General features: G+C 35.0%; 40 protein-coding genes and 5 tRNA genes (1 of these 45 running past the window's edge). 11 read left to right on the forward strand and 34 right to left on the reverse strand.

Features of this window, described 5'->3' with window-relative positions:
* Positions 1 to 4: 4 nt before the first annotated feature.
* The 4 genes from IC221_RS22400 to IC221_RS22415 all read right to left on the reverse strand — a co-directional run bounded on the left by IC221_RS22400 (position 5) and on the right by IC221_RS22415 (position 399).
* A tRNA-Lys gene (locus tag IC221_RS22400) sits at positions 5 to 77 on the reverse strand.
* Positions 78 to 107: 30 nt separating this feature from the next.
* Positions 108 to 180, reverse strand: a tRNA-Lys gene (locus IC221_RS22405).
* A gap of 39 nt (positions 181 to 219) precedes the next feature.
* A tRNA-Leu gene (locus tag IC221_RS22410) sits at positions 220 to 303 on the reverse strand.
* Between the two features lie 23 nt (positions 304 to 326).
* Positions 327 to 399: transfer RNA gene (locus tag IC221_RS22415), tRNA-Lys, on the reverse strand.
* Between the two features lie 126 nt (positions 400 to 525).
* Here IC221_RS22415 and IC221_RS22420 point away from each other — a divergent pair.
* The gene (locus IC221_RS22420) at positions 526 to 1,254 is read left to right on the forward strand and encodes an SH3 domain-containing protein (protein WP_188171091.1); all 729 of its coding nucleotides are present in this window, start codon (positions 526 to 528) and stop codon (positions 1,252 to 1,254) included.
* A 91-nt stretch (positions 1,255 to 1,345) separates the two neighbouring features.
* Here IC221_RS22420 and IC221_RS22425 read toward each other — a convergent pair whose 3' ends face one another.
* The 9 genes from IC221_RS22425 to IC221_RS22465 all read right to left on the reverse strand — a co-directional run bounded on the left by IC221_RS22425 (position 1,346) and on the right by IC221_RS22465 (position 10,637).
* Entirely contained in the window at positions 1,346 to 3,289 is a 1,944-nt protein-coding gene (locus tag IC221_RS22425) for a GAF domain-containing protein (protein ID WP_188171092.1), read from the reverse strand.
* A 321-nt stretch (positions 3,290 to 3,610) separates the two neighbouring features.
* Positions 3,611 to 4,951: an MFS transporter gene (locus IC221_RS22430; RefSeq protein ID WP_188171093.1), complete on the reverse strand. Its 1,341-nt coding sequence runs from the start codon at positions 4,949 to 4,951 to the stop codon at positions 3,611 to 3,613.
* A gap of 197 nt (positions 4,952 to 5,148) precedes the next feature.
* On the reverse strand, positions 5,149 to 5,346 hold the full coding sequence (locus IC221_RS22435) for a hypothetical protein (protein ID WP_044203012.1): 198 nt from the start codon (positions 5,344 to 5,346) through the stop codon (positions 5,149 to 5,151).
* 211 nt (positions 5,347 to 5,557) lie between these two features.
* Complete coding sequence (locus IC221_RS22440; RefSeq protein WP_188171094.1) at positions 5,558 to 5,974, reverse strand: DUF2141 domain-containing protein; 417 nt, start codon at positions 5,972 to 5,974, stop codon at positions 5,558 to 5,560.
* 114 nt (positions 5,975 to 6,088) lie between these two features.
* Positions 6,089 to 6,688: a trimeric intracellular cation channel family protein gene (locus IC221_RS22445; RefSeq protein WP_188171095.1), complete on the reverse strand. Its 600-nt coding sequence runs from the start codon at positions 6,686 to 6,688 to the stop codon at positions 6,089 to 6,091.
* 2 nt (positions 6,689 to 6,690) lie between these two features.
* Positions 6,691 to 7,737, reverse strand: a complete 1,047-nt coding sequence (locus IC221_RS22450) for a glycosyltransferase family 9 protein (RefSeq protein WP_188171096.1) — start codon at positions 7,735 to 7,737, stop codon at positions 6,691 to 6,693.
* Between the two features lie 92 nt (positions 7,738 to 7,829).
* Complete coding sequence (locus tag IC221_RS22455; protein ID WP_188171097.1) at positions 7,830 to 8,438, reverse strand: DUF4254 domain-containing protein; 609 nt, start codon at positions 8,436 to 8,438, stop codon at positions 7,830 to 7,832.
* 50 nt (positions 8,439 to 8,488) lie between these two features.
* Positions 8,489 to 9,286: a 23S rRNA (guanosine(2251)-2'-O)-methyltransferase RlmB gene (gene rlmB, locus IC221_RS22460; RefSeq protein ID WP_188171098.1), complete on the reverse strand. Its 798-nt coding sequence runs from the start codon at positions 9,284 to 9,286 to the stop codon at positions 8,489 to 8,491.
* 133 nt (positions 9,287 to 9,419) lie between these two features.
* Positions 9,420 to 10,637 (reverse strand): M28 family metallopeptidase, encoded by a 1,218-nt coding sequence (locus IC221_RS22465; protein WP_188171099.1) that lies wholly within the window; start codon positions 10,635 to 10,637, stop codon positions 9,420 to 9,422.
* Between the two features lie 271 nt (positions 10,638 to 10,908).
* Between IC221_RS22465 and IC221_RS22470 the strand changes: the two genes are divergently transcribed.
* A complete protein-coding gene (locus IC221_RS22470; protein ID WP_188171100.1) occupies positions 10,909 to 12,051 on the forward strand; it encodes an acyl-CoA dehydrogenase family protein in 1,143 nt (380 codons plus the stop codon).
* A gap of 83 nt (positions 12,052 to 12,134) precedes the next feature.
* Here IC221_RS22470 and IC221_RS22475 read toward each other — a convergent pair whose 3' ends face one another.
* The 8 genes from IC221_RS22475 to IC221_RS22510 form a co-directional block, all read right to left on the reverse strand.
* Entirely contained in the window at positions 12,135 to 12,335 is a 201-nt protein-coding gene (locus tag IC221_RS22475; RefSeq protein ID WP_044203030.1) for a PspC domain-containing protein, read from the reverse strand.
* 203 nt (positions 12,336 to 12,538) lie between these two features.
* Positions 12,539 to 12,623: transfer RNA gene (locus tag IC221_RS22480), tRNA-Ser, on the reverse strand.
* An 86-nt stretch (positions 12,624 to 12,709) separates the two neighbouring features.
* Positions 12,710 to 13,660 carry a YihY/virulence factor BrkB family protein gene (locus IC221_RS22485; RefSeq protein ID WP_255516166.1) on the reverse strand — a complete coding sequence of 317 codons (951 nt, stop codon included), beginning with the start codon at positions 13,658 to 13,660 and terminating at the stop codon, positions 12,710 to 12,712.
* Between the two features lie 6 nt (positions 13,661 to 13,666).
* A complete protein-coding gene (locus IC221_RS22490; protein WP_188171102.1) occupies positions 13,667 to 14,080 on the reverse strand; it encodes a thioesterase family protein in 414 nt (137 codons plus the stop codon).
* A gap of 238 nt (positions 14,081 to 14,318) precedes the next feature.
* The gene (gene dnaJ / locus IC221_RS22495; protein WP_188171103.1) at positions 14,319 to 15,485 is read right to left on the reverse strand and encodes a molecular chaperone DnaJ; all 1,167 of its coding nucleotides are present in this window, start codon (positions 15,483 to 15,485) and stop codon (positions 14,319 to 14,321) included.
* A gap of 16 nt (positions 15,486 to 15,501) precedes the next feature.
* Entirely contained in the window at positions 15,502 to 16,065 is a 564-nt protein-coding gene (locus IC221_RS22500; protein WP_188171104.1) for a nucleotide exchange factor GrpE, read from the reverse strand.
* Positions 16,066 to 16,403: 338 nt separating this feature from the next.
* Positions 16,404 to 17,600, reverse strand: coding sequence for a M20 family metallopeptidase (locus IC221_RS22505; RefSeq protein ID WP_188171105.1), 1,197 nt, complete (start codon positions 17,598 to 17,600; stop codon positions 16,404 to 16,406).
* A gap of 53 nt (positions 17,601 to 17,653) precedes the next feature.
* Positions 17,654 to 19,030, reverse strand: a complete 1,377-nt coding sequence (locus tag IC221_RS22510) for an FtsX-like permease family protein (protein WP_052444220.1) — start codon at positions 19,028 to 19,030, stop codon at positions 17,654 to 17,656.
* Positions 19,031 to 19,509: 479 nt separating this feature from the next.
* Here IC221_RS22510 and IC221_RS22515 point away from each other — a divergent pair, with 479 nt between their 5' ends.
* The 3 genes from IC221_RS22515 (at position 19,510) to IC221_RS22525 (ending at position 25,105) form a co-directional block, all read left to right on the forward strand.
* Positions 19,510 to 22,143: a WG repeat-containing protein gene (locus IC221_RS22515; RefSeq protein ID WP_188171106.1), complete on the forward strand. Its 2,634-nt coding sequence runs from the start codon at positions 19,510 to 19,512 to the stop codon at positions 22,141 to 22,143.
* 309 nt (positions 22,144 to 22,452) lie between these two features.
* Positions 22,453 to 23,904, forward strand: coding sequence for a sodium:proton antiporter (locus IC221_RS22520; protein WP_223241463.1), 1,452 nt, complete (start codon positions 22,453 to 22,455; stop codon positions 23,902 to 23,904).
* A gap of 181 nt (positions 23,905 to 24,085) precedes the next feature.
* Complete coding sequence (locus tag IC221_RS22525; protein ID WP_188171108.1) at positions 24,086 to 25,105, forward strand: gliding motility lipoprotein GldB; 1,020 nt, start codon at positions 24,086 to 24,088, stop codon at positions 25,103 to 25,105.
* 419 nt (positions 25,106 to 25,524) lie between these two features.
* On the opposite strand, the gene raiA is transcribed toward IC221_RS22525, so the two are convergent.
* The 6 genes from raiA to IC221_RS22555 all read right to left on the reverse strand — a co-directional run bounded on the left by raiA (position 25,525) and on the right by IC221_RS22555 (position 30,370).
* Positions 25,525 to 25,839: a ribosome-associated translation inhibitor RaiA gene (raiA, locus tag IC221_RS22530; protein WP_188171109.1), complete on the reverse strand. Its 315-nt coding sequence runs from the start codon at positions 25,837 to 25,839 to the stop codon at positions 25,525 to 25,527.
* 188 nt (positions 25,840 to 26,027) lie between these two features.
* A complete protein-coding gene (locus IC221_RS22535; protein WP_188171110.1) occupies positions 26,028 to 26,918 on the reverse strand; it encodes a tyrosine-type recombinase/integrase in 891 nt (296 codons plus the stop codon).
* Between the two features lie 215 nt (positions 26,919 to 27,133).
* Positions 27,134 to 27,328 carry a 30S ribosomal protein S21 gene (gene rpsU / locus IC221_RS22540; protein WP_044203046.1) on the reverse strand — a complete coding sequence of 65 codons (195 nt, stop codon included), beginning with the start codon at positions 27,326 to 27,328 and terminating at the stop codon, positions 27,134 to 27,136.
* Positions 27,329 to 27,462: 134 nt separating this feature from the next.
* Positions 27,463 to 28,539: a potassium channel family protein gene (locus IC221_RS22545; protein WP_188171111.1), complete on the reverse strand. Its 1,077-nt coding sequence runs from the start codon at positions 28,537 to 28,539 to the stop codon at positions 27,463 to 27,465.
* A gap of 198 nt (positions 28,540 to 28,737) precedes the next feature.
* A complete protein-coding gene (locus IC221_RS22550; RefSeq protein WP_188171112.1) occupies positions 28,738 to 29,400 on the reverse strand; it encodes a rhomboid family intramembrane serine protease in 663 nt (220 codons plus the stop codon).
* On the reverse strand, positions 29,387 to 30,370 hold the full coding sequence (locus IC221_RS22555; RefSeq protein WP_044203052.1) for a PhoH family protein: 984 nt from the start codon (positions 30,368 to 30,370) through the stop codon (positions 29,387 to 29,389). The genes IC221_RS22550 and IC221_RS22555 overlap by 14 nt, the downstream gene beginning before the upstream one ends.
* 243 nt (positions 30,371 to 30,613) lie before the next feature.
* On the opposite strand from IC221_RS22555, the gene dacB reads away from it, so the two are divergent.
* Positions 30,614 to 31,957, forward strand: coding sequence for a D-alanyl-D-alanine carboxypeptidase/D-alanyl-D-alanine-endopeptidase (dacB, locus tag IC221_RS22560; RefSeq protein ID WP_188171113.1), 1,344 nt, complete (start codon positions 30,614 to 30,616; stop codon positions 31,955 to 31,957).
* Between the two features lie 190 nt (positions 31,958 to 32,147).
* Positions 32,148 to 35,327, forward strand: coding sequence for a tetratricopeptide repeat protein (locus tag IC221_RS22565; RefSeq protein WP_188171114.1), 3,180 nt, complete (start codon positions 32,148 to 32,150; stop codon positions 35,325 to 35,327).
* 104 nt (positions 35,328 to 35,431) lie between these two features.
* Here IC221_RS22565 and IC221_RS22570 read toward each other — a convergent pair whose 3' ends face one another.
* Positions 35,432 to 37,549: a hypothetical protein gene (locus tag IC221_RS22570; protein WP_223241461.1), complete on the reverse strand. Its 2,118-nt coding sequence runs from the start codon at positions 37,547 to 37,549 to the stop codon at positions 35,432 to 35,434.
* Positions 37,550 to 37,587: 38 nt separating this feature from the next.
* On the opposite strand from IC221_RS22570, the gene IC221_RS22575 reads away from it, so the two are divergent.
* The gene (locus IC221_RS22575) at positions 37,588 to 38,769 is read left to right on the forward strand and encodes a hypothetical protein (RefSeq protein ID WP_188171116.1); all 1,182 of its coding nucleotides are present in this window, start codon (positions 37,588 to 37,590) and stop codon (positions 38,767 to 38,769) included.
* Here the strand turns inward: IC221_RS22575 and IC221_RS22580 are convergent.
* Entirely contained in the window at positions 38,754 to 44,054 is a 5,301-nt protein-coding gene (locus tag IC221_RS22580) for a C25 family cysteine peptidase (RefSeq protein WP_188171117.1), read from the reverse strand. The two genes, IC221_RS22575 and IC221_RS22580, sit on opposite strands and share 16 nt — an antisense overlap.
* A 121-nt stretch (positions 44,055 to 44,175) precedes the next feature.
* Here IC221_RS22580 and recG point away from each other — a divergent pair, with 121 nt between their 5' ends.
* On the forward strand, positions 44,176 to 46,281 hold the full coding sequence (gene recG / locus IC221_RS22585; protein ID WP_188171118.1) for an ATP-dependent DNA helicase RecG: 2,106 nt from the start codon (positions 44,176 to 44,178) through the stop codon (positions 46,279 to 46,281).
* Here the strand turns inward: recG and IC221_RS22590 are convergent.
* Positions 46,278 to 47,888, reverse strand: a complete 1,611-nt coding sequence (locus IC221_RS22590; RefSeq protein ID WP_188171119.1) for a tetratricopeptide repeat protein — start codon at positions 47,886 to 47,888, stop codon at positions 46,278 to 46,280. The genes recG and IC221_RS22590 overlap by 4 nt on opposite strands.
* 186 nt (positions 47,889 to 48,074) lie before the next feature.
* Between IC221_RS22590 and IC221_RS22595 the strand changes: the two genes are divergently transcribed.
* Positions 48,075 to 50,990, forward strand: a complete 2,916-nt coding sequence (locus tag IC221_RS22595) for a glycosyl hydrolase 115 family protein (protein ID WP_188171120.1) — start codon at positions 48,075 to 48,077, stop codon at positions 50,988 to 50,990.
* Between the two features lie 64 nt (positions 50,991 to 51,054).
* Here IC221_RS22595 and IC221_RS22600 read toward each other — a convergent pair whose 3' ends face one another.
* The 3 genes from IC221_RS22600 to IC221_RS22610 form a co-directional block, all read right to left on the reverse strand.
* Complete coding sequence (locus IC221_RS22600; protein WP_188171121.1) at positions 51,055 to 51,840, reverse strand: hypothetical protein; 786 nt, start codon at positions 51,838 to 51,840, stop codon at positions 51,055 to 51,057.
* A 222-nt stretch (positions 51,841 to 52,062) separates the two neighbouring features.
* A complete protein-coding gene (locus IC221_RS22605; RefSeq protein ID WP_223241462.1) occupies positions 52,063 to 53,694 on the reverse strand; it encodes a hypothetical protein in 1,632 nt (543 codons plus the stop codon).
* A 202-nt stretch (positions 53,695 to 53,896) separates the two neighbouring features.
* On the reverse strand, positions 53,897 to 55,381 hold the full coding sequence (locus IC221_RS22610) for a DUF1254 domain-containing protein (RefSeq protein ID WP_188171122.1): 1,485 nt from the start codon (positions 55,379 to 55,381) through the stop codon (positions 53,897 to 53,899).
* A gap of 224 nt (positions 55,382 to 55,605) precedes the next feature.
* Here IC221_RS22610 and IC221_RS22615 point away from each other — a divergent pair, with 224 nt between their 5' ends.
* The gene (locus IC221_RS22615; RefSeq protein ID WP_188171123.1) at positions 55,606 to 56,253 is read left to right on the forward strand and encodes a response regulator transcription factor; all 648 of its coding nucleotides are present in this window, start codon (positions 55,606 to 55,608) and stop codon (positions 56,251 to 56,253) included.
* Between the two features lie 3 nt (positions 56,254 to 56,256).
* Here the strand turns inward: IC221_RS22615 and IC221_RS22620 are convergent, their stop codons facing one another.
* On the reverse strand, positions 56,257 to 57,671 hold the 3' portion of the coding sequence (locus tag IC221_RS22620) for a tetratricopeptide repeat protein (protein WP_188171124.1). The gene runs 1,276 nt beyond the window's last position; only the last 1,415 of its 2,691 coding nucleotides appear in the window; its start codon lies beyond the right edge, outside the window; its stop codon occupies positions 56,257 to 56,259.

Below are 57,671 nucleotides of genomic sequence, written 5' to 3' on the forward strand. Positions count from 1 at the left end.
GAAGTGATCCCGCTGGGGCTCGAACCCAGGACCCTCTCCTTAAAAGGGAGATGCTCTACCAACTGAGCTACGGAATCGTCGTTTTTCAACGAGTTTTATTTTAGAAGTGATCCCGCTGGGGCTCGAACCCAGGACCCTCTCCTTAAAAGGGAGATGCTCTACCAACTGAGCTACGGAATCATCGTTTTTCAACGAATTTATTTTTATGAAAATAACAAGTGCTCACGATTGGATTCGAACCAACACGGGATTGCTCCCACCACCCCCTCAAGATGGCGTGTCTACCAATTTCACCACGTGAGCTTGATATTTGTTATTATCAAGTGTGATCCCGCTGGGGCTCGAACCCAGGACCCTCTCCTTAAAAGGGAGATGCTCTACCAACTGAGCTACGGAATCATAATTTTTCTAAAAGATTAGACTTAAATATTATTATATTCGAATTCCTCTCTTAAATTTGAAAACTCGTTTAGTTTCCTTTTTTGCGAGTGCAAATGTAGAATGATTTTCAATATCAAGCAAATAATGAGATTTTTTTTATTCTTAATAAGTTTTTACGCGCTGATTTTCAATCAAATATCCTTTGCAAATTCTTCGGTTGAATCTGAAATTGATAAGGCAGATGAGTATTTTGAGGCAAAACAGTACATCGATGCCTTCTCAATTTATGATAAATTATTGGAGGAGGAGCGTGTTTTTTCTTCAAAAATGTTGTTGAGAATGGCTTTCATTCAAGAAGGGCAAGGGAATTATGCTTCGGCTTTGTATTATTTAAACCTACAATATGGCTTAACAGCCGATCGAGGTACACTAAATAAAATGTCAAAGATTGCAGAAGACCATAATCTTTTAGGCTACCAATATTCAGATAAAGAATATTTGACGTCTCTTTTCAATAAAATGAAAGGTGAAATCGGGGGCGTTATTATTTTTCTTTTGATTGTATGTCTAGTGTTGATGTACATCAGAAGAAAGGAACAGCACTCTATTACCACGCTGACGTTTGCTGTGGTGGTTATAAGTGTTTTCTCCCTTTGGGCATTCAATGGTGGTATGAAGAGAGAATTAGGCATTGTGAAGGGGTCTGGAGCCTTGTTGATGCAAGGGCCTTCAGCAGGGAGTAAGAATATCTCTAACCTTTCTTCAGGAGAACGCCTTAAGCTAATTGATCAAGATGATATTTGGTACAAGGTAGAGTTGCCAAATGATTCTGAAGGATACGTTAGAAAAGGGAAGGTATTTGAAGTGAAATAAGTCAGTTTTCTCTTCGGAGAAATAATTGAAAAGGGTTGCTCAGTCAAAAATAACTGAACAACCCTTTTTTTATGTAAGATAGAAATTTTGATTACTTACCCATAATTTTGAAGACCCACTTGTCTGTTTCTTCCAAATATAGCTTTTGAATAGTCACTAAAACTTGAATTATTTCTCCTTCATTTTTTCGGACTGAAGTAGTTAATTCAGATTGAACCACTTTCCAGTCTTCGTTTTCAGCATAGGCCGGGAATAATTGTCCTATTTCAAACTGTAATAACTCTTCTGAATCATAGTCTAAGAAATCAGTAAATGAGTGACTGCCGAACCAAATAGAACCATCTTGTTCTGCAATGACCAATCGGCCGCCTGTGATGTCTACAACTTCGTTTAGAAGCTTTTTTGACTTCTCTGTTTCTCTTCTTTCTCTCACTAGGAGCTCCTGCGTAGCTTGAAGTTCCTCCATATTCTGCTTCATTTCCTCCTCACTGGTTCTTAATTCGTCTGTGAGTCTTTTACTGTCATTATACAATTTGCTTACGTTAGACGTGTTCTCAGAGGTTACTACGGAAGTGGCTATTGCTCCACCTATTTCTTCAAGTAGTTGGAATGATTTCTTTTCGAAAGGTTTGAAAGAAGCGATTTCCAAGATCACCTCAACATTACCATGAGATTTAAAAGGGTAGATGATCAACGAAGATGGCCCCGCATCACCTAAACCTGAACGTATTTTGATATAATCTTCAGGAATTTCTGTAAGGTAAATGTATTCAGCCTCCTGCCAAATCTCACCGATAAGTCCTTCACCGATCTGAACTTTTTGTTTATCTACTTCTTTGAGGAAATCAAAAGCATATAAAGCAGATAATTCCATATATTCTTCACCTGTAATTGGATCTCTCTTATGGATATAAAATGAAGCGTGAGAGCATTCCATAAATCTTGAAATCTCTTTTACGAGTGCTTTTCCTAGTTCATCAGCATCATTGCTATGTACACGTATTAATTTATTGAGAATAGCTGAGCCTTCACTGACCCATTCACGTTCGTTTCTTTCTTTGGAGTTTTGTTCTAATCGGTTTTTAGTATCAATCAAGGAGTGGATGAAAGGGTCATCTTTGAATTGCTCCTCATTTATTTTATCAAACTCAATATTAAAATTACCCTTACTAAATTCCATTACGTACTCAGAAATGTCTTCTAATTTTTCTTTCATGAAGAGTAAAGAGTTTCGCATAGTATTCATTTCTTGAGTACCGGCGGAATTAAAATGGACATTTAAGTTACCCGAAGCGATTTTATTACTCTTTTGCGCAAGTTCTTTCAATGGGGTAATTAAAGCTCTTCTCAATACAAAAATATTGATCATTCCTAAGGCTAAAATCAAGAATGTTGCAATGAAAATAAACCTTGTGATTTGATATTCAATCTCTACAGCATCATTCACATAAGCTTTGACTAGGTCTTGATTGACCTTAAGCATATCTTCGGATGTCTTTTCTAAGTAAGTAAGGCTATTTCTGATGGTTACATTTTCTTCATCTACTTTGGATAAAAGTTCCACACTATCTAGCATGGCAGTATCCAAAGGAATATTCATATTGAAGGTGTAATTAGAGGTGGTCAGAGGTTCTTCTAGAATAATTCTAAGGTGATTTCTAAAAGGTTTCCAAACTTCTTCAACTCTTTCAATATAATCATCTACACGGTCACTGGCAGGACGGATTCTCTTTCCATCAAAACCAGGTACAGTACCACCATGTTTCATGGCCAATAAAGAACCATCATAAAGGTCTAAAGCTTCTTTTAGACTATTAAGATTTTCTTTTTCTCCAGTATTAACATAAATATTTGATAGCAATACCATCCTTTGCGAAAGCATAGCATTTCTTGAAGAAATATCTACTTCCAAACTTTCATTCTGATATAAACCCAATAAGGTCAAAACAGTAAAAAGCATGGTGGCAGTGAGAATACCCCCAATCCAAAAAATGATTTGTTTGATAGTGAATTGCTTTAAATATTTGTCTATCATTACTTTATATTGTTAGATCTTTTGACTGTCTTTTGAAGATGCACTAGGAATAAAAAGTGTGGTTAATTTTCCTGTGATTAAAAATACTAGAATAAATCAATTCTTTTACCGTGTATTTCTTTCAAACTCTATGTAATAACGCTTTAATAGCTGAAAATGTATAAAGAGTTGAACTGAATGAAGCGAAAATTATGTGCCAAATTTTGAAAGAAGTGGTTCAAGAGGAAAATGTACTGTGGTATAGATATGAAAAAAGCCACCCCAATTGCTTGAAGTGACCCTTTGATGAGTAATGATACGTTATATCATCTCAAAAATATATTATGCTTTCTTTTGATCGGAAACAAGAGACACACAAAAAGCTCCCAAAATTAATATTGCACCTGCCATTGTTAAAAGGCCAACTGTGTTTCCTTCGAAAAATGTTGAAGAGATAAATCCTCCTGATAAACCAGCGATAATTTGCGGTCCTGCAATTGTAATATTGAATATACCCATATATACTCCCATCTTTTCAGCAGGAAGGTTTTCAGAAAGAATACTGAAAGGCATCGCAAGAATTGCTGTCCAAGCAATTCCAACTCCAACCATCGGTATCAATAATAGGTATTGATCATTAATGTAGCTTATGCTTATGAGGCCTATACCACCACATACTAGTGCTCCAGCATAGACAATTTTTCTACTTGTTAACTTGATTAGGCTAGGCATAATAACAGAGAATAAAGCTGCAGATAAGCTGTATGCTGCGAACATCATACCGACCCAATCACCCGCTTGGTTATATTCCTCAGATTTAGTGTCAACAGTATTCCAGATATGTTGAGCAATTGCAGGTGTAGAATAAACCCACATAAAGTAGAATGCTACCCATGAGCAAAGCTGTACGGCTGCTAATTGAATCATCACTTTTGGTGATGAAAGAAGAGTTTTAATAAACGAATCTTCATTTTTACTCTCCTCTTTAGCTTCCAAATCTATGTTATTATACTTTGCATACTCTTTTGGAGGATATTCTTTTGTCCTAAATGCTGTCCATAAAACTGCAATCATTAGTGTTGCGCCACCAATATAAAAAGACCAAACAACATTGTCAGAAACTTTTTGACCATCTGCAAGTTTTTGTGATAGACCGAGTACATTGGCTAAGAAAAATGGTAAAGCAGATCCTACTACTTGACCTGTATTGATTAAGAAACTTTGAACAGAATATCCAAGGTCACGTTGTTTGTCATTTACCATATCACCTACCAAAGCCCTAAAAGGCTGGAAAGTGACGTTAAAAGAGGCATCCATGAATAAAAGCATTATACCACCAAAAATCATTGGAGGTATAAGAGAAATAAAGATTTCTGCTTTTGGCATCAAAAACATAGCTAAAGTAGCACAGATTGCACCTCCTATTATATAAGGTATTCTTCGGCCAAGTTTATTCCATGTAAAATCAGAAGCACCACCAATAATAGGTTGTATGATGATACCAGCAATAGGAGCAGCTAACCAGAAATATCCTAAATGATGGACATCAGCACCTAAATTTTGTAGAATTCTACTAACATTGCCATTTTGTAAGGCAAACCCCATTTGAACACCTAAGAAACCAAAACTTAGATTCCATATTTGCCAAAAGGATAAATCAGGTTTAAGGGATTTATTTGACATAGATTATTTATTGATATTAATTTTTTTCATTCTCTAATAGACAAATATAGAAATGTAAACATAACAATTAACTGATAATCGTTAGGTCAATGAAGTTTTTTCATACTTTTTTTTCTGCAATCGGTTGTAGATGGAAAACAAAAAAAGCCATCACTTGAAAAAGTAATGGCTTCATCTATTTTTTGTAAAAGGAATCTTTATGCAGACTGCTTTTTGTTTTTACATTGGCTAGGATCATTTCCACAGAAACTACAAGTTTTACCTTCTGGATTAAGGAATGGGCTTTGTGAAGCACAAGTTCCTTCAAACTTACCGTCTTTCTTAAAAATTAATTTTACGGACATTAAAATGAAAAATGCACCTAGAATACCAACGGTTAATAATACGATTTCCATAATGAACTTTATGTTATGAGCCTTATAGTAAGGCAATGATCTTCTGTAAAAAGGTCAATATCAGTTTTTTTAATATCGACTGTTTATTTTTTGTTGTGACAAAGATAAATAAACTTTGCGTGTTTTTGTGTTAAATGAAAAATGAAAGTACACTTTACTTTAAACTTTCAAACAAATTAACAAATGTTCATATGTCTGCTGCATTTATTTTCTATAGGTACTGAAGTTTGATCTTGACTATAGCGTCATTATCTTTTTCAAGAGTAAAGGCATATTCTTCAAAATCAGGTTCTTTCATTTTAACCGTTTTATCCCATGAGTAGCCAAACCCTTCCTTTGGGATACCGATCCAATTACTAGTCATTTCATCGTTATTGTCTTCATCATGACAGATTCTGATACCATAAATACCAGGTTTGATATCAGGAATAGAAATTTCGACAACATCTTCTATCACTTTCTCTTTTAATTCAACAATAGATGATAAGTCTTTATCAACCACTTGAATAAGAATATGTCCCTTGGTGTTTCTCAGTCCTTCTACTTTCAACTCAATTTTTGAAGGAGCTTGAGCAAATAATGAATTGAAGGTTAAAAATAATAGTGTTCCTAAGATGATACTTTTCATGATTATGGTTTTGTCCTACTTAAATTTTCTACACGAATGGTTGTGATGTTTATTTACTATTAACAATATAAAGAGAATTTTGTTATTCAAATAGTTGGAATGAAAGTATACAGATTAAATCTTAGGAAGACCAATTTTATATTTTATGGCTAATAGGCGAATACCAATAACAGTTCCAATACAACTCCAAGTACAGATGATGCTACTGATGCCAAAGAAGGAAAATCCAATAAATACCAAGCATCCAACAATACAGGCCGTAGCATAAATTTCATCCCTGAAAATAAGTGGTACCTCATTACAGAGTGTATCTCTAATGATACCTCCCAATACTGCCGTAAAAGTTCCCATAATGACACCAATAGCAGGTGAAATATCGTGTAAGAGAGCCTTTTCTAGACCAATAAAAGTAAACACACCTAGTCCCATAGTGTCAAACAGAAAAAGTGTTTTTCTTAATCGAGCAACTCTTTCTTTGAATACAAATGTGAAACCTACTGCCATTGAAATAACGAGCAGGTAATTGGTGTCTGTCACCCAAAAAACTGGGGTCGCACCCAACATCATATCCCTTGTTGTACCTCCTCCAACTGCAGTGACACTTGCAACGAATAATGCCCCGAAAATATCAAAGCGTTTTTCAGAAGCAGCAAGTGCTCCAGAAATGGCAAATACAAAGGTCCCTATTAGATCAAGAATGTTTATTAAAGTCATAATTAGTCTCTATCTATAGCGTCTACAACTTTTTTGTAGACCATTTCAGGAGTAATACCTTCTAAACAAGCATAGTCTTCTCTTATGCAAGGTTTATTACCGAATACCGAACAAGGGCGGCAGTCCAATTCCTTCACTGAGATCTCGGCGATATTTTCAGTAGACTGACCATAACCTAGGAAGCCAGCGTAATGATGTGTAGCACCCCAAACAGAAACACACTCAGTACCTACTAGTGAAGCCATGTGCATATTGGCAGAGTCCATACTGACCATGACATCAAGATGGGCAATAATCTCTAGTTCCTCTTTCAATTTTACATTTCCTGCCAAATTGATGCTGTTAGGAACTTCTTTTACACATTCATCTAAAATTTCAGCTTCCTTACCAGGTCCACCAAAGAAAATTACTTTTACATTTTTCTTTTCAGCTAAAAGCTTACCCAGTGCTACTGCTTTTTGCTCTCCCCAAATTTTACCTTTATGTTGAGCAAAAGGAGCAATACCAACCCATGAAGTGGTTTTAGTTCCAAGAAGCTTGATATTTTCCTCACACATATCACCTTCTTTTTTTGTTGGCAATTGATGAGATAAAGAAGCATTGAAGCCTAGTTTACGGAAGACATCAGCATATCTTTCCACAGTTAGTTTGAGAGGCTTTAATGCTTTTGAACCTGATGCTACTAATGCCTTTTTTTCTTTTCTACTCTTATCAATTCTGATGACTTTATGACCAGATAATTGAAATAAACCACCAATGATAAAAGTTCTAAGTACAGAATGTAAATCTGCAACAGCATCAAAAGGACCAAGATTTTTGAGGTCTTTGACTAATGCTCTTAATCCTTTAAAACCTTTGTATTTATTGTTTAAATCAGCTCCAAAGAAGGTTAATCTTGGAATATCATCAAAGAAGGGTTTCAAAAAGGGGCGAGAAACCATAACGATTTCTAAATCCTCATTTTGAGCTAAAATTTCTTTTAAAACAGGTGCTGTCATTGCCACATCACCCATCGCAGAAAATCGTAAGGATAGAATTTTTTTAGACATATTTGATTCTTAGTACTTACAAAAAGAAGTTGTTCTTTTTCCAGTAAAAGTAAAGGAAATAGAACAACTTCTTATGTTATGATAGAAAGGAATTACTTTCCTTCTTTGTATAATACAGGGTTCAATGAAGGATCATTGTACATTTTCATTTGCTTGTACACCTTCATGTATTTTTTACCTGCCGCAATATCATTGATTAATTCTTCGATAGCTGTAGATAAATCTACTCTTTGCTCTAGAAGAATATTCAATTTAGTTTGGCAAGCTGCTTTGTGTTCAGGAGTAGCACTCTCACGATCTACTTCTTCTTGCATATGATAGATTTTCAATGCTAAGATCGACAATCTGTCAATTGCCCAAGCAGGGCTTTCAGTATTGATGCTTGCACCTTCTACAGGCTGAACATCCTTATATTTTTCTAAGAACCAGCTATCAATAAACTCAACAACGTCTGTACGTTCTTGGTTCGAAGCATCGATTCTTCTTTTAATCTTTAAAGCTTCATCTGGATTGATATTAGGGTCACGAATGATGTCCTCTAAGTGCCATTGTACGGTGTCAATCCAGTTTTTTAAGTATAAAAGATGTTGAATATCTTCCTTTTCGAAAGGGTTTTCGATAGGCGTATCCACGTGATCTTTAATATGGTATTTCTCAATACTTTGTGAGAAAATAGAATTACAATTTTCTGTAAATTGCATACTATGTTTTTTTATAGTTTATAATTTGACTGCAAAGATAAGAAAAACTCTTACTGTGCCATCATTCTTTGTCTGTTTGCCTCAAAAATGATAATTCCAGCTGCAACACCCACATTTAATGAACTTACTTTACCTGTCATTGGGATTTTAGCCAATTTGTCGGCCATATGAATAATGTCAGCAGAGATACCGTCTTCTTCAGAACCCATTACAATAGCGGTAGGAATCTCCATGTCTACGTAATAAACATCTTTAGAACCTTTTTCAGTACAGCACACTACTTGTAGTCCACTGCCTTGTAAATCTAAAATGGCAGATTGTAAGTCATCTACTCTTGCTACAGGAATATGGTTTAGTGCACCCGCTGAAGTTCTAACCGCATCACTACCAATTTGAGCCGAGCCTTTTTTAGGGATGACAATCAGGTCTACCCCTGCACATTCAGCAGTTCTGGCAATAGCACCAAAGTTTCTAACGTCAGTCACTCTGTCCAATACCAAAACTAAAGGTGTTTTACCTTCTTCAAAAGTTGAAGCAATAACATTTTGCGGATCTACATAATCGATAGCAGGAACGAAACCAATTACGCCTTGGTGGTTTTTAGAAGTAATTCTTTGAAGTTTCTCTACAGGAACTCTTGAAACAACAATCCCTGCTTTAGTGGCCATTTTGTGAATCTCAGCAATCGATTCGTTGTGAGAGTCTCTTGTGATAAAAAGCTTTTCAAATTGCTTTCCAGCCTCTAATGCCTCCACGATGGGTTGAATACCATACATGATATCTGCAGCATTAGGCTTTGGTCTTTTGTTATATCTTGAAAAGTTTTTTTTCTTTTTATCGTCGTACATAATCTTAATTCTATCTTATAAACGAACCAAGCACATACGATTGCACCAGGTCCAACTTTTTGCAAAGTTAACGAACCTTATTCATAAGAGAGCCTTCATTTTGTAAACTTCTATTAATCATGCCATAAAAAGTTTAATAATCTTCTATTTGTAAGGCATTTGTGAAGTCGATAATAAGTTTGTAGGCACCTTTGAAGCCTGATAAAGGGAGTGGAGGTTTATCATATACATCATGATAGTGTGTCCAGGAACTTCCCATCAAATAGAAAAAGAAACTTGGAACACCACTTTCTGAGAAGAAATAGTGATCTGAATTTGCTGCTTTTCCTCTTTGAGCTACTTTGGAGAGGTAGCCATTTTCATTATTTATTTTTTCTAAAAGCTGAAATTCTTTTTTGAAGACACTTCCATTGACTGCCATCATTCCATCCTCGCCACTACCAAAGAGGTCTAGGTTGACCACAAAACGTATCTGTTCTAACGGAAAAAAAGGATGCTCAACATAGTATTTAGATCCCACTAATCCGGCCTCTTCACTTCCAAAACCAATAAATACAATGGAGTTGCTCGGTGGATTCTTTGTGTAATATTTAGCAATTTCAATCATCATACTTACACCTGAGGCGTTGTCGTTAGCTCCAGGGAAAATGCACTTTTTGCCAATGCTTCCCAAATGATCATAGTGAGCAGAAATGATAATATATTTTTCAGGATTTTCTTTTCCTTGAATGTATCCAATAACATTTTGAGAGATATAATGCTCATGCATTTCTGTTTCGGACTCGAATGAAATAGAATGCACTTTTTCATTGAAATGCTCTTTTTTGATGTAAAACCGTGGTTTAGGAAGCTGCCATCGGCCTACACTGTGATTAAACTTGTTTTTATAAAGCACTACGATTCCATCTGCTTGAAGCATTTTCTCTAGAATAACTCGATTCCAGGTAAAGCGTTGCTGTTCATATTCTTCATTATATATTACAACCTTTCCCTTGAGGTTGATTTTTAAGAAATCCTTAAGGATAGCATCATTATGAAAGATTTGCTCATCGATATAAAAAGGAGTTGCGTCTTTGATTTGACCACTTCCGGCATCAGCAGCAGGAATGTAATCTACTCCCAATTCCATTTTTTTTTGATTAATACTTAATGAGAATTTTCCTGGAAAAGTATTAACAGGTAGAGTATAAGGTTGATAATAAGAACTTTGATTTGGGAAAGATGTGATTCCTATTTTTTTGAATTGCTGAGTAATAAATTGAGCCGCTTTTTTGTCTCCTTCAAAAGTATAGCCTCTGCCTTTGAATTGTTTTGAACATAATGTGTTGATATTGGACTTTACGGCTTTCATGTCTTGACCGAAACTTGAAATAGTCCAATTGATAAGAATGATAAAAAAATACTTGGGAATATGTTGGAAAAAATACACTTATAAATTGATTAAAGGTTTAATTTTTCATAGCTTATACAAAAGAATACTTAAAACTACTATTCTTAGTATTTAAAACACAGTATATAAACAATATATTTTAATACCACTGATGCATAATCTTTCCTTATTGATTGTAAGGGATTTGCATCCAATAAACCTTACTAACCACATACACATAAAAACAAACACTATGGTACAAGAAAGTTTAGACACCCAAAAAATGGTCGCTGACTCTGTGCAGCGTTTCGGCGAAAAACATATCGCTCCACACAGAGATCAATGGGATGATGATGAGCATTTCCCTGTAGAGGTTTTCCATAAATTGGGAGAACTAGGACTGATGGGAATTTTGGTTCCAGAAGAATACGGAGGAACAGGTCTTGGTTACAATGAGTACGTGACAGCAATTTCTGAACTAGCGTATTTTGATCCAGGAATTGCATTGTCATTAGCAGCTCACAATTCTTTATGTACCAATCATATTTTGATGTTTGGTAGTGAAGAGCAAAAAACAAAATGGCTACCGAAGTTAGCATCTGGCGAATGGATTGGTGCATGGGGCTTGACAGAACCGAATACGGGTTCAGATGCAGGTAATATGATGACCGTAGCCAAAAAAGATGGGGATGAATGGGTACTTAATGGATCCAAAAACTTTATCACACATGGTAAATCGGGTCATATCGCTGTTGTAATGGCTCGTACGGGTGAGAGAGGTGATAAACATGCTATGACAGCATTTGTTGTAGAAAGAGGTACTAAAGGCTTTTCTGGAGGTAGAAAGGAAAGAAAGCTTGGGATGCGAACTTCTGAGACTACTGAAATGATTTTCGAGGATTGTAGAATACCTACTTCAAATGTATTAGGTGAAGTTGGAGAAGGCTTTGTACAAGCTTTAAAAATATTAGATGGAGGAAGAATATCCATTGCTGCTTTAGGCTTAGGAATCGCAAATGGTGCATTGAGATGTGCAATTCAATATTCTAAGGAAAGAAAACAGTTTGGAAAGTCTATTGCTTCTTTCCAAGGAATCTCTTTTAAGTTATCTGATATGGCTACTCAAGTAGAAGCAGCTAGGTTGCTCATTAAAGAAGCGATCATCAAGAAACAAAGAGGAGAGAATATCAATAAAGCGTCAGCCATGGCGAAGTATTATGCATCAGAAGTAGCAGTGAAGTGTGCAGATGAAGCAGTTCAGATTTTTGGGGGATATGGTTTTACCAAAGATTATCCTGTAGAGAAATATTATCGAGATGCAAAACTTTGCACTATTGGAGAGGGAACCTCTAATATTCAAAAATTAGTCATCAGTAGATGTCTTCTTGATGAATAAGTCGTAAAATATTTAAACAAAAAAAGAGATGAATTCTGGTGAGGAATTCATCTCTTTCTATTTATAATCAACTTCAATTAATTTTAATAGAAGTAGGTATCGTCTTTAGGCATAATGAAAGCCATCACTAAATAGACTAAGCCTGGTGAGCCTAATCCGAAAAACATACTGGCTACAAAACCGATACGAATTACTGTTGGATCAATATTAAAATATTTACCAAGACCACCGCAGACACCGGCGAAAACTGAATTTGATGTGGATTTTACTAATTTCTTTGACATAGTTGATATTGTTATTTCTTTTTACTTGACACTTATTTACATATACGGTTTTCCTTTAAAAAAGATGCATGAAAAGGAGAGATTTTTTTATGGAAGAGTGATGATGATAAAATAGTGTCAGTAGGGTTTTCAAGTAATGTCAAAATACAGAAAATAGTAGACATAAAAAAAACCTTCAGAACGAATTCTGAAGGTTTTACTTGCAGAGAGTGAGGGATTCGAACCCCCGGTACCTCGCGGTACAATGGTTTTCAAGACCACCGCATTCGACCACTCTGCCAACTCTCTGTGTCATTGGACGGGTGCAAATATGCACGGTCAATTTGAATAATCCAATCTTTTTTGAAATAAAAAATCTAAATAAAATTAAATTTTTATATAAAGTCCTCAGGCTCATTATTCTTAGCCCAAAGTTGAGCTTCCTCAATTGTGGTATTAATTTGAAAGCCTATTAGAAGAATCATTGCTATTGTGTAAATCCACCCCATCATTCCCATGATAGCACCCAATGATCCATATAAAATATCATAGGAGTTAAATGTATCAAGGTATAATCCAAATAGTAAGGAAACGGCTATGGATAAAGTGGTAGCCACAACAGATCCTGGGTTGAATATTCTCTTTTTCATAACTTCACTTGGAGCATATTTGAAAATCAAAGTGATGTTCAGGAAGAAGATGAAGATTATTAGAAATAAGCGTAGGGTTAATAAAGAATAGAGCGTAAACTGATTATTCAAAAAACCGATGTCATGTAGATGTTCTAAGAAATGTTTGCCTGAGATCAATAAAAAAGAGGAAAGAAATAATGTCATCAAGAATAGAATAGTGAGATTAAGAGCTACTCTAAACTGTTCAAACATGGATCTTTTGTCTTCGAGGTGATAGCAACTATTGAATGCATTCATCAAAGTTCGCATACCAGTAGTGGCCACGTAGGTGGCCCCTAAGAAACCAAAAGATAGTAATCCACCCCTTGATCTACCTGTTAGGTCTTGAATGGGGCCTTCTATGGCTTGATAAACATATTGTGGTAACATTTCTTCTCTAAAGATCTTGAACATCATGTCTACCTGATTACTTGGTACGTAGGACAAGAGTGTAGAGAAAAACAAGATAAAAGGAAGCATGGCAAGACTGAAGCTAAATGCTATCGCTTGACCTCTTTGCAAAAGATCATTCTGCTCTATCCTTAGCATAAGTGCCTTAATAAAAGTATAAAAAGATACTTTTGTATGCGGTACTCTTGTGCTTGTAAGATAGTGAAAGATTTTTTGATAAAAATCCTGTTCCTTTATTTTATTTTTTAAGTCTTTCTTCGTCAAAATATTCTAATTTTCTGAAAAGAAAGGAGCAATACATTCTAAAAATCGTTGTGGTGCTCTGCATGGGCGGTAAGTAGACTTACTCATGAAGGCGAGTTTTGTCCACCCTTTATGGAGTAATTCACCTTCTTCATTTGTGATCTCATATTCAAATTGGAGTTTCACAGTAGGTTTTTCCACTAATTTGGTGGTAATGGTTAAAAGGTCGTCGTACTTAGCCGGTTTGATGTATTTAGAGTAGTTCTCCAATACAGGGAGCATTACACCGTCTGCTTCCATTTCTTTGTAACTCATCCCTAAACTTCTTAATGCTTCTGTTCTTCCTATCTCAAAGAACTTGGCATAATGACCGTAATAAACAAAGCCCATTTGGTCAGTGTCAGCATAATTAATGCGTATTTGTGTTTGACGAGTTAACATTTGAAATTCACTTTTACTTTTAATTGTGCAAATATAATCATCAGAATGATCAAAACCGGTAATTTAGATCTCCATTTTCTTTAATCTAATGAAGGATTTGACCGCTGACTTTCTACTATTTGCCATAAATTTTTATTGGAGTTATTAAGAGGGAAGGTGAAAAAAAATCACTTCAATGTGCAAGACAATGAAGTGATTTTTAATATAACTATCCATCTAAATGGAGTTGTTTTAACGCCTATTGAGCAAAGAAATCTTTCATTCTTGAGAAGAAATTCTTACGTTTTTCTTGCTTGTGCTCTTTTGTCGGGCTAAAGTTTTTGTGATCCTTCAGTTTCTTCAAAATATCTTTTTCTTCTGAAGAAAGTTTGATCGGAGTGAAAACTGAAACATGAATCAATTGATCACCAACACCATAACCGTTGATATCACGAATACCTTTGCCTCTTAATCGAAGTACTTTACCACTTTGAGTACCAGCATCGATTGGCACTTTTACAGAACCTGTTAATGTAGGGATCTCAACTGTAGTACCTAAAGCTGCGTCCATAAAGCTGATGTGTAATTCAAAGTGAATATTTTCGCCGTCTCTATGTAACTGCTCGTCTTCAATTGCTTCGATTACAATAAGAAGGTCACCAGCAACACCACCACCTTTAGGCATGTTACCTTTTCCTCTCATTGAAAGTTGCATTCCATCATCAACCCCTGGAGGGATGTTGATTGCCACTTCTTCTTCCGTATAAACACGTCCTTCTCCATCACAGTGCTCACACTTGTTTTTGATGATTTTACCTTCACCATTACAAGTAGGACAAGTCGTTTGAGACACCATTTGTCCCAACATAGTATTCACTACTTTTTGAACCTGTCCTGTACCATGACATGTATGACATGTTTCTAGGTCAGTACCATTTTTAGCACCTGTACCATTACAGTGTTCACATGAAGTATAGCGTTTGATTCTCACTTTTTTCTCAACGCCTTTCGCCATCTCCTGAAGAGTAAGCTTAAGTTTGATTCTTAAGTTAGAACCTTTTCTTTGACGACGACCACCGCCTCCGCCACCTCCGAAGAAGTCACCGAACGGGCTACCGCCACCACCAAAGATATCGCCGAAGTGAGAGAATATGTCGTCCATATTCATTCCTCCTCCGCCACCTCCGAAGCCACCTGAACCATCAAAAGCTTGGTGTCCGAAACGGTCATATTGAGCACGTTTTTGATCATCACTCAATATTTCATAAGCTTCAGCTGCTTCCTTGAATTTTTCCTCAGCTGCTGAGTCACCTGGATTTTTATCCGGGTGATACTTTATTGCTACTTTTCTGTATGCTTTCTTTATCTCACCACTCGAAGCGTCTTTGCTGACACCAAGAACTTCGTAATAATCTGCCTTTGCCATAAAGAGGTTTTATTAATTATTGACCGACTACTACCTTCGCGTAGCGGATTACTTTATCGTTTAACGTGTAGCCTTTTTCTACAACGTCAACAATTTTGTCTTTAAACTCTTCCGTTGGAGCAGGGATTTGAGTGATAGCATCATGGAAGTCAGTATTTAACTCTTTTCCTGTTGCATCCTCAATTTGCTTTAATCCTTGTCCTTCTAAAGTTTTAAGCATTTTATCTTTAATCATCACAACGCCGTCAAGTACAGGCTTCACTTCATCGCTGTCTGATTTTGTATTTGCAATTGCTCTTTCTAAATCATCAATAGTAGGGATGATCGCAGAAAGTACTTTCTCACTAGCAGTTTTAGTAAGGTCGATTTTCTCTTTCGCAGTACGTCTACGGAAGTTATCGAACTCTGAGTATAAACGAAGGTATTTGTCCTTCATCTCTGCTAACTCCTGAGCTAGTTTGTCAGTTTCAGAAACTTCTTCTTGAGTTTCTTCAGTTTGTTCTTCAGTATTTTCAGAACTAGTTTCTTCTACTTGTTCTTCTTTGTTTTCGATATTTTCTTTTTCTTTATTTTCTGCCATTTCGGTATTTTTTCTAGTCTAAAATATACATCACGTAGCTTTTCAACAATATTGCCAAGGCTGATATTCAAGTCAAACTGTCCTGAAATCACTGACAACAGTGCTAATACATTGACATTCTGTCTTTTTTTCAGTCAAGAAGATCTATGTGATTTCAAACAAAAACCTTGTACAATGCGCAATTATACAAGGTTTTCAAAAGTGATCGTATTTTTAATGTAATTTATTAAGCAAATAAGTAGGAGGTTAGAGGGAAGAATGAAGGGGTAAAAGGTGGTCTGCTTTGACACTACCGTGATACCACAATTTTTAATTATTCATTCTTAAATTAAAAATCCTTATCCTTTGAAATTCAATTCATTCAAAGCTAACCAGGCCATCAACCCAACACCAATTTCTAATGCATCTTCGTCAATGTCAAAAGTAGGTGTATGCACCGATGATACGATTCCTTTTTCCTCATTTCTTGTTCCTAAACGATAAAAACAAGAATCCATTTCTTGCGAATAATAAGAGAAATCTTCTGCGGCTAACCAGATGTCTAAATCCACTACGTTTTCTTCTCCTAAGAATTCAATCGCAGCCGCTTTGTTTCTTCTCGTTAATTCAGGTTCGTTGACCAAGAAAGGATATCCTTTTTGAATGTCCATGTCTACAGTAGCACCCATACCTTCAGCAATACCTTTGGCAATGCTAGTGATACGTTCGTGTGCTTCCATTCTCCATTCTTCATTCATTGTACGGAAAGTACCTTTCACTTTCACTTCATTAGGAATCACGTTAGTGGCACCAAATGCTCTCACATCACCAAAAGATAGCACAGAAGGGATTTTTGGAGCAGCATATCTACTCACAATTTGTTGTAAGGCTACAATAATGTGAGAAGTGATTACAATAGGGTCAATATTTTTTTCAGGCATAGCTCCATGACCGCCTTTACCTTTTACAGTAAAATAGATCTCATCAGCACTTGCCATATACATTCCTTCTCTGAAACCCACTTTACCGCAGTCAATAAATGGCATTACATGTTGACCAATCATTTTAGAAGGAGTTGGATTTTTAAGTGCTCCATCTTTGATCATCAGTGAAGCTCCTCCAGGTAATTTCTCTTCACCAGGCTGAAAAATTAGTTTAATTGTTCCTTCAAAATCGCTGCTCATTGATTGTAAAATCTGAGCTGCACCTAAAAGAGAAGTGGTGTGTACATCATGACCACAAGCATGCATTACCCCTTCATTTTTAGATTTGTAAGGAACATCATTTTCTTCAATAATAGGAAGAGCATCCATGTCACCTCTTAATGCAATCACTTTAGAATCAGGATTGTTACCTTTGATTAAACCAACTACTCCTGTTTCTGCTACGCCTTCTTGCACTTCAATACCATAACTTCTAAGCTTTTCAGCTACATATTTAGCTGTTTCAAATTCCTGATATGATAATTCAGGGTTCGCATGAAGATGTCTTCTATTGGCAACAATCTCATCAAGGTTCTCTTTTACAGAACTTTTGATTTTTTCAATTAAACTCATCCTATATTTTATTTTAATATTTGAATCTTAAAACTTACAACTTACAACAGTTGCTATCTACCTGCGTTTTTCATCGCATTTTTGGCAGGAATAATTGAAGCAAAGACCGTGATAGTAGTGACTGTTAGGCAAATGATTAGAAAGTCAATCCATCTGGTTTCAACAGGGTAAGCATCTAAAATACCATTGTTAGCTCCTGTACTTATCCATTTGAATTTTTCTTGAGAAAAACAGAAGACATATCCTGAAAGCAAACCAAAAATGGCACCTGACAAGGCGACTAGCCCACCTTCAAATAGGAAAATTTTACCAATCATCTTATTCGTGGCTCCCATTGATTTCAAGATGCTCATGTCATGTGCTTTCTCAATAGATAGCATTGCTAAAGCGAAGAAAACATTGAAAGAGGCGATACCTAAAATCAACGCAAATGTTCCATAAGTAAAAAACTTCTCAATTTTTAAAGCCCTTAATACTTGAGCTTGTTGTTCAGGTCTAGTTTTAATGATAAAGTCATCTCCCAATACTTTTTGAAGGTTACTTTTGACTTTATCCGCTGTATATTCGTCTGTTGTTTTAATTTCTAATCCAGTTCTTAGGTTACCATAATTCAAAAGAGAATTAGCAAATTCTAAAGAAACAATAACGGTAGCCTGATCAAATTGAGGTTCAGCTACAAACACTCCCCCTGCTTGAATTATCTTTTTATTAAATGCTTTTCCAGGGTCTAGAGATGCTTTTCCTTTTCTTTTTGGATACCAAAATTGAAGCGGGTACATACTGTCTCTTAGTCGAAGCCCTAGCTCCTGATATACTCCAGAACCTACCAAAACATATCTTGTGTCATTACTAAAAAGTTTGTTTGTTCCTAAAACAACGGTAGTATCAATTTGAGTTTGAAGTGCAAAGTTTTCACTTACCCCTTTCATCGTTACTACTTTCTGTTTGTTGTTGTAAAGGATCAGAACTTTATCTTCAATTACTTCAGTTATGGCTTTTATTCCTTCCACGTTTTCTATTTCATTACGAAACGACCAAGTGTAAGGAAATGACTTCCCTTCGGCAGGAATGATTTTTAACTCAGGGTTGTGTCTATTGAACATACCCGTCAACGTTTGTTCCATTCCATTAAATAATGAAAGTACAATAACTAGTGCAGCAGTACCAAAACCCACACCAATCATCGCAATATTAGATAACGTTTGTATGAAGTTTTGTTTAATAAATCGTTCTGCTAATCCTTTATACGTCCTACGAATCCGTTTTGGGGAGAATGTAAAAAGTACTCCTATGGCCTTTCCTAAAAAGATAATTAACCCAAAAGACATTTGAACCACTAATACAATGAGCATTAGAGGGATGCTTTTGATATTTCTTTGAGATAGGAAATATCTTTTTGCTACAAAGAAAGGTAGTCCTGATTTCGACATTTACTTTTTTATTAACTTCGTCACAAAGTTAAGCGTAGAGTTTAATTCTTAACAACATTGTAGTAATAACTTCACTTGAAAGTTGAAAGTTTGTAATTATTGTAAAGAATAATAGAGTTTTCAAATTAATTTGTTCGATGTAGGGGGGCTTAAGCTTAGAGGTAAGCATTTTTAACGCTGATCTTCGGAGAGTAGATACAATATGCCTAGTACTATTTTGTGATAATGACAGATTAAATTGAAGAAACAGACATCATTATTATTCCATTTTTTTGTATTGTAATTACAAAAAACAAAATGGGATTATCTATTAATTACTTTTGACTTAGTACTTACTCGTAGAATATCTTAACTTTGGGGCTATAAATAGGTACGGGGTAACGGATAGTAATAACGAAATATTATTATCGAACAATTTAAACTAAATAGCAATCAGACAAATCTTGGATAAAGTATCACCTTATTTAGGAATTAGAAAGATGAAATTTTACTTTCTACTGCTACTTTTTTGTGCTTGCACTAATACGCTTTTTGCTCAAAATGTAAAATCATTTTGGAAGCTATTGGAAAAAGAGGAGTATATCAAAATTGAAAAAAAAATACAAAAGGTAAGAAATGCTGAAGTGACAGATGCTGTTTTGCAATCTTACTTAGGGCTTTATTTCTTTTATGTTCCCAAGGTCTCTAACTTAGACTCAGCTTACTATTATTTTCAAAGTGCTGACACCTTATGGAATGCGGCATCTGAAGATCAGATCAATTCTTGGTCTAAAAGCTATGTGACTGAAGATTCTATTAAAAATTGGATTCAGAATGTAGAAAAAACGGGTTTTGATCAAACTTTAGATAGTATGACAGAACTAGGTTTTGCTGCTTATATTCAAAAATTCCCACATGCCTTATACATCCCTAGAGCTATTGAACTTAGAGACAGCCTTGGTTTTGAAAATGCTAAAAAAGAACATAGTTATAATGCTTATGAGGCTTTTGTAAGAACCTACCCTGAAGCAAAACAGGCGGAAGAAGCACAGCATCAATATGAGCTATTGGTTTATCATTCTAAAACAAAAGATGCGGATGAAAAGGTTTTAGCTCAATTCTTATTAGAGCATCCTAATAATAAATACAGAGAAAAGGTAGAAGGTCAACTTTATAAATTAAGAACTGAGAATAGATCTAGAAGTGACTATGAACAGTTTATCCGAGACTACCCCCAAAGTATTTATGCAGATTCAGCAATTGCCCACTTGTGGTATTTTTCAACTGTAAAAGATAGTATTTTAACCAATTACCCCACTTGGTCTGAAAAAGAATACTATGGATCTGTTTTAAATGAAAAGGAAAGAGTATTTCCTGTTTGTAGAGACGAGGAGATTATTTTTATCGATGCAAATGGTCATGCTTATCTTGAAGGAGACTTTGTAAGTGCATCATCAGATTATAATTGTCATGGTACAGCAAATACCTACTTTGAGGTGACAAAAGAATCTGGAATGGGTTGGGTAGACCGAAAAGGTAAAGTAGTTGTAGTGTGTCAGTATGAAGAAATAATACCATTAGAAGAAGGGTTGGTGAGTGTGAAAAAGAATAATCAATATGGTATTTATGCTCTAAATGAGGGGGAATGGATGCCTACTATTTATGATCAAGTATTGAGAGTAAGTAATAGGTTATTTGGTGTAAGAAAGAAGTCGCGTTGGGGAGTGATTTCATTAGAAGGCGAAATTAAATTTCCTGTTGAAGCGGGGCAATTGATTCATATTTCTGATAATATGGTATTGGTGATGAAAAAAGGACGATGGGCCAGTTATACAGAATCAGATATTTTTGAAAATAATATTTCTACTGCGGACTCTATATTCAAGTTTGAAAGCTATAAATTATTGAAAGACCAATGGTATGCACTCTCAGAGGCCGGTAAGTGGTCTATTTATTCTCCTAATGGAAAAAAATGGAGTAAGGGAGTGACTTTTGATGAAATCAGAGATACATCGAATGAAGAAGGTTGGCTGGTAAGAAATGACTCTTTATGGCAACTGATCAATTATGACATGAAAATCAAAATTGATTCAATGCTTCAGCCTGTCTTGGTTCAAGATAAAGGTGTGATATCAAAATGGAAGGGTAAGTGGAATGCTTATCAATGGGATGGCTCAAAAATAGGAGAGCATGATTCAGACACTCTTTCTTTTTTGAATCAGGAGTTAGATTTATTGATAGAGAAAGAAAAAAAATATTGGGTAAAGTTTTTTCAATCAGAAAAGACCTTGTCGCTTCAGAAATATAAGGACTGGAACATTACACATATCCAACAAGACTCATTAAACCCTGCTTTTTTATCCGTTAAAAGTAAAAGGAATAATAAATATGCTTTATTGAATGAAAATGGGTCTCAGATCATGACACCCCAATTCAGTAAACTAAATGTATATCAAGAGGGAGTGGTGACGGCAAAATATGGTTCTTTAGAATATCTTTATTCTGTAAAAGGAAAAAAGATTTATAATGAGGGATATTCGTCCATAAAATATGACAATGGCGTATTTCACTTAAAATCTAAAGGGAAATATGGTTTATTTGTGCCTGATTCTTCTTTTAGGATTCCTCCAATTTTTGATGAACCTTTGCAGAAAACGCACTTGAAAAAGGAAGGAGAACAATTATGGATGGGTAAAAAAGCTGGAAAATATGGTTTACTTTCTCTATCAAATGCCAAAACAGCAAGGCTCTACTATGAAAAGATGAAACCTATCAATAACGGATTAGCTTTTGTATGGGAAGATGAGAAATGGAAGTTACTAGACGTTGTAAACAATACTATAGCTTTAGAGTGTGAAAGTTATGAATTATTTGCACTAAGTGATGACCAATTTTGGATCCGATACGTAAAGGAAAATAAGTTTGGAGTTTACACTTCAAAGTTTGGAGATGTAATATTCCCTGAGTTTGAATCTATAGAAAATATGGGGGATATTCAACGCCCTTTATTTATTGGTAAACAATATATACATCAGGCAAAATTAAACATACTACTTTATATGGATTTGCAGGGTAAAGTTGTATTTCAAACAATATTAAACGAAAATCAATACAGTAAAATAAAATGTGAGTAATTATCTACGATTAACGTTTCAGATCTAAAAAGAGGTTAAAGAATTGTTAAAACTATCTTAATGAACTCTCTTAAATAGATTTATTGAATTTTATCATTGTTTTGAGTTCTCTAAATTTTCTAAAATAGCATTGCAGTTACAGAGGATAAATATTAAAAGAATACGAGAATTTCAACTTATGCGATTGGCGTTCAAGTAAATACTAATTAAAAACAACAATCTTTCTAGTTGCATCAAGCATCAAGTACGATATAATACACAATTATGAAAAAGAAATTATTACTTCTACTTTTGTCGATTGGAGTAGGTATGACAGTAGGAGTAGCTCCAGCCCTAGCAAGTGGAGGAGGTCATCCAGAGGCTGCTGCCTGGTCAGTTATTCCGTTTGCAACATTATTGACGATGATTGCTACAGGACCACTTTTTTACGAAAAATTTTGGCATCATAACTATCCAAAAGTAGCGGTAGGTCTAGCATCGGTTGTAGTGCTGTATTACATTTTTGGTTTACACAATACTCACGCACCAATCCATGCATTTTTTGAGTATTTCCAATTTATTGCCTTGCTATCAGGTTTGTATATCGCTTCAGGTGGTATCATGATTAAAGTAGATAGAAAAGGTACACCAATGGTCAATACTATTTTACTGGTATTTGGAGCGGTAATATCAAATATCATTGGTACAACAGGAGCTTCAATGCTATTGATTAGACCATTTATGCGTCTAAACCAACAAAGACTTCAACCTTATCACATTGTATTCTTCATCTTCATTGTGAGTAATGTAGGTGGAGCATTAACACCAATTGGTGATCCTCCATTATTCTTAGGTTTCTTAAAAGGTGTGCCTTTTGAGTGGACATTAGTACACAGTTTACCAATGTGGGCTTTCGCTATTGCAGTTTTAGCATTGGTTTTCTATTTCTTTGATAAGCGTTTCATCAACAAAAGAAACTTGTTGCATGTTGGAGAAGAAGAAAAAGAGTATACAAACAAGGTCAATATTACTGGTTCTAAAAACTTTGCATGGTTAGCTGTTTTAGTAGGTGCAGTATTTTTAGATCCTTCTAAAATTGGTTGGTTACCAGGTATTCTTCAAACACATGATGGTTTTTCTATTGGATTCCTTGCGGACTTAGAACATCATGAAGGAGCGACACTATTTTCTTTCATTAGAGAAGTAATCATGTTAACAGTAGGCTTCTTATCTTTCAAGTTAGCAGATAAGGAGGCAATCAATGGTAACGAATTTAACTTTGAGCCAATTCGTGAAGTAGCCTTTATCTTCATTGGTATTTTCGGTACAATGATGCCAGCACTTGAGTTAGTTGCCAACTTTGCGAAGTCTCCAGAAGGTGCAGCATTGATCACACACAATTCATTGTATTGGGCAACAGGTGCTTTATCAGGAATCTTGGATAATGCTCCAACATACCTGAACTTCTTTACTGCTGCAATGGCCTCTAAGGGTGCTGATATTGGTGTAGTGAAAGACGTGATTGACTTTACAAATGGTATTGTACAAGGATCTCCAAACGCTGAAGCTATATTAGAGCTTACAGCGATCTCAGTGGCAGCGGTATTCTTCGGTGCAATGACTTATATTGGTAACGGACCTAACTTTATGGTGAAATCAATTGCTGAACAATCAGGTGTAGAAATGCCTTCATTCTTCGGTTATATTGTACGTTACTCATTACCTATCTTACTAAGCGTATTAATCGTTGTTTGGTTAGTATTCTTTGCTTTTGCAGGATAATATGCTTCTGAATTTTTATTCAGAACTTTAAAATATGTAAGCGTTATCATGGTTTTCCGTGGTAGCGCTTTTTCTTTTTTAGAGGAAATAATAAATCCTATTCACTACTTTTCTCTTTGTACTTGTTTATATTTGACCGCTAAATTAATAAATCAAACGGATCGGATTTTTTATGAGAAATATGTATTCCCATTTTTTAGTAGGAGTGTTGCTGTTATTGACTTTTGTAAGTTGTAATAATGATACTGAAAAGGAAGTTCCTGATGTATCAGATATTGAAGTCAATGTAGAAGTAAGGAGGCTGGAACAGGAAATTTTTGCTTTGAAAAGCAAGGATGAGATTGTAAAGTATTTGATTGAAAATCCTGAAATAGAACATAAGTATTTCCTACAAGCGGGACTTTATCCTTCAAGAGCCTATTTGGTCGATGCACTTTGGGATTTTAGACAAAAGGTAGAAAATGATACTTTGAAATTAGATGCAGATAGAATTTTCGGAGATTTCGAGAAGCAAAAGAAAGAGTTTGAACAAGCATTTAAATATATAAAATACCACTTCCCTGATTTTGTGCCACCCAAAATTTATACTTCAGTTTCAGGCTTTGCCAATTGGGGTTTCGGTGGTGACGTCATTGACTTTGGTGATTTTATCGTGATAGGTCTGGATTACTTTGAAGGTGAAACGGCAACTTATAGAGTACCTGAGGTACCTAATTATATTCTAAAGCGTTATTCTCCGAACTATTTAGTTCCTTTTACTATTCAAATCCTTTCGAACCGCTTTAATAAGGTGAATGCGAATGATAGAACTGTCTTGTCACATATGATTGCGTGGGGAAAGGCTTATGAGTTTGTAGATGAAGTATTACCTTATGTTCCAGATACTATCAAAGTAGCGTATACTGAGCAGCAATTGGTAGAAGTCAATTACAATGAAGGATATATATGGTCTCACTTTGTTGAAAATGAGCTCCTGTACAAGTCTGAGCGTATGGCAGTGAAGCGTTACGTTGATGATAGACCCACAACATCAGAAATATCAGGAGAGAGCCCAGGAAGAATTGGAAGGTGGTTAGGTTGGAGAATTGTTGGCAGCTATATGAAAGCGAATCCAAAAATTACTCTCTCTGAATTAATGGCAGACGATAATGCGAACAAGATCTTAAGACAATCAAAGTATAAACCACTGAGTAGAAAATAGTCTCGCTAATTTTTTGATTTTGAACCTAATATTACCCTTTTAAGCAAAGAAATATTAGATTACTCTAAACAATCTTAAAGGATTAGTATGTGTCTGTAATAATATTTAGTATTGGTAAACGAGGAATATTCAGCGTTTTATCCTCGCCTTATTGAAGTACTTTAATGCTATTTTGATAAGGTGAGCACCAAAGAGCTTATTTTGGTGGACATTTGATTTATGTCAATGTTGAAAAAATTATTTATATCCTCGTTTACTGAGCCTCCCCTATTGTTTTGCAGTATGTGGAGGTTTTTTAGTTTGTAATATGTTTTAAACTGCAAAATAAAAAAGGCAGTCCATCTTACAATGAACTGCCCTTTAGCATCTTTTTATATTGAACTTTTAGCCTCGTTTTCTACAAATGAGGTGGTTTGAGCTTAAGCTCCTGATTTATCTAAAAGTTTTTCTTTATATTTTTTTACTTGGCGGCGTAAAGATTCAGTTGCCTCATCTGTTGCGGCTTCAAAAGATACACCATGCTTCTTAGCAACTAGAATATCTCCTGGAAGATGTAACTTGATTTCAACTACCTTGTTATCTCGACTGTTGTCACCATTTTTTTCTACCCTTAGGAATACTTCTCCTCCTGTAAAACGGTCATAAAAAGTTTCCAATTTATTAATTTTAATCTCAATAAAATCGATTAATTTCTGATCTGCTGTGAAATGTATTGATTGGATGTCGAGTTTCATATTCTTACAGTTTTATGTGTTATGAAAAATTTTAACTGTGAAAAGATGCTGTACAATTTTCTCATTTGTACAAAACAATGTGTCGTATAACACCCTGCTAAAAGTATTAATTTTACCGTTTATCTTATAATCTATATTACGGCTTTTTTCCAACTTGGTTGTATGAATTTACAACATTTTTTCAGTATTCAAACCCTTTTTTTCTTTGCTCTAGGGTGGGCTTGTGCATGTACTTTTTTCATTCTTTGGAGCGAAGAATGTGTATATATCTGAGTGGCAGAAAGATTGGCATGTCCAAGTAGTTCTTTTACGTCATTTAAGGCTGCTCCTTTTTCTAAAATATTTGTTGCAAAAGAATGTCTTAAAATATGTGGACTTTTTTTTCCTGCTGTTGTATTCACCTCCAAATAGTGCTTTACAATGCTGTAAAGTTGGCTGTACTTCAAGGTGGCACCATCTTGTAGTAGGAATAGATCGGGGTTTTGATGTTCTTTTCTATTGCTAAGGTAAGTTTTAAGTTGTTGTACTAATACTGCGTGTAGAGGAACGATACGCTCCTTATCACGTTTTCCTAAGACTTTTACAGTATTTTTATAAAAGTCTAGATCTTTGACTTGTATGCTTAATAACTCATTTGCTCTTAATCCAGTTCCATAAAGGAACTCAAAAATTAGTTTATCCCTTATTCCATCAAAAGAGTCGTCAAAAACTTCTCCATTGAGCATATTATCCATTTCTTGTGGTTTAACATACTGAGGGATTCTTTTCGAGGTTTTTAATACATGTAAAGTCTTGGCAGGGTCAATGTCTATGATACCACACTGTTTTAAGTACTTGTAGAAGCTTTTTAGAGAAGTGCTTTTCCGATTAATACTTCTTGGGCTTAAATCTGCTTCCATTAATGAAGCTACCCAAATTCTAACTTCCGCTTTTGTTGCTTTTTCGAGTGACGCATTTCCATCTTCTTCTTTCAAAAAAGCTTGGAACTGTTCTAAGTCAATTCTATAGGCGGTGAGGGTATGGGAACTTACTTTCTTTTCAAATTCTAGATAAGTTAAAAAAGATTGGAGTATTGTCATATAAATATACCTGCTGTTCGTACTCGTCGAAAACTCTATTCATTTTAATTTATGAATCTCAAAATACTAATTTATTATTACTCAATACACAATTATATTCCGAAGAGTACTTGCGTCTAAATTACACTTAAAATTTAGAATTTGAAAATTTTTTAAAGCAAAAAGCCTATCAATTCTAAAATTGATAGGCTTTCGTTGAGAACTCAAAAAAGAGATTAAGCACCTTGCTCAGTTCTCATTTTGATTTTGTAAGCTGTTTTGATAGCTTTTTTACGGTCAGCTACTGATTGCTTCTCATAGTAAGCACGTGCACGTAATTGACGTAATACTTTTGTTCTCTCAAATTTCTTTTTGAAACGCTTAAGAGCACGGTCGATAGACTCGTTATCTTTTACTTTAATTTCGATCATTATATTTTCCTTTTAATAAGGTTTTTTCAAATTCAATTCATGATTTCGGATCGCAAATATAATCAAGTTTTATAAAAAAGGAAAATGATTTGCAAAAATAATCAAGAAGATTTCTAAATGATTCTTATTGATTGTCAATCTTGTAGTACAAGAATTTCCCTTTCAATCTCCTTCCAAGAGAAGTTGGAATAGGTCGCAATCGACAGCATATCCCCCTTATTGAGTACAGTATCAGGGTTTGGACAGGCATCTGTCTTGCCATTTTGTATTAAAGCGATAACATTACATTGCTGATTTAGTATCACGCTGGCCTTCATAATTTTTAATTGAAGATCCATCCATTTTATCCCATCTAGGCTATTAATTTCCACCGTGACAGGGTTGGCTCCTTTGGTATTATATAATAAATCTTCAACGACCATGGCCGAATAAGGGTCTTGACACTCTTGTACAATGGCTAAAACTGAAAGGTCGGCATTAATATAAGTCGCATCATTATCATCGAACATCCAAGTATTGGCTTTTTCAACCAATACAAATAAAATTCTTGTACCATCAGTGACAAAACGTTCCAATAAATCAACCGTTGTTTTCGTTGCTCCATCAGCAGAGGAAACATTGGTAGCATTGGGAAACACAATGATCGTTTTATTTTGATTGATGTTTGCGTTCAAATAAGTGCTTTTTTGTAAAGGACAGCCTTTAACAAAGTGTATGTTAGGTATTTCTTGAATTTCTAGGGGTAATGATTCGATATTATTATCGACAAAACATATCCCAACATCTTTTTCAATAGCTCTTAACTCTTCAATAAAATTTTTAGCGATGGCAGTGGCTGGGAAGTTAAAGATTACATACCCATCTTTAAATGGATTTTTCATATAGCCTAATTTCTTTTGTGTTTTGTGATATTCTTTATAATCAAATACAGCACTGAACATTGCTCCAACAAATGCAATACTAACAGTACTTAGAATCATTGTAATAATTCGTCCAAATAATGTTTCCGCAGGGCGATTACCGTAACCAACAGTGGTGGCGGTTTGCCAGGTTTGCCAGATGGCTTCATTCCATGAAACTGCTTCAACATATTTAAATAAAATAGCGAAAGCAGCATTTATCAGTAAAGTATATATAATAATCCGCTTTACTCTACCGTACTCTTCACTACCTCTATGGAGTCTAAACTTCCGAAATAAGTTGAAAATCATATCAAAATTTGATTGTCGTTTGACTTTATATATTAAAGTGGTGTGTTATACACCTTTTAATCATCTACTTATTTTAAAATAAAAACCTTCATCTAAAAAATATAAGTAGGGTACCTAAATATAAGGTACAAGATTGAGGAATGAATACTTAATCTATTCCTAAATAGGTAGCTTAACTCTATTTAGGAAATAACATTATTAGCGTTGACTGTCTTCCTTTTCTTTATAGTTATACTTGAAACCTTTGTTTTCTAAGTTTCTATAACCTTCAAATGAAAAATCATCTTCTACTTCCAATGTTTTTTTTCTTGAAAACTCCGTTTCCACATGTCTGTAATAGTAAGCAAGTACACAACCTACAATGAAACCTGATAGGTGAGACTCCCAAGAAATACCTTCTTCATTAGGAACTAGACCTACAAGCATACCGTGGTTGAGGACGGCAATACAAAGTGAAATAATAAGAGACCCAGGATTTTTCTGAAAAATGCCTATGAAAAAAAGGAAGGAGGCAATACCATAGATCACACCACTTGCACCAATATGAAAGGACGGTCTAGCAAAGAGCCAAACCATAATGCCTGTATATAAGGTAAGCTGTCTTAAGACTTTTGAAGCAATTTTTGGGATAAAGAAATACAGTGAAAAACAGAGGATGGCAAATGAAACAGTGTTAGAAAAAAGATGTTTGAAGCCACCGTGAATAAAAGGATGGAAAAAAATCCCAAAGATCCCTAATCGGTTACGGGGATAAATTCCAAAATGAAAGAGATCGACTCCTAAAGACCATTCAATACTCTTTAGGAGCCATGCTACAGCTATTAATAATAAAGTAATTTTAGCTCCTTTATTTATTGTCATTCTTAGCACTCTCTTTTTCTTCTTTCTTTCTATCTTCCACTTTTTTGTAAGCAGAAATAATACTTTTTACTAATCTATGTCTTACAACATCTTTTTGGGTAAGGTGCATTACTTTAATGCCTGGCACATTAGAAAGTATTCTTGATGCTGTTACTAACCCTGATCGCTGTCTTGGAGGTAAATCAATCTGAGATTCATCACCCGTAATGACCATTTTTGAGTCCGGTCCCAAACGAGTAAGCAACATTTTCATTTGCATCTCCGTTGTGTTTTGTGCTTCATCTAACAATACAAACGCGTTAGAGAGCGTTCTACCTCTCATGTAGGCTAATGGTGCAATTTCAATGACTCTATTTTCCATATAGAACTTTAATTTTTCTGATGGAATCATATCATCGAGTGCATCATAAATAGGTCTTAAGTAAGGATCAACTTTATCTTTTAAGTCACCTGGTAAAAAACCAAGGCTTTCACCTGCCTCAACAGCAGGACGAGAAATGATAATACGTTTTACTTGCTTATTTTTTAATGCTTTTACTGCTAAGGCAGTAGCCACATACGTTTTACCTGTACCTGCTGGCCCAAGAGCAAAAACGAGATCATTTTTCTTTATGGCATTGACTAGCTTTTGCTGATTGCTTGTTTTAGGTCGGATTGCAATTCCTTTTGCTCCGTAAAGTAATATTTCATCTTTAATGTCCTCATCATGTAGATCTGCATTCATTTCTACATAATCTAAAACATTATCTACAGTCACCTTTCCAAACTTTTTATAATGAATAAGTAATTCATTAATGGCTTTGTGTACCTTGATAATTTCAGCACTCGTACCCTGTATACGAATCTCATTTCCCCTTGCTATGATTTTACTATGAGGGAAAGCTGTTGATAATTCTTTGATATTACTGTTGTCAACTCCTAAGAAATCAACCAAAGTAACATCTTCTAATGGAATTACTTTTTCTATCAAATGTTTATGTATTTAATTTTTGTGATTTTGCTATTTAATCGACTTTGAATTAGTTACAAATAAATAGTTTATACTAACTTGTTTCAAATGTCAAATTTACCGAGAATTTGCGAGATAAACGAAGTAAACATGAATACTAATCTAATTAAATCATCCTTTCTCACAGTCAGTAAGATATTATTTTTTAATCTAATTCTCCAATTTTTGTTTTCACAAGCTATAGCCCAAACTAAAAATAAAATTTTGGAGGAGGAATTTCAGAAGTTTTTGGCTCATGAATGGATGAAAGGAGCTTCTGTTTCTTTCCATGTAAAATCAATTAAAGGCAATGATTTTGAATTTAAATATGATGAAGACAGAGCTTTGACTCCTGCTTCAATCACCAAATTATTTACAACTTCAGCAGGATTATTTCAGTTAGGAAAGGACTTTCAATTTGTAACAGGAATCAGTTATACAGGCGATTTTAAAGACGGAATTTTAGATGGAAATTTAATTATTCATGGGGGAGGAGATCCTACACTTACATTAATAGCGTTAGACAGTGCAGTGAAAGCATCTTTACCGGCATTGAAAGAAATTAAAGGTGAAATTATAGCTGATGCCTCATTGTACGGTACAAGAACTACACCTCCCAATTGGGTTTGGGAAGATTTGGGTAACTACTATGGAGTAGGGGCCGCTTCTTTAAATCTAAATGATAATATGTTTAAGCTTTATCTTAAAACGGGTGCAACAGGTACGGTGGCTACGATCAATAAAGTAGAGCCTCACCCTCCTTACCTTAATATTACTTCTGAAGTAACTGCTGGCGAAAAAGGAACAGGAGATAATTCTTTTTTATTTTCATCACCTTATTCCAACAGTCATATTATTCGAGGAACATTACCACCTTACCGGTCTAACTTTAGAGTGAAAGGGGGAGTGACAGACCCTGATTATCATGCTATCTGGATGCTAGCAGATACACTTAGCAGTCAGGGAGTTATTGTTAGTAAAGAACGTTTGAGAGTGGAATATAGTAAACAAAAATTATCTTCATCAGAAAGAGTTGGTGAGGTGAAATCAAAACCACTTTCTTGGATAATTGATAAAACAAATAAAAAAAGTATCAATCTATATGCGGAATCCGTTGCAAAGTACGTTAGTAATGAGAAGACAAAGTCAATTGTAGCAGATAGTATTACTTATTCTATCTTGAATAAATTAGATTCTATTGGTGTCATAACCTCAGGAATCTACTTGGAAGATGGAAGTGGACTCTCTCCGTTTGATGCTTTTTCAGCTTCAAATATGACTTCTGCTTTAGAGAAGATTTACAGTACTCCTCAGTATGCAACTTTTTACAACTCCTTAGCGGTGACAGGAGTTTCGGGGACTTTGAAATATTTTTGCCGTTATAATCAGGCGAAAGGAAAGGTATACGGTAAAAGTGGTTCTATGAGGAGAGTGAGAAGTTATGCAGGCTATATCAATACGAATAGTGGCGATATATTAGCATTTACGATAATAGTAAATAACTTCTCATGTAAAAGCAAGGTAGTGAGAAAAGCGATGGAGCCGATACTAGAAATATTGGTAAAATAGCATTATTCTAATATTTTATTGAATTAACGTGTAATATTTACAAATAAAATTTAAGCAAAAGCTTTGTACATAGCCTTGATGTTATGTACATTTAAGAATATTCATAAAACCGCCTTTATTTTTAAGTAGATCACCGCTATTGGTTTTTTATATATAGGTATTATCAAGAAGATTTAGACTAGCAAGGTTTATGTTAACAAAAAAATTAGCTCGTTTAATTTTAGTACTTTTTGGATTTCTGTTCATCTCTACTCAGTCTTACTCACAAGACATCAATGAGTTGAAGTCCCAAATATCGACGCTTCCTAACGGAAGGACTAAAGTTGATAAATTAATCCAGTTAGCCCATTTAGAATTAGACAAAAGTAATTTCACATCAATGCAAGAGAGCATTGATAAAGCTTTAAAGATTTCCGACGAGGTAAATTACAATCTTGGTAGAGCCAAGGCATTGATGATGTATTCAACAATGCACAAGCTCAGAAGAGATTTTGATGTTGCGATAGATTATGGTTTAAAAGCCATTAAAATCTTTGAGCAAGAAGATCAAGATATACCTTTGTACGACGCCTACGGCGAGATGTGTTTCTTGTATCAAGATTGGGGTATTTACGAAAATGCCATCGATTATGAGAAGAAAGCATTGAGAGTAGCCGAGCGTATGAACGACCTAGAGCGTCAGACTGAGATATGGTACCTTTTAGGTAACTCTTATCTTTTGCTGAGAAACTATGATGAAGCTTTAGTGTACTTCCGCAAAGGTGCTGAATACTACAAAGGGCAATACGCTCTCAATAACAGAAAAGAAGATCTTCAATCTTATAATAACGCTTTATCCAAAATTGCTTCAATAGAGATGAGAAGAGGCAATTATGAAATTGCTAAAGACGTAAACTTTGAAATTCTTTCCCATAAACAAACCCTAGGTGATGAAGAAGGTACGCACGTACCACTTAACGATATTGGTTACTGCTTCCAGAAATTAGGAAAGAGTGAAAAAGCTCTTAAGTATTTCCAGGATGCATTAGCCGTGAATAAAAAGTTTGGTAAACCTGACGTTCAGAATACTACCCTACTGATTAATATTGGTACTTTATCCAACCAAAACCTTCGTCATAATGATGCCTTAAAGGCCTACGATGAGGTATTGAATATCAGAATCAAACAAGGTCAACCTGGTCCAATTGCACAAGCTTATTCGTATAAAGCAACTGTATATCAAGGACGTGGTAGTTTTGCTGAAGCACGTAAATACTTTAATAAATCTTCGGAGTATGCACGTATGGCAGGTGATTATGAGCAATTGGAAAAGAACTACAAGAAAATTGCGAATAACTACGTAAGAACAAATGACTACAAGAAAGCCTTTCAAGCAATCAGTAGCTTGAATGTCTTAAAAGATAGTATCATTGGTGCAGAGAGAAGACGTTTGAATGAAATTACTGAAGCCAGAATCGCTGCAGAACAAAAGGAAAAAGAGATTGACCTTTTGATCATGGACCAGAAAGTGACGGAAGCTCAAATGAAAAAGTTAGCAGAGGAAAATGCCCGTAAAGCAAAAGACCTTGAGCTTTTACAACAAGAGCAGTCATTGAAAGAGTTTCAGTTGAAACAAAATGAATTAGAGAAAGATAAAAAAGCACAGGAATTACTAATTACTTTGAATGCGCTTGAGGCAGAGAAGAAATCAAAAGAGATTGATCAATTAGTAAAAACCAAGAAGCTGAATGAATTAAGACTTCAAGAAAATGAAATCCGTACTCGCCAAAGAGAGCAAGAATTAGAGCTTTTGGAGCGTGATAAAGAATTACAGGAGAGTAAGATCAAAGAGGCTGAAACAATGCGTAAGGTTTACATCATCATGATGGTGTTACTCTTTGTGGTAATTGGTGTAATTGTAACGGGCTACATTCAAAACAGAAGTAAAAACAAGAAGCTTGCAAATAAAAACGATGAGATTTTAGGTCAGAAGATGGAGATCGAAAAACAAAGAGATGCTCTTGAATCTGCTAAAACTCAAATCGAGAAAGCGTACGATAACATTCAAGTCTTATCAGAATTTGGTCAGAAAATTACTGCGATTCTAGATTTAGAATCTATTAACTGGACGGCTTATGCTTATGTAAATACTTTAATGGATGCTGCTGTATTCGGTATTGGTATTTACAGAGAGAAATATGATAAGATTGAATATATCAACTTCCTTGAAAATGGATTGAGCTTACCATTGTTCAGTTATGACATGGATAAGAAGAACAGCCTTTCGGTATTATGTTATAAATCAAGTGAGGAAATTGTAATCAATGATTATGATAATGAGGTAGAAAATTTCTTAAGAGAAACTCCTGATTTTAAAACATCGGAAGTTCCTAAATCATTAGTTTACCTACCATTGATCACTGAAAAATCACTTGGTGTATTAACAGTTCAAAGTTACGATAGGAATGCATATTCAAGAAATGAGTTGAACATCTTAAGAACACTAGCTTCCTATGTTGCTATTGCCTTAACGAATGCGAATGCTTATCAAGAAATTGAAAACCAGAACAAGCACATTACAGATAGTATTCGTTATGCTCAAACTATTCAAAGAGCCATTCTACCATCGAATGCTAAGATGCAAACAGGTTTATTAGAGAACTTTATTTTCTTTAAGCCTAAAGATATTGTATCAGGTGACTTCTATTGGTTCTCTAAAATTGATGAAAGAAAAGAAAATTTAGCATCAGTCAATTTCTCTAAAAACGACGTTGCTGAAAGAATATTTGTTGCTGCACTAGACTGTACAGGTCATGGTGTACCAGGTGGTTTCATGTCAATGATTGGTAACACATTATTAAATGAAATCATTAATCAGAAACAGGTTTACGATCCAGCAAAAATTCTTGACATGTTGAATGAAGGTGTAATCGACGCCCTTCATCAAGAAAACAAGAGTAATGATGACGGTATGGATGTTTGTTTGTGTATGATTGAAAGAACATTGACAGGAGAAGATCGTATCGTATTCTCTGGTGCCAAGAGACCTCTTTATATTATGGAACCTGGAAGTACTGAAATGTTAGAGTACAAAGGTGACAATAAATCAATTGGTGGTGTGCATAAGAGAAAGTCATCTAAGATCAGTTTCTCAAACACTGTAATTGATGTAGTGAAAGGGTCTTCTATTTATCTTACAACGGATGGTTTACAAGATCAAAATAACAAACACGGTAAGAAGTTTGGTAAGATTAAATTAATCGAAATGCTTCAACAAAATGCTGACAAGCCAATGCTTGAACAAAAATCAGCTTTAGAAAAAGCATTAGACGAACATATGGGCGTTATTCCTCAACGTGATGATATTACTATTTTAGGTTTACGATTATAATAAGCCTTTTATAGGAGGAAATAGAAAAAGTACCTTATTTTTAAAAATGAGGTACTTTTTTTATACAATTTTTTGAATGGTATTAATCCAAGAAAAGAAGGTTTCTAGTCACTTTTTTCGTTCATAGGTATTTTGTTGATAGTCAGATCATCAAATAGAATGGGTTGTTCCCTCATTTTATCTTTTTCTGGAATATCGTATAGTTTTTCATGCCAGTAAACATTCTTCTCACGACGACTAATTAAGAATACCTTTACAGGCGATGTGTTATTTATAGGTTTAAATTTTAATCGAAAACCTCCCCATTTTTCATCCATATAAGTAAAATACCCTCTAAGGCTTTCTTGTGCTAAAACTTGATGACCTTGTTCAATTTGAAGCGAATTCAAGTAGAGACTATCCATTTGATAATGTTTCACCCAAATGCCAAGGTTATAGTGAAAGGAAGTATCAAGTTGCAGTTGGTTTTGTTCATAAAGTAACACCTTTCCGTGAGTATTACCGATTTTCACACCATGACTTAGAAAACCTTCATCATTATTTTCATGTTCAAAACTTTCATAAATAAGAGCTTTACTGATTATAGAGTCATAATTCACCTCACTATTAAAAAAATCTTTGGTGTACCCCTTGTAAAGTTTTATTTGATCTAATTCTCCAATTTCTACTAAAGGTATATTATTTGGAAGTTGCACATTCTCTTTGGCCTTTATAATTAGAAGAGAATCATTCTCATTAAAATATTGTTTAAGAATGTTTTTGTGATGAGGGCTTGGTAAGGTAAAGAGTTGCTTTAAGTTTTCTTCAACATAACTTAATCTAGACAGGTAAGCATTGATTGAAGGAATACCTGTAGTGTAGACTAAATGATATTGTTCAATAGTCATTTGATCTATTTCAGCATTAGTCACATCGGCTTTGAAGTGAAAAGGTACAGCTAATATTGAAGAGTATTTCTCTTTTAATGAAGTATAGTTTTGTAATGGAGATCGGTATTGAAAAGGGTTTGAGAGGGCATCAATGTTCTCTACTATTTTTTTGTTATACTGAATACCTTCAAATATACCAACACTAAGTAAGGGTATTACTAATAGTGCAGAGTAGTATTTATTCTGATAAATAATAAATGGAAAAGAAATGCACAAGTAGGCTACCCATCCAAAACGTTGAAGATCCCGGAGTTGTTCCAATTGTGGAATTGATGTTAGAACAACTTGAAATTTTAATGGAATGGAAGTGCCATAAAAAATATAAGCAAGCCCAAGGAGTAAAAATATATTATATTCTATTCGTATGAACTTTCTTAATGGTTTACGGTTTTTTAGCATTGCAAGAATGACAAGAATGCAACTTACCCAAAACCAATAATTGAACTGTAGAGATTCATGTATTACAATGTCCTTTTGTAGAATGTTACCAAAAAAATGGTTCAATGTGATTTTAAAGTCAAATAGTGCTAAAGGGTGTTTTGTTCTCCAAAGGTGATTGTCTATGATAGAAACACTTAAAGAATAAATAATTGTGGGAAGTGTTGAAAGTATAAAACCTTGAAATGCTAGCTTTTTTTGTTCTTTTAAAAGTAATGTAATTAAGAAATAGGCGATGATAATACCACTCCAAATAGCTCCGGTGTACCCATGAATATAATATCCGAAAAGGAGGAAGAGAAGTAACTTTATTTTTTTTGAAAATGAATTATTGAATGTGACAGTTTGGTAGAGGAGAATAGGAAAGAGAATAATAAAAAATAACCCAAAGTGAAGAAGAATTCGACTATTACTAGGGCAGTTTAAGGTGATCAGCAATGCTCCTAAAGAGGCTATCCAATGATTTACTTCATAATGCTTGAAGACTTTATAGAGGTAAAAAAGACAAATAGGAAATAGTAATAGCATACTCAAATGAAGTATACCAATACTGTATTCTGAAATGAAAGGAAATAGTTTATTCAGATAGAATAACGATAAGCTGAAAATAGGCATACTATCGGTATACAGTATTGTCTCACCGAAAGGGTAGTTTGTGCCAGTATATCCAGATAGACTTCCATACTTCGCAACCCAAGCAAATAAAAAGTAATTTTTTAGTCCGTCACCATTTTTTTGCATTAAAAAAGAATTGGGAGAAAAAAGTAGATCTTGGTAAACCCAGGCTATAATGATGATTAAAATGAATAAAGATAAGAATAAAGGAATGTTTGTTGCGTTGAATTTTATCTTCAAAATAAACTATTTTAGATGTTTCTTGATCAACAAAATAAATGAATAATTTTCGGAAAATAGTTTTTCAGGCTCGTAATTATTGGATTGGTTTCCTATTATTTTCGGTTTACTCTTTCTTAAGTCTAAGGAATGGTTTATCTCTTTCTCCAGATTCATGTCATTATTTGGCTTCAGCAGAAAGTTGGAAAATACATGGGGAATTTTTAGATGCATTCGGTAATCCTAATCTCTTATGGCCTCCTTTATATTCTATATTAATTGCTATTGTAGGCTTGAAAGAAAAATCCCTTTTGGTAATCAATTATAGTTCATTACTATTTTCAATTTTTATTTGGATAAAGCTTTTTGAAAGCAAAGTATCCAGCCAATTCTTTCAAATATTTTTTACAGTACTAGTCGCATCTTCTACATCATTTATTCTTTGTGAAAAGTACATTTGGTCAGAAAGCTTTTTCATTTTATTAGTGTCACTTTATATTTTTTTTCTGACCAAATTAAAAGAACCATCCTTGAGTATACAATGGCTACTGCTAACTCTTGTAGGCTGTATGATTCCATTACAAAGGGTGGCAGGGTTGTATGTCTTAATGTTTCTTTGGATTGGAATAGCTTTAGTTTACGGAAGAACTCAAAAGCAGTATAGGAAATTATTTTTTCTACATGTGATAGTAGTTATACTTCCATTTCTATTATGGTTTTCTCAGGGTTTTGCAGGGTTAAATGTAAGAGAAGAAGCTCAATTTGATCTTGTTTTTTTGAGGAATATAATCCATGACTTTAGTGAGGTAACTAGTAGGTATTTTATCCCGACGTCTAGTAGTTTACCTTATTTATTCTTGTTTTTGCCTTTCTTACTATTAGGTCTAATCATCTTATTATTCTCTTCAAAAGATAAGAGAATAAGAGTGTCTGTTTTTGTCTATTTAGGGTATATTCTTAGTTATGTTGTAACCATATTTATAAAAAAGGCAGGAGCAGGTCCGCAGGAAGTAGAGCGTTTTTTAGCTCCTCTATATCCAATTTTTTGTTTCATTTTATGCTTTCAATTGAATATGTTTTACTTGAAGCTAAAAATAAAATGGCAAAGAAAAACCCTAGCTATTCTGTTATGTATCTGGTTGATTTATCCAATAGCTAGGGTTTCTAAAAATAGTTGGAATTATGGCCAATTGTCGAAGTATTCAGGGGTTACAATTCCTTGTGATTATCTTAATAAATAAAGCTTTCCAATATTGTGTTTGAACATGTGGTCAGATGAAGTACTGTTGTGTTTAAAATCCCCATTGTTCTTCTGTGGAATAATAACCCTGTACAAATAGACTCCATTGGCCAATTGATCGCCAAATTCGTCTTTTCCATCCCAAGCATATTCGGTGATATTATTACCTACGCGAATAGGACCTAATTCATCTTTAAAAATCTCACGTACCACTCTTCCTGTTACTGTCATGATTTGAATCTTCATTTCATTAGGAACCTCAACTCCTGTTACTTGAAACACAAACCTTACTTTATCAGAAAAAGGATTTGGATAAGGGTAAAAATTGGTAATACTAGCTTCCTTGTTGATTTCAAAGTGTATAGTAAGTCTTGGTGCCTTTCCATCAGTACTTCCATATCCAGAGTTATTTCCTGAAGGGTCTTTGGCGTTTACTTCCAATAAGTACCTGCCTGAAGAAAGCATGCCATCACTATCCAATAATTCTAGAGGAACAGATTCACTGATGCTAAAGTTGGTAATGATATGATTCTGATTATTGATACTCTCAGTTGTTGAAGAGGCGAGGTTGACTGGTACCGTTGCACCATCTTGAGGAGTAATAAAAGCTGTGATAATCGTATCATTGTTTGAAATGAGATTGTCTTCCAATGAAATGAAAGGGTTTTCGTCAATCAAACTAATATTTACATTTGCACTTGGAGAGATAATATCTCCATCAATGATACGTGTGCCATCAAAAAGTACTTCAATTAATGGATTGATAGAATCTGACGTGATATAGATATTATTAGTTCTAGAGTTATTATTGTTGTAGAAAATTTCTAATTGATTCTTATCAGAATTGGCTACTGCACTAATATTAGTTGACCCAAACAATCGTTTACTCGGGTCGTTTTTACTCCATGAATCGGTCGTGATATCTATATTTTGAGAAGTGTTAGGAGGAAGTGGAGGAAGGTAAATCGAATCCACGAAACTACTAAAAGAATTATCAACAGAGAGATAATTGACTTCAACCAATACACTATCAGAAAACGCTTGGGAGGAAATATTATGGAATTCATATTCATAAGTGGTATTCTGACCTTGCTGAAGTTTTTCTGGATTATCTGTTTCTTTTGAAATCATAACCCCTTCTGGTACGGTTGTATACGCTACTCTCCAATTGTATAATTGAGGAATCAGGCGTTGTGAACTTGTATCCATTAGATAAGTTCTCAGTGAAATGAAATCATAATTTTTGAGTTCTTTCAGAGAGTCCAAATCAATTCCATTACTTCCAGAAATACCTTTAAATGTAGAGATGGAATCAGGAGTTGAAATAGTTCCATTTTCGTCTTGAACCACACCAAAAAGAGTTGTTTCAACTTGACTGAATGGTCCCGGTAAATCGGCATTAATCCACATTCGTGAAAACTGTTTTGATGGACCAATCGGAGGAGTGGTGACAGAAGCTGTTTTTACATCTCTTTGGATGGTAAATGTTTGGTCTAATAACTCACCAGTTGAATTAGCATAGAAAACACGAGAATTACTTGGACTCATTTGGAATCTACTCCAACCTATAAAAGCTAAACCTCTTTGCGTTAAATTGGCTTGCATATCCAAAGTGTCTAAACCAATTTCGGCAAAACCTTCTAAATGTTTATGGTAGGCATCAAGTCTTGACTGATCAGTAGGTAAGTCTCCTTGGAAATCAAAGTTTCCACTCATAATCGTCAGTACATAATCACCTGGGACTATAGATTGGAATTTATAAGTAGGGTCGATAAATAATGAGTACGGACCATTTCTAGTTTTCGGAGAACTTCCGACTACATTTCCTCCTCGAATATCATTGGAATTAAACATAACTGCTACAGGAGGAAAGCCTTCTCCACATTGTAGGGGTTCCCAATCAAAAGATTGTGCTCCCTTAAAACTGCCATTTTCTTGGTCAAAAACTAAGAACAATAATTTATCTCCACTATCACCACTTCTCACACAAACTCCATCATCAAGGTAGGTTTGACCGTCTAATTGTACTTGATAAAAGTGACCATTGGTGTATGAAGCACCACCTGATTTCACATTAATAATAGCATCATCTATCGGGAAATCCCATCTTAGACTATTTTCATTACCAGTGAGGAGTGCACCATCAATTGTATTTTGCTGCATTTGGTAAATGGTGCTTTGGTTCCAACCATTACCAGATGTTTTTTTGATCTTAGTAAATGAAATCGTATGCCAATTGGGGTTAGAAACATTTTCAAGTCTTGTTCTTAAGTAATACACTGTGGTGTCAGCTGGAGTAATTTCCAACAAAGGGACATTCCATCTGAAAAGTTGTTCTTGATTATCTATTGTTTCTGTTAGAATAACGTTACTGAAAGCACTATCTGTTGCCAATTGAAATAACACGTCTTTTTGTGACTTCTCAATACTATAATCATATGCATAAATTGAAATTTGATCGTCATGAACAACAGCATTATTTTGAGGGAAAATAATAGCGACATTTTCACTAAAGAAGTTTACATTCACTGTAGCAGAATTATTGAGAAGGTTTAATTCATCGATTGTTGTTATCACTTGCCCACTAGGAGTAAGTGTATCTCCAATCTTTACAGTGATTAAGTTAGAACCATTACCGCTTTGTTGATCTTCAGGAGTATTGACTACAGAAATTAAAGTGTCTATAGTGTAATAAGGAGCACTTATAGAATCTATATAAGTATTTCTTGAAGAAACTCCCGTTCCATATTGTCGATTGACTTGAATATAGAGTTTATTATTATAATAGGTATGCCCAAAGTTGTCAATTGTAATTTTTAGTTTATAAAAATCATCAGTGGCGTTGATACTATTTCCATTTTGACCAATAGCAATAATTTGATCTGATTTAACAGAAAAGTCAACTTTACTTGGTGAGATTTTGATGTATGGATCACTTTGTAATCCCGTTTGTTCTACAATAGCCTGCCTTACAATAGAAGTGCTTGTCAACATTAACTTTTGAGCTTCTAAGAGGTGGTAGCCTAAAGGTAGTCCTACTTGATTTTGGAAGAAAGCTTCATAAAAGTCGTATCCATACCTTCGGAGGTCATCTTCATTACCCAAGCCAGATTTAGCCATAAAACCAATTGCCCCTTTATCAGGTGTTTCAATCCAATCTTCACCCCATGATTTTGAAGTCGTAAAGAGGTTTCCTCCTCCACATCCTATCATGTTGATAAATGGATAGCGTCCTTTGTTTTGATACCCTTTGGATGGATCACTTGCCTCTCCAATATCTATATCAGCGGATTGAGCAGAAGAGTGACCTAAGAAAGTCATTAATGAGACCCCTTCATTGATAATTTCAGAAACATCAATGAATTCAACCGCTCCCTCATTTTCTCTACTTTGCGTTTGAACATCTCCACCTTGTAAAGTATCAATAAAAATATCTTTATAATCGTCGATTGTATTTTTAAAACTTAATTGCTGTCTAGCATCTGCTCCTCCACTAAGGTGAAGTGCATTTTTACGCCATAATGCATCAAAGGAAATACTTTCATGTTCTTGCACCTTGAAGAGGTAATTTTCGATGACTTGAGGTGTGTGTGCTGCAATTCTACCTACAGGAATTATCCCTTCCTCTTTTCCATCAAATCCCATAGTATAGGCATTATCCGCACCAGGGTATCCGTAAGTAGGGACATAATGAAAAGCCCTCGAACCCGAAAGTGTTTTTTCATAGGGATCAGCATCAAGGTCTATTCCTTTACCAAGAATAAGAATGTATTCTAGTGATTGATTTCTCAATAAATCAATACAGTTTCTAACAGCAAGAGGCGTTTGCTCTCCCCAAGAAAAAGTATTGTATAGTTTTAAAATATCTGCAACATAAACATTATTTGCTCCTCCTTGTGTACGTCGATAATCCGCATAGGCTGCAACAGGATCGCTGTAAGTAGCACTAGGTTGCATCAAGGCAGGGTGAGATATGATTAGATAATTGTAATCAAGGTTATTGGTACCAAACTCAAATTCTGCAAGTGAAAGGTTAGTAACTGCTTTTGTTGAGGAACTATAATATAAATTGACCCTTTGACCATTGGTGTTGTTTACAATTGATTGATCGCTAGATCCAATTCTATTTTTCTGCAGTAAGACAGGTCTTTCAATAGAAGTGATATCGTAGAAGTTACCACCATTATTTTCGGGTGCTGCAATGACTTTTTTTGTATCTGGGAAAAGGAAGAAAGAGAGGTCGCTTGTCGTAGAAATTGCAGAATGATTTTGAGGGTAAGTAAGGTTAAAATAAAGGACACCAATCTGATTATTATCTGATCCAGTACCATTATTTTGGTCCACCAAAAGCACGTGTGTACTGCTATTTTGAAAGTCAGAATTACTTAAAGCGATCTCAAGATTATTACTTGTTTCGTATTTAGAAATACTAATGTTATCAAGCTTTGGTACAGTAGAGTTGGATGTGTTTCCAATTTCAAAACGAATATTAGCTCCTGACCTTCTTGCTGAAAAGTTCATGAGTTTACTTTCTAATTTAAAATTGGCATCGTTCGTTAATGAAGTATAGAGGTTATTGATCCTTAATTGAAAACTGAGTTCCGATATATTTTGATTCTTATTTCTAGTGTTATAGGTGGTCCAAGAACGAGGACCTCTAAAAGCTGAACTGAATGACGTTCTATCTGACTCTCTAAAGCTAGGATTGGCCGAAGCTCCTTGACTAAAAGAGGTTCTGAAGTTAAAACTTTTTTCAGTTGGAGTATCTCTGTATGTTTCGGTATGCCAATGAAAATCTGTAGAGGTAGCGCCACTACTACTCACATTACTGGTTTGAATACGCAATGGAGAGCTTCCTGACAATGTAGAGGAGCTTAGAAAATAAACAGCTGTTTTAGAGTAAACAGGCTCATATGGGTTTACAAAATCATTTGTATTCCTAAAAAGGTGTCTGTCTGTTTCTCCATCATTAGGCTGTCCATAGAATTCTAGATAATCACCATTATCAAAACGATTGTTACCATTGTTATCTTGAATATTGATCGCTACTTCTTCTCCTCTTCGGAACATTCTTATTTCAGAAAGAAGGGCTGAGCCGACAGGATAATTAGCTCCTAGTAGATCGGTGTATGTAATTCTGTAGATGCCATATTCTCTCACTTCCATTTTGTAGAAAGTGGTATTTCTAGTTTTATCTCTCCAAGCATTAATATCAGCAACTGGAGTTTGGGAAAAAACAGAAAGGAGATTTAGAAAAAATAGAGTTACGATGAGTAATAATCGCATTGTAAACGGCAGAATAATAAATTAATAAAAAAGCGTTTTTTAAAATTAAACATTCTCACAATAATCTACTAATTTCGAACTGTTGTCTGTCAATAATTTTAAGGAAACCTAGACGAAGCAAGTGAATAATATCTTTGATACAAAAATTGAATACCTTAAAGGAGTAGGTAGTGTAAGAGCAGAAATGCTCAATAAGGAGTTAGGGGTGTACACTTTTGGTGATTTATTAGAACAATATCCTTTTCGACACGAGGATAGAACAAGGTTTTATAAAATCGGTGAAGTGATCAATGATAATGCTTATGTTCAGGTAATTGGCAGACTTTCTTTCATGAATTCAGTGGGAGAAGGTAGGTCAAAAAGACTAGTGGGTTCTTTCTCTGATGAAACGGGAGAGATTGAGTTGGTATGGTTTAGAGGGGCGAAGTGGATTGAGAAGAAATTAGCAGTAGGGAAGTGGTATGTATTATATGGAAAACCCCAACGTTATGGTGCTAAAATGTCTTTTTCTCATCCGGAATTAGATGAATTTGATCCTGCTACACCAAGAAATCAAAAAGGAGGGTTGGTGCCGGTCTATCATACTACTGAAAAGATGAAAAACAAAGGTATGGATAGTCGTGCCTTAGCTAAACTCACCAGAACATTACTTGAAAATGTCTATCGATCTATTTCAGAAACTTTACCCGAATACCTAATAAAAGAGAATGACCTTATCTCAAAAGGGTTAGCTGTAGCTTGGACACACTTTCCAAAATCACCAGAAACTTTGGCTCAAGCTCAACATCGATTGAAGTTTGAAGAATTATTCTTCCTTCAATTAAAAATCATTGCCTCCAAGGCGGGGAAAAGAACCGATAAATTTAGAGGGCAGGTTTTTGAGAAAATTCCAACATTCAACTTTTTTTATAAAGAACAATTACCTTTTGATCTCACAGGAGCACAAAAAAGGGTGGTAAGAGAGATTTATAATGATATGCGAAGTGGCTATCAGATGAACCGTTTACTACAAGGTGATGTGGGTAGTGGTAAAACCATTGTGGCATTTATGTGTATGTTGATGGCTTTGGATAATGATGCTCAATCTGCATTGATGGCACCCACAGAAATTTTATCCCAACAACATTATAATGGGTTAAAACCTTTTGCGGATGAAATGGGGGTGACGATTGCTTTGCTGACAGGTTCTTCAAAAACCAAAGAGAGAAGAGTGATTGATGAAACGCTGAGAGATGGTTCTTTAAAAATCATTGTAGGTACGCATGCTTTAATTGAAGATAAAGTTGATTTTTATAATCTTGGCCTTTGTGTGATTGATGAACAACATCGTTTTGGAGTAGCCCAAAGAGCAGCACTTTGGAAAAAGAAAAGTAAAGCCAAGCCTCATATGTTGGTCATGACGGCCACTCCAATTCCAAGAACGTTGGCTATGACCGTTTATGGTGATTTGGAGGTGTCTATTATTGATGAATTACCGGCAGGGCGTAAACCGATTATCACTTGGCATAAGTTTGAAAAAGGGAGACTGAGAGTATTTGGTTTTATGAAAGAGCAAATAGAATTAGGTCGTCAGGCGTATATCGTTTACCCATTAATAGAAGAATCAGAAACCTTAGATTATAAGAATCTGGAAGAAGGTTATGAAGCGGTATCAAGAGCATTTCCTGATTATAAAGTTAGCATTGTACATGGCCGTATGAAACCAGCGGACAAAGATGCAGAAATGCAACGATTTGCTGAAGGTAAAACACATATCATGGTAGCAACAACCGTAATTGAGGTAGGCGTAAACGTACCCAATGCGTCTATTATGATCATTGAAAATGCAGAAAAGTTTGGACTGGCACAATTGCATCAATTGAGAGGTCGTGTTGGTAGAGGAGCAGAGCAATCCTATTGTGTTTTGATGACTGGAGATAAACTTTCAAAAGATGGAAAAGTCCGTATTCAAACGATGGTAGACACCACTGATGGTTTTAAAATTGCCGATGCCGATTTAAAATTAAGGGGTCCTGGAGATATAGAAGGGACTCAACAAAGTGGTGTTTTGGATTTACGCCACGCAGATATAGGTCAAGACGCTGCCTTGTTACAATATGTAAGAGGTATTGCAGAAAAATTGATTGATGAGGACCCTGATTTGGAAAAAGAAGAGTATGGTATTATAAAACACCAACAATCTTTATTAGTGAAAAAATCAGTGACAAACTGGAGTAGAATCAGCTAATACCGATCAATCACATTGGATAGGTTTTCTTCTCTTTCGAGTTGAAGTTTTTTTCGTATTCTATATCTTGAAGTATTCACGCCATTGATAGAAATATTGAGTAATTGTGCCATTTCTTTAGCCGAAAAATGAAGTTTAATTAAAGCACAATGTTTGAGCTCAGTAGAAGTCAAGTTGGGGAAGTTTTCTTTTAAATTTGTATAAAAATCTTTATTGACATCAATAAATCGTTTATCAAACTCCTTCCATAGATGTACCCTATGAGTGGTATTTTGTTTTACGATTTTCAATAATGATTTATTCTCAGGAGCATACTTTTTTATCCCTTTTATCAAATCATTGAGGAGCGTTTCCTTATCAATCAATTGTAAGGTAAATGACGTTAATTCTTTATTTTTGATCTCAAATAATTCCTTATTTTTCTCTTCTTGATGAATCACTTTAAGACGCTGTTGTTGCTTTTCACTCCTAAACATCTCTTGTTTTTGTTGTAGATAAACAACTAGGAAAATGATAATACAAGCAGCGAGAAGAATGATAAGTAAAATATGATTTTGAAGGTTTTTTGCTTTCTGATTAATGAGCTCATTATCCTTCTGAAGTAGAAGTTGATTTCTTTCTTTTAGTTCTTCCCTGTATTTATTCCGTATCGCTAATAAGCCTGCATTCTGATCACTTTTTGTGCTAAATAGTTCATCATTTACCTTTTTAGATTCCTTCATTACTTGATAAGCCTCCTCAAATTTTAATTGTTTATTTAGTGTGAAGGCTAATCCACTCAAACATTCTGATTTGGTATCGTAATGTGTATTTCGGATTTCAATATTTCTTAATGCTTTTCTAAAATAATCTTCAGCTGTAGGCCAATCTTTAATTTTGATATAGGTATTTCCGAGGTAATAATAAATGATGGTAAGGTAAAAAGGATTAAACTTTTCATAGTGCTTTTGAGCTTTTAGCAATATTGGAAGTGCTTCCTCTAATCTTCCCTGAAGCATAAAAATATAGCCTTTCTCTGTATTCAAATAAACTTTTTGCTTTTCAGTATAATTCAGTTGATCTGCTAAGGTATAGCAGGTGTCTAAATAGTTTAGTGCCTTTTGATAATTTTCTTGTTTACGGTAATGAAGTATAAAGTTGTAATAGGAGGAAACAATGGATTTTGGAGGAAGTCCCTTTTTTTGAATGGCTAATTGGGCGTATTTGAGTACTTGTTGTTCATGAAAAAATGCATCCTTTTCCTTGTCAAAAACATTATAAAGCCTACCAATATGTTTATGTACTTCATAAAGAAGAGTGTAATGATTGTATTGTTCAGCGATCGCCAATGCCTCCCATACTTGATTAAAACTTTCATTGTAATTTCCTTGTCTCGCATAGTGATCCGATAACCCCAATAACGATTTTATAGTCCATGTTGAGTCTGATTGACGGTTAAAAAAATGATAGCATGCACTTAGTTCTTCAATTTTTGAAGATTCATGCTTTATTACTGTTTTGTATAATTGAATGTATTGATTGGTACTGTCATTTTTTGCAAATGAAGAGGTGCTAAATAATAAGATTAGATAAAAATACACCCCTTTTTGTTTGATTAATTCATTCATTTTCAACGCTAAATGCTAGTGGTTAATTCATCATTTCTATCAAAATAAAAAGAAGTGACCGTATAGAGGTATACAAAAATTTTATGTCGTTGTATAATTTTTGAATGACCCTGTTTTTTGAATAAAAAAGTCTTACAGAGGATCTTTAGCTTGAGAATTATTACTTAAAAAAAAGAACCGATAACCATGAGATTACTTTTTTATTTTTTCATCTATTTTTTGATAAACTTTTCAGTAAGTGCTCAAAATTTAGTTTCGAACCAATTTCATTCTTCGGCATTCCCTTTAATAGAAAAAGGAAAAGTGCCTCAAATTCTTTTTGATAAAGAAGATCATCAAGCAATTCATACGGCCCTCAATCATTTTAGAGAAGACTATAATTTAGTGAGTGGAAAGCAACCTATATCGACATCTTCAAAACAGCTTAAGGGAAATATTATTATTGTGGGTTCCCTAGAGAAAAGTAGTATCCTTTCAGACTTAGCTACTCAACAATTGATTGATACAGTTGGTATGACCAAGGCATGGGAAAAATACAGCTATCAAGTAATCGCAAACCCTTGGGATAGTAAGAAGAAAGCATTGGTGATTTTGGGAAGTGATCGAAGAGGAACCGCTTATGGAATTTATGAGTTATCAAAACAAATGGGAGTTTCTCCTTGGTATTGGTGGGCGGATGTTCCTGTCGAAAGAAAGAAATCATTGTACCTTACTCATGAAGTTTTCAAAAGCAAATCACCGGATGTGAAGTATAGGGGAATTTTCATTAATGATGAAGATTGGGGATTGCATCCGTGGAGTGCTAAAAATTTTGAAAAGGAGTTGGGTGATATTGGCCCTAAAACTTATGCGAAAGTATGTGAGCTGTTAATGCGATTGAAAGCCAATTACCTCTGGCCTGCAATGCATGAGTGTACCGGTGCCTTTAATAAATATACCGACAATAAAGTAGTGGCTGATCAATACGGTATTGTAATGGGGTCTTCACATTGTGAACCTGTCTTATTTAATAACGCTACAGAATGGGATAAAAAGACCATGGGAGAGTGGAATTATGCCACCAACCGAAAAGGAATTTGTAAGATATTGGACCAAAGAGTTTCGGAAAATGCACCTTATGAAAATCTGTACACAATTGGTATCAGAGGTATTCATGATCATGCTATGGAAGGAGGTTTTTCAGTGGAAAGAAAAATTGAATTAGTAGAAGAAGCGATTCAAGATCAAAGAACAATTTTGGAGAAACATACAGGAAAATCAGCAGAAGAAGTTCCTCAGATATTTGTGCCTTATGCCGAAGTGCTTCACCTCTATAATAATGGATTGAAAGTACCAGATGACATTACGCTGATGTGGGTGGATGACAACTATGGTTATATCCGTAGATTGAGTGACCCTTTAGAGCAAAAAAGGTCTGGAGGAAGTGGTGTCTATTATCATATCGCTTACTTAGGAAATCCACATGAATACACTTGGTTGAGTACTACCAATCCCGCATTGATTTATCAAGAAATGAAAAAAGCGTATGATTATAAAGCGGATAGAGTATGGATGGTGAATGTAGGTGATATCAAACCAACGGAATACAACACGCAGTTTTTCCTTGATTTAGCTTGGGATGTCAACTCCATACAAAGAGAGACGGTTTTTGATCATATGTACCAATGGTATCAAGATATTTTTGGGGATGAATTAGGAAAACAATGTGCCGACTTGATGTATGATTATTACCAAATCAATTTTACGAGAAAACCTGAATTTATGGGTTGGGGAGAAGAGTTTTCAAGTTCAAGATGGAGAGAAAGAATTGAAGATGCCGATATCAGTTTTATCAATTATAGAGAAGCAGAATCAAGACTTTCTGAATTTAAAGCCTTAAGTCATCGTGCCAATAAGCTGAGAAGTTTAATGCCGGGAAAAGATCATGAAGCCTTTTTTGAGTTGGTTTATTATCCTGTACGTGGAGCACATTTTATGAATCATAAATTACTTTTAGCCCATAAAAACAGATGGTATGCTTCTTTACAGCATTCGGGGACAAATGAACTGATAGCAGAAGTCAAAGCCTATCACGATAGCACAAAATGGCTAACAGATGAATATGGAGCACTATTAGATGGAAAATGGAAAGGGATTATCTCAGAGATTCAATCTCAGGGAGCAACTTTTGCGAAGCTACCTCCAACAACTAAAATTGATATTCCTCAGAAGGCAGGGTTAGGAGTAATGGTAGAAGAGAATGAACCTTCCATCGGAATAAATAATCTTTTGTGCCTGCCTGCATTTACCTCACATTATCAAGAAACTTATTATATCGATGTTTTTAATAAAGGAAATACACCTCTAAAGTGGTCTGCTGAAGTAAGTGAAGATTGGATTCATCTGAGTAAAGCTTCAGGAACTACGGCGGTAGAGGAACGTATTTTAGTGAAGGTAGATTGGACTAAACTAAAATCTAATTCAACGGGAAGTATTCGTATCACAAGCGGAGAGGAAGAGGAAATTATTTATGTAAAGGCATTTGATACTAAAATTGATGAGGACAGCCTTCAAGGTGTATTTGTTGAGAAAAATGGTGTGATTTCGATTCCATTGGAGAAATACCATCATAAAGTAAATAAGGAAGATATCAATTGGGTAGTCAATCAAGGACTAGGAATGACAGGAGCGTCATTGACCATTGATAATAATCACGCTAAAACCGCTGGTCATTGGGCTAGAAATGATAAATACGCTCATGTGGAGTACGAATTCTACACGTTCAATTCATGCCGATTTGACATCTCAACTTACGTATTACCGACTTACCCTATTAATGGTTTCCAATTGCATCGATTTGCTATTTCTGTAGATGATGAATCCCCAAAAACTATTTATGTAGGAGCAGAAATTGACAGTGATCGATGGAGAAATAATGTAAGGAGAAATTCATCTATTCACACTTCCTCTCACTATATCACAAAGCCAGGAAAACATACATTGAAGATTTACTATTTAGATCCGGGAGTGGTGCTAGATAAAGCGGTCATGGATTTTGGAGGTTTGAAGAAGTCGTATTTGGGACCTAGAGAGACAAGGTTGGGTGATTTAAATATAAAATAATAGTTGGTTGATTCTTTACGAAGATAGAGGCTGTCCTTATTTTGAACAGCCTCTTATTTTATTTTTAGAATTGCATATTCAACCCTCCATAAACTTGGAAAGTAGGTTGACCTGCACCTTCTACTAAAATACTTGGTTGTGGTTCAACAAAGAAGTTTAAAACCGTTTTATCTAATTTCACAACTTTACCTACACCTAAACCAAGTGGAACAGCGTAGTTGCCAGTTTCCATATCAAAAGTCATGATAGGTGCACCTCTGAAATACAATCCTTTTCCTAATTGCCAGAAGTAGAAAGGTTGTATAGCTAATAAGTTCACACCATCACGGCTAGGATCACCACCGATGTCTGTTCTCCAAGTTAATAGTCCACCATATTGAAATTTAGGGCTTGCAATCGCATAAACAACAGCAGCAGCACCTAAAGTGTTTTTTCCACTTCCCAATGCGGCATCACTTGCAGTATTGAAACTTGCTGAAGGACCAAATCCAAAAGTGATTTTTGGTTTCATTACACCTAAGTAGAAAGCCGTTAAATCAATATCACCTAGACCTGACTTACTGAAATTAGTGGTTTCATTATTGATAAATCGAGTTTCCAGAGGAGCCGATACCCTCCATAATACACGACCTGTAGGCATGGCAAAACGCATCCAAGTAGTATTAGCAGACCCACCAGTATTTTCGTTTAATGCTGGACGGGCATAATGTTGAATATTGAAAGCAACTAAATCAGCTAAAGGATTATTGGCTTTTGCTAATTCTTCTGCTGAAGGTCCTTTTTTATCCTGAGCATATAAGGACGTTAAACTTAAAAGTAAAATAGCAATTGAAGTGATGAACTTTTTCATTTTTTTAGAATTTAGATTGATAAATGAGATTGTTTAATTATCTATTACAAAGGTGGTTATATCTCCGTTTCTATCCTTTAGGGAAAGGTTAGATCTAAAAAATTAGGGTTTCCCTTAGTTTTTAAATCGATAGTATTGAACGTAAAAAAGCCCTCCGAAGAGGGCTCAAAAGCATAGTCTACGAATGATCGTAGTTCTCTCTAAAAATTGATATGAAAATTATTATTTTTCAAAATTAATACGTTTGGCACTGAAGAATCCACCAAGGATTAAATCCCCATCTTCAAGGAAGTACCCGATACCACCCCAGTTGTTGTAGTAAGCACTTTCTGTTGGCATTTTCCAACGACCTACCATTTCACCAGTGTTCCAATCCAAACCAGTGTATTCGTAGTTCAAGCCTACCTTGTTGGCAAAGTAAATGACATTCGATTTGGCAGATACGTGAGGCACCATTGTGTCCGTATTATCAATCGTCATATTAGTCCATGACTTCTCGAATTTGTTTTCCTCTGTATTCCAAACAAACTGTTGGATACCTCTTGGTGCATGACGAGTGACACCTGATGTCATCGCATTACCAAAAATATCTCCTCTAGTTTCTGAAGGTTCTGGGAATGTACAGTTAATTACTACAACTCTATTTCCCATCACAACAGGAGAAGGTTCGATAGTAAGATCACTGACATCTACTCTGATTTGATCCGCAATTCTACGTGATTTTGTTCCTTCTTTTTGTTTAAAGTTGGAAGGGATCTGATCTCGCCAGAAAGCGACTAGTTTTGTTCCGTTTTCATCAGCATCAGCGATAAGAACCAATTTGTCTTCATCACCACCGAAGCCCATCAAAGTAGGAGTTGTACCACTACCACGTGATAACGCACCCATCGCTACTGCTTTTTCACCGTCCATGGTATCATAAGGTGCTTTCCAGCCACCATCTTTTTCATCATAAGATAGTTTATCACCTGTCCATACTACCTTGTACATATTTTCAGAAGTCACCACGTAAATACCTGTTTCGTCGAAAGCGATACTGTTATCTACAATTTCACCAGGGAACGTGATATAACCTTTTAGATCTAAATCACGAGAATATAAACCTACCATTCCTGGAGCGGCAACCGCCAAGTGTCCATCGTAAGTCATACCAAAACCAACGGCTCTTGTTACATTTTTTGCAAGATCAGCAGGAAGGCCGTCAGTGATATTGGCTGTTTTTACCAATTGCTGAGGTGCATTTACATTATTATTATCAGTTGATTTCATAATGTTTACACCGCTATACATGGAGTAGTGGTAGCCCTCATTATCAAACAAGTTATATACACCATTGGCTACTGTTTTAAAGGTAAAACCAAGCTCTGCCATACTTTTTGATTCTGCTAAAATGGCTTTATCATCATGAGCAAAACGTGCTTTGTCCATACGATCAACTACTTCCATTATTTCATCTGGATTAGCACCATCTAAACCTGGGTAAGGTAAGAAAGAAACCTGCTCGAACTGATCGCCAGTAGCAAGCACTTTTCTTACTCCATTTACACCACTAATCATGATAATTCTATCTTTACCGATATGTTTCGTAGTAGGATTAGAGTTGAAAACGGCAGGAATAGTTTTAACTTGATCTTTATTTAATTGCATACTAAATGCTGGACCTGCAATAGGTGATACATCCGTTTGTGCTGGGTTATGATGTGAGGTAGGATAAACACTTTCAGTTAACCAAGGGTTCGTTTGTGGTAAAGCATTCATCTTACTATTGGGGTGATCTGTTTGTGCTAATGCCTGAAAACTAGATGCTACCATAAGACTTGCAATTACCGCTTTTTTTGAATTTAAATTAATCATTTTCTTATTGTTTAGATTGATAAATGAGATTGTTTAATTATCTATTACAAAGGTGGTTATATCTCCTTTTCTATCCTTTAGGGAAAGGTTAGATCTAAAAAATTAGGGTTTCCCTTAGTTTTTGATATTTAAAATTTTGGCACAAAAAAGCCCTCCGAAGAGGGCTTAATAGCATCATGAAATTTAGGTGTATTTTATATTTTTAATATGACTTTTTCTCAATATCAGGCAGTATCCAAGTACGGTCTACAACTTCTTTTCCAGGAGAATAGAATCTGAAGTAAGGGAACCACGCACGACCTTCTTCTGTCTGAATCCAATTGCTTTCAAATCCTTTTGGAGCTTTTGGACCAAAGTAAAGGTCAATAGAACCGTTCATATTTACTTTTAAATGCTGTCTTGAAGATAGATCTGCTTTTTGCATTTCATTTTGTAGAAGTGTACGGGTGTTGACTTCATAGAGAGTGATGGACCAAAAGGCCTTTGCAGGAGGGTTACTAGGTAGGCGTAAACGATAATTCTGGCCACCGTCTAACCAATCTCCATCTGCATCTTTGTAAGAGGTAAGATAAACCTGTCCAAATCCTCCATTTTTCATGCCATGCATAGCGATATCATTGGTTACAGCTTCATAAAACCAAGCGGCTCTTCCATCTAGTGCATCGCTATTTTCTCTTCTTTGATCTGGAGGTGAAGTTGTTGCAATTTCCCAAGCCGAACCTTCAGAATAAAAAGCATCTACTAACCTGTCGGTTCCATCAAAATCGATGGCTTTTGTCATTGCTTCTCCTACATAGGCAGCTTCGGTTAGAATTTCTTTTTGATAAAGTGATGGATTAAAATCTTTTCCTCTTTCTATGCCTAGAGGTTTCAGCATAGCCATAAAGAAACGATCTCTTTCATGAATAGGACCATTATTATTAATACCTTCTGCAAGGCGTTCAAAATATTCTAAGCCTCTAGGAGCGGCCGCCATCCAAGGTTTTTCATTCGTTTCAATATATCCTCTAGGGTGTGGATTTTCACGTTCTGAATAAGGGTAGATGTTATAATTGTCCAAAACCTTCATTCGTTCTGCTTTATCAGGTGACATTAATCGAAGACCTGTCATCACGGAATTGGTATTTGATCGTACAATTTTATATTCTGATAAATCTCCTTCAGGAAGTTTTGTCTCTGGCCCTAAAATTAGAAACTTAGTAGCTTCAGTGAAACTAGCAAGCCCAATTTGCCACATATTTGACATTGATCCTCTTACTCCTCCTTCGGGAACTTCCATGATCCATGGGTCTTCATTGACTTCAATAAATGTAAGAGCATATGGCGTTGTTGCATTATAAGTCAAACCACCAACTCTATCTTTATATGATTCATGTAATATGATCTGTCCATTTTCTAAACCTAGATCGTGGTGAAAAGAATATTGCCATTGAAGAAATGAAACATAAGGTGTGGCCCAAATATAAGCTTGTGTAGCACGTTGGAAATCCATTTCGTTAAACAATAAATGAACAGTTTCATCTGTAGGATATCCATTTTCAAAGTCATGAGTAAAATGTAGTTCTCCAATTCTTGTTTCCAGACCTTTCGAAGGTTTCTCTATTTTCTTATCTGTTTTTTGTTGTACACTACAGCTTGAAAATAACAATGAGGCTAAAGCAACTTTGGTGAGAATATTATTTTTCATTTTCTAAAAATTTAGATTGATAATGAGAATTTTTTAGAGTGTTCTTTAATTATTGAACATTACAAAGCTACGGTGGTGGGGGTGCGAATACTATGGGGAATCTTTAGACTTTAAAAAATTAGGGTTTCCCTTAGTGAGACGAGATAGGAATGGAAGAGCCTTTTAGGAATTAAAATGATTTAATAGTATTTTGGGTAGAGTTGCTACTGATAAAAATAGAAAGTATGATAAATGTATTTTTGGTAGATGATCACGAAATGATCAGAGTAGGTTTGAAGCAATATCTTGAAAAAACAACAGATGTTGAATGTGTTGGTGAAGCAGAAAATGGAGTAGACTGTTTGGAGAAGCTAAAAAAATTTCAACCTCACATTGTAGTCACTGATCTGAATATGCCAGAAATGGATGGAATTGAATTAGCGAAAGAGATTGTTAAAGGTTATCCTGGAGTTAAAGTGTTAGGGCTAACGATGATGGATGATCACCGATATGTGAAGCAATTTTTAGCTGAAGGTGCAAGCGGTTATTTATTGAAAGACTGTAAACAGGAAGAGTTATTATTGGCCATCCGAACAGTAAACTCAGGAGGAACGTTTTTTTCTCCCAAAGTAACCGAAATAATCATTAATAGCATTCAAAAAACAAAACCACATGCGAAAAGAATGGTAACAGAAGTCAAACTTTCCAGAAGAGAAAAGGAAGTATTAGACTTGATTTTGAAAGAATATAGTAATTCAGAAATTGCTGAGGCCTTATTTGTAAGTATGAAAACTGTAGAAGCACACAAACGCAATCTGTTGGTGAAAACAGGAAGTAAGAATATCGCAGGTTTGATTTTGTATGCGATAGGAGCCAACCTTACCGATTTTTAGGGTTTATATGGATTTTGATATTTCTACTATGATAGTGGTACCTTGCCCTTCTTGACTATCTACCTCCAAAGAGCCATTAATAGCATCCAATCTATTTTTGATATTCTGAAAACCAAGCCCTTTTTTGGATTCTAAAATTTTAGTATCAAAACCTACCCCATTATCTTCAACAGTAAGAGTATATACATTTTCATAATCATAAAGTTGGATGTTTACCTCAGTCGCCTTTGCATATTTGATGATATTATTAAGACACTCTTGAAGTATTCTGTACAATGTGATTTCGATTTGTTGATTTGGAAGTCTTTCTGAAATAAGATTGTGATGAAAATCAAATTGAATCTCATTGATGGATTTGTTCATGTCATCAATCAACATATTACAAGCGGATAACACACCATAATCAACAATAGACTTCGGCATAAGACGATGGGCAACTTCCCTAGATTCTTCAACAGAACGTTCTAAATAGCTCCAACCAAGATCAAATGTTTCTTTCTCTTTTCCTTCGGAAATTTTCATTTTCTTTTTGAAATGTCGAAAGTTCATAAAACTGATAATAAGCGTTTGTTGAAGACCATCATGAATTTCCTTTGAAATTCTGCTTCTTTCAGCATCTTCCGTTCTTAAAATTGCTTCTAGCATTTCTTTATTTCTAAGTTTGCTAGCGGTAATATTAGTGTGAGTACCTACTATTCTTATTGCAGCTTCATTTTTGTCTTTTTCAACAATTTTACCTTTAATTTGAACCCAAATTACCTTTCCATTTTTCCCTATAAGACGATACTCTTCTTCTAAGTAACCTTGATTCTTTTGGGGAATAAATAAATTTTCAATTTTTCTATCGTCTAATTTTTTTTCATCAGAATGTAAGAGGTTATAAATACCTTCTCTTGTTTCAGGAAACTCATAAGGTTGAAAGCCTAGCATTGTAAAAATGGCAGGGCTGAAAGAAATAATATCGTCTTTTACATCATAATCCCAAATACCATCATTTGAAGCATCTAAGGCATAGCCGTACCTTTCATCACTTTCCTTCAGTTCTTTATTCACTTTGGTCAGTTCAGCCGTTCTTTCTTCTACTTTATGTTCAAGGTTTTCATTTAACCCTTTTAGATCATCTGTCAACTGAGTAAGTGAACTGTTTTGTTTTTCAATAGTGATGTTTTGTTTTTTGATCAATGTATTTCTTCTGTAAAGGATAATTATAAATAGAAGAATTACGCCCACAATCACCAATAAGAACCGCTGTTGTGTGGTACTTTTTTCAAGTTTTGTTTTTTGGATTTCTTTTTGAGTTTCAAAAGAAAGACTATCAGCAAGGGCTTTTTTCTCATAAGTGTATTTGTATTCTTGTCGAATAAATTCTTTTTGATTTTCTTCATTTTGGATGCTGTCTCTAAATACAATGTACTTTT

Source organism: Flammeovirga sp. EKP202, from assembly GCF_014534745.1.
GTDB lineage: Bacteria > Bacteroidota > Bacteroidia > Cytophagales > Flammeovirgaceae > Flammeovirga.

Bases quoted from the DNA above. Each gene is read 5' to 3' on its own strand.
- IC221_RS22610 (WP_188171122.1), bottom strand. From the start codon at position 55,381: ATGAAAAATAATATTCTCACCAAAGTTGCTTTAGCCTCATTGTTATTT.
- IC221_RS22440 (WP_188171094.1), bottom strand. From the start codon at position 5,974: ATGAAAAGTATCATCTTAGGAACACTATTATTTTTAACCTTCAATTCA.
- IC221_RS22465 (WP_188171099.1), bottom strand. From the start codon at position 10,637: ATGAAAGCCGTAAAGTCCAATATCAACACATTATGTTCAAAACAATTC.
- IC221_RS22450 (WP_188171096.1), bottom strand. From the start codon at position 7,737: ATGTCTAAAAAAATTCTATCCTTACGATTTTCTGCGATGGGTGATGTG.
- IC221_RS22550 (WP_188171112.1), bottom strand. From the start codon at position 29,400: ATGACAATAAATAAAGGAGCTAAAATTACTTTATTATTAATAGCTGTA.
- IC221_RS22575 (WP_188171116.1), top strand. From the start codon at position 37,588: ATGAATAATTTTCGGAAAATAGTTTTTCAGGCTCGTAATTATTGGATT.
- dnaJ (WP_188171103.1), bottom strand. From the start codon at position 15,485: ATGGCAAAGGCAGATTATTACGAAGTTCTTGGTGTCAGCAAAGACGCT.
- rlmB (WP_188171098.1), bottom strand. From the start codon at position 9,286: ATGTACGACGATAAAAAGAAAAAAAACTTTTCAAGATATAACAAAAGA.
- IC221_RS22475 (WP_044203030.1), bottom strand. From the start codon at position 12,335: ATGTCAAAGAAATTAGTAAAATCCACATCAAATTCAGTTTTCGCCGGT.
- IC221_RS22525 (WP_188171108.1), top strand. From the start codon at position 24,086: ATGTATTCCCATTTTTTAGTAGGAGTGTTGCTGTTATTGACTTTTGTA.
- IC221_RS22590 (WP_188171119.1), bottom strand. From the start codon at position 47,888: ATGAATGAATTAATCAAACAAAAAGGGGTGTATTTTTATCTAATCTTA.
- IC221_RS22520 (WP_223241463.1), top strand. From the start codon at position 22,453: ATGACAGTAGGAGTAGCTCCAGCCCTAGCAAGTGGAGGAGGTCATCCA.
- IC221_RS22425 (WP_188171092.1), bottom strand. From the start codon at position 3,289: ATGATAGACAAATATTTAAAGCAATTCACTATCAAACAAATCATTTTT.
- IC221_RS22510 (WP_052444220.1), bottom strand. From the start codon at position 19,030: ATGTCGAAATCAGGACTACCTTTCTTTGTAGCAAAAAGATATTTCCTA.
- IC221_RS22545 (WP_188171111.1), bottom strand. From the start codon at position 28,539: ATGATTTTCAACTTATTTCGGAAGTTTAGACTCCATAGAGGTAGTGAA.
- IC221_RS22500 (WP_188171104.1), bottom strand. From the start codon at position 16,065: ATGGCAGAAAATAAAGAAAAAGAAAATATCGAAAACAAAGAAGAACAA.
- IC221_RS22490 (WP_188171102.1), bottom strand. From the start codon at position 14,080: ATGTTAACTCGTCAAACACAAATACGCATTAATTATGCTGACACTGAC.
- IC221_RS22595 (WP_188171120.1), top strand. From the start codon at position 48,075: ATGAGATTACTTTTTTATTTTTTCATCTATTTTTTGATAAACTTTTCA.
- IC221_RS22420 (WP_188171091.1), top strand. From the start codon at position 526: ATGAGATTTTTTTTATTCTTAATAAGTTTTTACGCGCTGATTTTCAAT.
- IC221_RS22515 (WP_188171106.1), top strand. From the start codon at position 19,510: ATGAAATTTTACTTTCTACTGCTACTTTTTTGTGCTTGCACTAATACG.
- IC221_RS22505 (WP_188171105.1), bottom strand. From the start codon at position 17,600: ATGAGTTTAATTGAAAAAATCAAAAGTTCTGTAAAAGAGAACCTTGAT.
- IC221_RS22615 (WP_188171123.1), top strand. From the start codon at position 55,606: ATGATAAATGTATTTTTGGTAGATGATCACGAAATGATCAGAGTAGGT.
- raiA (WP_188171109.1), bottom strand. From the start codon at position 25,839: ATGAAACTCGACATCCAATCAATACATTTCACAGCAGATCAGAAATTA.
- IC221_RS22535 (WP_188171110.1), bottom strand. From the start codon at position 26,918: ATGACAATACTCCAATCTTTTTTAACTTATCTAGAATTTGAAAAGAAA.
- IC221_RS22565 (WP_188171114.1), top strand. From the start codon at position 32,148: ATGTTAACAAAAAAATTAGCTCGTTTAATTTTAGTACTTTTTGGATTT.
- IC221_RS22445 (WP_188171095.1), bottom strand. From the start codon at position 6,688: ATGACTTTAATAAACATTCTTGATCTAATAGGGACCTTTGTATTTGCC.
- IC221_RS22455 (WP_188171097.1), bottom strand. From the start codon at position 8,438: ATGCAATTTACAGAAAATTGTAATTCTATTTTCTCACAAAGTATTGAG.
- IC221_RS22435 (WP_044203012.1), bottom strand. From the start codon at position 5,346: ATGGAAATCGTATTATTAACCGTTGGTATTCTAGGTGCATTTTTCATT.
- rpsU (WP_044203046.1), bottom strand. From the start codon at position 27,328: ATGATCGAAATTAAAGTAAAAGATAACGAGTCTATCGACCGTGCTCTT.
- IC221_RS22605 (WP_223241462.1), bottom strand. From the start codon at position 53,694: ATGATTAATTTAAATTCAAAAAAAGCGGTAATTGCAAGTCTTATGGTA.
- IC221_RS22470 (WP_188171100.1), top strand. From the start codon at position 10,909: ATGGTACAAGAAAGTTTAGACACCCAAAAAATGGTCGCTGACTCTGTG.
- IC221_RS22580 (WP_188171117.1), bottom strand. From the start codon at position 44,054: ATGCGATTATTACTCATCGTAACTCTATTTTTTCTAAATCTCCTTTCT.
- IC221_RS22600 (WP_188171121.1), bottom strand. From the start codon at position 51,840: ATGAAAAAGTTCATCACTTCAATTGCTATTTTACTTTTAAGTTTAACG.
- IC221_RS22430 (WP_188171093.1), bottom strand. From the start codon at position 4,951: ATGTCAAATAAATCCCTTAAACCTGATTTATCCTTTTGGCAAATATGG.